The sequence below is a fragment of the Ohtaekwangia sp. genome (assembly GCF_036786105.1).
In the GTDB taxonomy this organism is placed as follows: Bacteria; Bacteroidota; Bacteroidia; order Cytophagales; family Cyclobacteriaceae; genus Ohtaekwangia.
The window spans coordinates 1-51,690 of the sequence record NZ_DAIQRQ010000035.1; the positions used below are offsets into that span (position 1 = coordinate 1).

Consider the following 51,690-nt stretch of genomic DNA (forward strand, 5'->3'; position numbering starts at 1 on the left):
AGAAGTAAGAAGTAAGAAGTAAGAAGTAAGAAGTAAGAAGTAAGAAGTAAGAAGTTTTTTTATCAATCATTATTTTATAATAACCGTTATGAGTGTATCAAAAAGTTTTCAGGATCTTATTGTTTGGCAACGGGCACATCAGCTTGTTTTGTCGGTTTATAAATATACAAGTACTTTTCCCAAAGAAGAGCGTTATTGTCTTACCTCGCAATTCCGTAGAGCAGCAACGTCCATTGCTGCCAATATTGCGGAAGGATTTCCAAAAAGAACCAAACCTGATAAAATCAGGATTCTGAATATAGCTCAGGGTTCTCTGGAAGAGTGCCGAAATTACATTCTGCTTTCAACTGACTTAGGCTATGGAGCAGATAAGAATATGGGAAATTACCTGAAGAGGTGAGTAAGCTTCTAAATGCCTATGTTAAAGCAATAGAATCGTCCAAGTAGTTTCATACTAAAATAATACGCTTCTTACTCCTTATTTCTGATTTCTTACTTCTAAAAAAAATGCGTTTCCTCTTCGAAATCTCCTACAACGGTACAAACTATAGTGGTTGGCAGAGTCAAAATAATGCAACGGGCGTGCAGGCTGTGGTGGAAGATGCACTTTCAAAATTGCTGCGCGAAGCGGTTGCTATTGTAGGAAGTGGTCGTACAGATACAGGTGTACATTGTGTACAGCAATTCTTTCATGCAGATATTGAAAAGGAATTTGAATTGGAAAAACTTACGCTCAAACTAAATTCTTTTTTGCCGAAAGATATTTCGATTCCCGCTATTCACAGAGTAAAGAATGAAGCGCATGCGCGCTACGATGCTACCGAGCGAACCTATATCTACAAGATTACCAAGAAGAAAAATCCGTTCCTCGATGGTTTGGCGCTGCATTACTTTCGCCCGCTGGATATAGAGCTCATGAATAAAGCAGCTGCGCTGATGATCGGCACGCACGACTTCGAGAGCTTTAGCAAAGTAAAAACAGACGTGAATAACTTTCGGTGCGACATAAAGAAAGCTGAGTGGAAAGAACATGGCGACATGCTTGAATTTACCATTGCTGCCAACCGGTTCTTAAGAGGTATGGTGCGCGCAACGGTAGGCACGTTGCTCGATGTAGGCACAGGGAAAACATCGTTAAAGGATTTTCACCATATATTGCAAAGTCGCGATCGTAAGAAGGCGGGGGCCAATGTTCCGCCTTACGGACTATATCTTGTGAAAGTAAAATATCCAGCGAGTATATTTCTAAAGTAACTGATTCTTTATGCAACTTTGTGTGCATTCACTTCATGGCTTTTGTGCCATGGATTTAAACAATGACCAATGAAGATACGAGTAGGAATGGGTTTCGATGTGCATGAGCTTGAGGAAGGAAGAGACTTCTGGCTCGGAGGTATAAAACTCCCGGCTACAAAAGGAGCTGTAGGACATTCTGATGCCGATGTATTGATCCACGCAATATGCGATGCACTGCTCGGTGCTGCCAACCTGCGCGATATAGGTTTTCATTTTGCGAATACCGATAATCGCTGGAAGGGCATGGACAGTAAATTCTTCCTGAAAGAAGTAACGCGTATGCTTCATGAAAAAGGATGGAAAGTTGGCAACGTAGATTGCACGGTTTGCCTGGAGCGGCCCAAAGTAAATCCGCACATCGATGCCATGAAAAAAGTGCTGGCACCACTTATGAACATCTCCGAAGAAGACGTATCGATCAAAGCAACGACAAACGAAAGATTAGGATATGTTGGCCGTGAAGAAGGCGTAAATGCATCAGCCGTTGTGTTAATACTGAGAGATGAGCAGGTTTGAGAAAATATTGTTAAAGCTTTTACAAGGAAATGCCGATCGGACTTTGATTTTGAAGATCTTGTATCTTTGTTAAAGAAGCTTGGTTTCGAGTTCAGGATAAAAGGAAGTCATCATATCTTTTTTAAAGAAGGGATTGATGAGATTATAACTTCAATCTGATTCCGGAAAAGCAAAACCGTATCAGGTGAAGCAAGTAAGGACGTTGATTTTGAAATATAAACTCAATGCTGATTATGGAAACTAATCATCGCTATGAAGTGATCATCTATTGGAGTAAAGATGACAATGTGTTTCTGGCTGAGGTGCCGGAGCTTCCCGGTTGCATGGCCGATGGCAGGTCGCACCAGGAAGCACTTGCGAATGTTAATGAAGTTATTGCGCATTGGATTGAGACTGCAAAAAGTTTGAATCGACCTATTCCGGAGCCCAAAGGAAAATTAATGTACGCCTGAGGATGAGTGTAGAGATAATTACAACATCAGACGGCTCACATTCTTTACTCAATACCGCGCTCGATGAAACATACCATTCCCGGCACGGAGCTATGCAGGAATCCATTCATGTTTTTATCAAGGAAGGACTCAATCATTTGCGTAGTATACATGCCTCGAACAGTATATCCATACTTGAGGTCGGCTTCGGCACCGGGTTAAATGCACTGCTTACAGTTCAACAGGCACCGGAAATTTCTGCAGATATACACTATACATCGCTCGAAACCTATCCTGTTCCGGAAGAGATCTGGTCGAAGCTAAACTATATGGATGCTGTTGGACTAAAAGAAAGATTTGATCAGCTGCATCAGGCTCCCTGGAATCAGGAAGTAAAAATCCTTCCCAACTTTACACTGCAAAAGCTAACTATACCTCTTCAGCAAATCGATTTCTCCAATCGATTTGATCTGGTATACTTTGATGCGTTCGCCCCCAACAAACAACCTGACATGTGGACGGTAGATGTACTTGCTAAAGTAGTAACTGCCATGAAAGCGAAGAGTATATTTGTTACCTACTGCGCAAAAGGTCAGTTAAAGCGCGATCTGAAATCGCTCCGTTTAACTGTTGAAACGTTAGCTGGCCCTCCAGGAAAAAAAGAGATGGTGCGTGGTCTTAAAGAAGATTAACGTAAAGATAATTTTCTGCTCACGTTTGTTAGCCGTCATTGCAAATTCCTCAACCGTTTTCTGTGATCACTGAAATTTTTAAAATCGGGTAGAGTGCAATCGTATTCGTTTTTACTTTTTTAAAATGTTTTGAATCAAATCTGAAAAGATTCCAAAAATTCTGTCTTATAATCTTTCGTCAAAAATTTCTTCTGTTTTCTCCATATTTTTATAGACTCCGTTTTGCCCTAAACGGAAAACTACGCAGCCCTTTTACAACCAGACAAATTAACCAGAAAGAAAGATGAAAGAAACAACCAGCCGTGGTTTGTACACCCCAGAACTGGAACACGATGCCTGCGGTATCGGCTTTGTTGCCAACATCAATGGCACCAAAACGAACCAAAACCTGCTCGATGCACTCACCATGCTTGAAAACATGGAGCACCGTGGCGGTAAAGGCAGCAGTCCGAAGACAGGAGATGGCGCGGGTGTATTGATTCAAATCCCCCATGACTTTTTTGTAGAAGAATCCAAACGCTTGGGCTTCGAGCTCCCCGCTCCCGGCAAGTATGGCGTTGGTATGGTATTCTTTCCGCGCGACAAAAAAGTAAGTAACGCTTGCCGTGAGGTATTGCGTAAGAACATTAAAGAACTTGGTCTTGATCTCATCGGCTTCCGCGTTGTGCCGGTAGATCACAGCGTACCTGGTCCGGGTGCAGCAGAAGTAGAACCTGTTATTGAGCAGGTTTTTGTGAAGCCGATAGATGAAGCCGTAACAGGCGATGCATTTGAAAGAAAACTTTTCGTGTTGCGTAATTACTCGCAGCACACGGTAGCCAATACAGTAAAAGGCAACAATAAAGAGTTTTATATAACAAGCTTTTCGGCTCGTACCATCGTCTACAAAGGACAGTTACGCACCGAGCAACTCAGAATATATTTCAACGATTTGCAAGACTCGCGCCTCAAAACAGCCATGGCGCTGGTTCACTCACGTTTCTCGACCAACACGTTTCCCAACTGGAAACTGGCGCAGCCGTTCCGCTATATCGCTCACAACGGAGAGATCAATACCATTCGCGGTAACGTGAATAAAATGAAGTCAAAGGAAGCACTCTTCAAATCGACTTTGTTCACAGAAGAAGAATTGCAAAAACTTTTGCCAATTACCAGTCCGGATGGATCAGATTCTGCTAACCTCGATGCACTGGTAGAAATGCTGGTGCTTTCAGGCCGTACGATACCACACGTAATGATGATGCTGGTGCCGGAAGCATGGCAGGATAACAAGCTGATGGATCCGCACCGCAAAGCCTTCTATAAATATCACGCTTCCATGATGGAGCCGTGGGATGGTCCTGCTGCATTGGTGTTTACCGATGGCGTTCGCATCGGTGCTACATTGGATCGTAACGGGCTTCGTCCGCTTCGTTATTGCGTTACACGTTCTGGTCGTGTAATCGCGGCATCGGAAGCTGGCGCATTAACCATTGATCCAAAAGATGTTCTGGAGAAGGGGCGCATCACTCCGGGTAAAATGCTCATGATCGATACGGAGAAAGGTAAAGTACTCGATGATGAAAAAGTAAAACGTTCTGTATACGAAGGAAAATCATACTATAACTGGATCATTCAAAATCGTCTCAAGCTTCGTCTCGAACCGGAAGTAGAATGGGTGGAGACAAGCTTCGATGAGAAGACATTGATTCAACGCCAGAATGCTTACGGATATAGCTCCGAAGATATCAAGACAATCATTCTGCCAATGGCAGAAAAAGGATATGAAGCCATCGGCTCGATGGGTGATGATACACCGCTGGCGGTGCTCTCCAAAGAAAGCCGTCATATCTCCAATTACTTCAAGCAACACTTTGCGCAGGTAAGTAACCCTCCGATCGATCCGATCCGCGAGCGTTTGGTGATGTCGCTCTTCACACGGGTAGGTGCAAGCCTTAATGTGCTGGATGAAACACCCGAGCACACTCGCCAGATACACATTTCACAACCGGTGTTGCTGAACGAGGATCTCGAAAAACTGAAACACCTGCAAGACCAGGGATTTGAATATGCCGTGATACAATGCGTGTTCAAAGCTGATGGTGCCCCGGGACGACTGGAAGAAAGTATAACCCGTATATGCTGCGAAGCAGAGAAAGCGGTACGTGCCGGTAAGAAAATATTGATCTTGTCCGACAGAAAGATCAGCAGCGAATATGCTCCAATACCTTCATTGTTGTCGGTAGGTTCTGTTCATCAGTATCTGGTAGAGAAACGCATCCGCACACAAGCCGGTCTTGTGGTGGAAGCTGGTGATGCATGGGAAGTTCAACACTTTGCTACTATCATCGGTTATGGTGCCAGCGCGGTGAATCCATATATAGCGTTGGAGACAATCCACTCCATGAACAAGCACGGCATGTTCTACAAGCCACTGGCAGATGAGGAAGCATTCGCGAATTTCCAGAAGGCCATTGGCAATGGCCTTCTGAAAGTAATGTCGAAGATGGGTATCAGCACATTGCAGTCATACCAGTCATCGCAGATCTTTGAAGCCGTTGGTTTAGGTAGCGATGTGATGGAGAAATGTTTCCGTGGCACCATCAGCCGTATTGAAGGATTGTCGTTCGATGACCTGGCCCGCGAAGTAATCGTTCGTCATCAACTGGCATTCGAAACCGAAAGCAAAGAGCTGCAGGTAGGCGGTATATATCAGTGGAAGCGCAGAGGCGAGAAACACATGTTCAGCCCGGATGTGATTCACCTGCTGCAACACTCTACCAAAACAAATAACTACGAGCAGTATAAAAAATATGCTCAGAAGATAAACGACCAGACACGCGACCAACTATCGATCCGTGGTTTGTTCGAATTCAAGAAACGCAATCCTATACCCCTTAGCGAAGTAGAGCCGGTAGAAGAAATCTTCAAGCGTTTTGCAACCGGCGCCATGTCGTTCGGATCAATATCATTCGAAGCGCATACAACACTTGCTATCGCGATGAACCGCATTGGCGGAAAAAGCAATAGCGGAGAAGGTGGTGAAGATGAGATTCGCTACGAGAAAAAAGAGAATGGCGATTGGGAACGCTCTGCCATCAAGCAGGTTGCTTCCGGTCGTTTCGGTGTTACCAGCTATTACTTGTCGAATGCAGACGAGCTGCAGATCAAGATGGCACAAGGTGCTAAACCAGGAGAGGGTGGTCAGCTTCCCGGCCATAAAGTAGATGAGTGGATCGGACGTGTTCGCCACTCTACACCGGGTGTTGGTTTGATATCACCTCCGCCTCACCACGATATATACTCGATTGAAGATTTGGCACAGCTGATCTTCGATTTGAAAAATGCCAACCGCCAGGCGCGCATCAATGTAAAGCTGGTGTCGCAGGCAGGTGTTGGTACCGTTGCTGCCGGTGTAGCAAAAGCAAAAGCGGATGCTATATTGATCTCCGGTGCCGATGGTGGAACCGGTGCATCTCCGATCAGCTCGATGCGTCACGCAGGTTTACCGTGGGAACTTGGCCTTGCAGAAGCACACCAGACGTTGGTAAAGAATAACCTGAGAAGTCGCGTTACACTTCAAACCGATGGACAGATTCGTACCGGTAAAGATATAGCCGTAGCTGCGATGCTCGGTGCAGAAGAATGGGGTGTTGCCACTGCAGCACTAGTAGTAGAAGGATGTATCATGATGCGCAAGTGTCACCTGAATACATGCCCGGTAGGTATAGCAACACAAGATCCTGATCTGCGCAAGTTGTTCACAGGAGATCCAGATCATGTAGTAAACTTCTTCCGCTTCCTCGCACAAGATCTTCGTGAGAACATGGCTGAGCTTGGCTTCCGCACAGTGAATGAAATGATCGGTCGCTCCGACTTGCTGCGTGTGCGCCAGGATATCGATCACTGGAAAGTGAAGAAACTCGATCTCTCACCAATCCTGCACCAGGAAACAGCACGCGAAGGCGTTGGGCTCTACAAGCAGATTGAACAAGACTTTGAACTGGAAAAAGTACTTGACTGGAAACTGGTAGAAGCTGCACGTCCTGCATTGGACGAAGCCGAACCTGTACAGGAGAAATTCATTATACACAATATCGATCGTTCTGTCGGTGCACTTCTCTCAAATGAAATATCGAAGAAGTACAAAGGCAAAGGTTTAGCGGAAGATACAATTCACTTCCAGTTCAAAGGTTCGGCAGGTCAAAGCTTTGCTGTGTTTGGAGCACCCGGTCTTACATTCGAGCTCGAAGGTGAAGCGAACGATTATTTTGGTAAGGGATTATCGGGTGCCAAGCTCATCATCTACCCTGATAAAGAAGCTACCTTTAAACCAGAAGATAACATCATCATCGGTAACGTAGCGTTCTATGGTGCTACATCCGGTGAAGCTTATATCCGCGGTCAGGCCGGTGAACGTTTCTGCGTTCGTAACTCTGGTGTAACCGCTGTTGTAGAAGGCGTAGGCGATCACGCCTGCGAATACATGACGGGCGGTCGTGTAGTGGTACTCGGTAAAACCGGTAAAAACTTCGCAGCCGGTATGAGTGGTGGTATAGCGTATGTTTTCGATCCTGAAAATGCTCTTGAACGTCTCTGCAACAAAGAGATGGTTGATCTCGAAACATTGGAAGAAGAAGACAAGGCAGAAGTAAAAGCCATGATCGAGAAGCATCACAAATATACCGGCAGTGATCCTGCTGAGTGGGTGCTTGAGAACTGGGAAAGTGCCAGCGATCTTTTTGTGAAAGTAATGCCACGCGACTACAAAGCCGTGCTGCAAAAACAAAAAGCACAGCAACGCCAGGCACTCAATGGCAAAACTGCAGCAGCACCAGCGCTGGTAAAGAAATAATCAACTACAACAGACGCAACAGACATGGGACAGATAGATGGATTTATGAAGTTCGATCGCGAGATGCCAAAGTCGCGCGATCCAAAAGAACGTATCAAAGATTACAAGGAAGTATATAATCCGCTCGATAAAGAAAAAGTAAAACAACAAGCCGCCCGTTGTATGGATTGTGGCGTGCCCTTCTGCCACAACGGTTGCCCGCTTGGCAATAATATACCTGACTTTAACGATGCGGTATATAATGGCAAATGGGAAGAGGCTATCAAGATACTGAGCAGCACCAATAACTTTCCGGAGTTTACCGGAAGAATTTGCCCGGCTCCGTGCGAAGCAAGTTGTGTGTTGAGCATCAACAACAAGCCGGTTACGATCGAGTACATTGAGAAGACAATTGCTGAGCAGGCATTTGAGAAAGGCTATCTGAAGCCTTCGCCTCCCAAGCAGCGCACCGGCAAACGTGTTGCCATAGTAGGCTCTGGTCCTGCAGGTCTTGCTGCTGCTGCACAGCTTAACAAAGCTGGTCACTGGGTAACGGTATTTGAACGCAGTGATCGGATCGGAGGTCTTCTTCGCTATGGTATACCTGATTTCAAACTGGAGAAACATGTTATCGACAGAAGGCTCCGTTTGATGGAGCAGGAAGGTATAGTATTCCGCACCAACGCACACGTAGGAGTAAACATCAGCGCGAAGCATCTGCAAGATGAGTTTGATGCTGTCGTAATGTGTGGAGGCGCTTCTGCACCACGCGATCTTCCTATACCCGGCAGACAATTAAAAGGTGTACACTTTGCTATGGAGTTTCTGTCGCAACAGAATAAGCGCGTTGCAGGCGATAACATTTTTGCAGAAGACATTCTTGCCACTGAAAAAAATGTACTTGTGATTGGTGGTGGTGATACCGGCTCAGATTGCGTAGGTACATCCAACCGTCATAAAGCAAAATCAGTAACACAGATTGAGCTGCTGGCAAAACCTCCGTTGACAAGAAACGAGGCATCAAACCCATGGCCTCTCTGGCCGATGATATTGAATACATCATCGTCACATGAAGAAGGCGTTAACCGCGAGTGGGCTATACTTACAAAAGAATTTGTAGGCGATAGTAACGGCCGTCTCAGCGGGATGAAGATCGCAGAGATCAAATGGGGTGTAAATGCTCAGGGTAAAATGGGTTTTGAGGAAATTCCCGGTACAGAGCGTGTTATACCTTGTGAGCTGGCGTTGCTGGCAATCGGATTTGTAGGCGCAGAGAAAGGCGGCCTCGTGGAAGAATTGAAACTCGAGCTTGACGAACGTGGTAACATCAGAACTACAAATTATATGTCGAGCCAGGAAGGAGTTTTCTCTGCCGGAGATGTTCGCCGCGGACAATCGCTGGTAGTGTGGGCAATCTCTGAAGGCCGTGAAGCAGCACGTGCCGTAGACACCTGGTTGATGGGTTCATCAAACCTCGAAGCAAAAGACGAATCATTCGTACACATCAGCGAAGAAGCCTGATTGTTTCCTTCGTGTAAACGCAATATGAAGCCCTCTGAACTTTTTCAGAGGGTTTTCTTTTTATGCATAGCGGAAGCCATTACAGATTTTTGTAACACGAATTACTTCCTAATTTTGCACCCATTAAAAAAATTAAAGACGTGAGTAAAAAAGTAAAAGTTGGTACCGTGCAAATGTCATGCACCAGTAACCCGGATGAAAATCTGGCGAAGGCCATTGCAAAGATCCGTGAGGCTGCCGCAAAGGGAGCACAGATCGTTTGTCTGCAGGAGCTTTTTCGTTCACTTTACTTCTGCGATGTTGAAGATTATGAAAACTTTAAACTGGCTGAGCCTATACCTGGTCCGTCAACAGAAGCTTTATCTGCTGTGGCGAAAGAACTGGGTGTGGTGATCATCGCATCGCTTTTTGAAAAACGTACAGAAGGTCTTTATCATAACACCACGGCAGTAATTGATGCAGATGGAAAATATCTGGGTAAATACCGCAAGATGCATATACCGGATGATCCGGCTTACTTCGAGAAATTTTACTTCACTCCGGGTGATTTAGGCTATAAAGTTTTTAAAACAAAATTTGCAACCATTGGTGTTCTCATCTGCTGGGATCAATGGTATCCCGAAGGTGCCCGCATCACTTCGCTGATGGGTGCTGAGATTTTATTTTATCCTACCGCTATCGGTTGGGCTACATCACAGGATGAAGCGACCAACTCCGAGCAATACAATGCATGGCAAACCATTCAGCGCAGCCACTCCGTGGCAAATGGTGTGCATGTAGTGAGTGTGAATCGTGTAGGCTTTGAACAGGATGGTGCCATGAAATTCTGGGGAGGTTCATTCATCTCCAATCCTTTCGGACGACTGCTATACCTTGCCTCACATGATCAGGAAGAAGTACACGTAGAAGAAATTGATTTGAAACACACCGATCGCTACAGAACACACTGGCCCTTCCTCCGCGACCGCAGGATAGATTCATATCAACCTATTACAAAGCGGTTTATTGATGAGGAGTAGAAAATAAATCCAGTTGCACAGAGTTACACAAAGAAGACACAAAGTTTCACAAAGCCGTTAGCCAAAAATGTTAGAGAATGAGTTGTCGAATAAAATTATAGGCTATGCTATTCATGTACACAAGACGTTAGGACCAGGTTACTTGAATCGGCATATCGCGAATGTCTTTACTTTGATCTTGTGCAAAATGGATACTATGTAGAAAAAGAAAAACCGATGCCCATTGTTTATAAAGATGTTAAACTGGAACATGGTTATCGACTTGATTTGCTGGTAGAAAATAAAGTAGTGATAGAAATTAAAACAGTTGAAAGTTTTACAGACGTGCACACTGCGCAAATATTAACCTATATGCGCCTCGGCAACTACAAGCTTGGCTTGCTGATCAACTTTCACGTAGCACTTTTAAAGACAGGCATAAAAAGAATCATTAACGGATAACCCTTTGTGAAACTTTGTGTCTTCTTTGTGCACCTCTGTGTAACAGCTGTATTAAGAAGTATATATTGTAATAATGAGCACTAAACCAAACTTCCCGTCTTCCGGACTTCCGGACTCTAAGACTCCCCAGGAACTCGGCTATTCCTTCCCCGCAGAATTTGCCAAACACGATGCTACCTGGCTCAGCTGGCCGCACAAGGAAGCCTCATGGCCGGGAAAGATCGAAACTATATATCCGGTATATGCACAGTTCATTAAACTTGTAGCCGAAGGCGAGAGGGTAAATGTAAATGTGGTGGATGAGGCGATGAAGCAAAAAGCATTGCATCATGTACAGGAAGCTGGCGCTGATCTCAGCAACGTTCAGTTCTTTATTCATCCCACCAACGATGCGTGGTGCCGCGATCACGGTCCTGCATTCCTGCTGAACCCCAAAGCAGAGCACAAGAAAATTATAGTAGACTGGGGATATAACGCCTGGGGCGGAAAGTATCCTCCATTCGACCTGGATGATAATATACCTACGCTTATAGCCAGGCATTATAATATACCGGTTGTATATCCCGGCATTGTAATGGAAGGTGGTTCTGTTGAATTTAATGGAAAGGGCACCTTGCTGACAACAACGTCATGCCTGTTGAATGAGAATCGTAATCCGCATTTGGATCAGCAACAGATCGAGGAATTTCTGTATGGCTACTACGGTGTTGAAAATATACTCTGGCTTGGCGATGGTATACTCGGCGATGACACCGATGGGCACATCGATGACCTGACTCGTTTTGTAAATGCAGACACCGTTGTTACCGTAGTAGAAACCGATAAGCGTGATGAAAACTATACTCCGCTACAGGAGAACCTGAAGCTGTTGAATAAACTGCGTCTTGAAAATGGCAAACAAATGAATATCGTAGAGCTGCCCATGCCTGCTGCTGTAGTATATGAAGACATGCGCCTGCCTGCTTCGTATGCCAACTTCTACATCAGTAATAAATATGTAGTGGTGCCAACCTTCCGCGATAAAAATGATGATCGCGCGCTGGAGATCATTCAGAAGACATTTACAGATCGCAAAGTGATTGGGCTTGATTCACTTGATATTATCTGGGGACTTGGTTCTTTCCATTGCCTGAGTCAGCAGGAGCCATCTGTTTAATAGCAGAAAGCCTAAGGCTGAAAGCTGAATGCTTGCGTAGGCGTAACACTATAGGACAGCGGTATATCGTGGGCTTCAATATCTTCAATCTTATCAACAGGTTCGAAGAGGGAGAGGCCAACGCTTTTTACAGAAGGTTTACATTCGGCAAGAAAGCGATCGTAGAAACCTTTGCCATAGCCTACGCGGTTCCCGTTTTCATCAAACACCAGTAATGGAACAATCACCATGTCGATCTTTCCTGTTTCGGTAGGTACTCCCTGTTTCGGTTCCAGTATACCCCATGAGTTTAACTGAAGCTGATGCAAGCCCTCGAAGAAGAAATTTTCGAGTCCGCCATTTTTATCGATCCGTGGTACGGATAACCGGATGTGGGGGAACTCTCTTCGTATTCGATCGATGATGAGCCATGTGTTGGGTTCGCGATTCTTTTCGATCGGTATAAAGCAATGCAATACTTTGATAAACGACAGCTCTATGTGTGCAAAGAAATTTTCACATAACTGGTGGTTGAGCTGCAAGTATTCAGCTTCTGAAAGCGATTGCCGTTTGTCAAGATATACTTTACGAAGCGCTGTTTTGGTCATGTGTAAATTTACTGATCGGCAGTATACGAAAGAACATTGAACTTGTAGTCAAACGGATCGAACTGCTCTAATAGTCTTTGGATAAAATTAGTATCCTGCTGATAGAAATTTAAAAAGTTATCGGTTCTTTCCTGAAGGCTTCCATTGGGGAAAAGCGCATCTTTTACAGCTTCAATCTGACCCAGTTTGTCTTTGTGGAGGCGCTTCTCTGCACGCAGCAATTTACGCTCTATTTTCTCCAGGCTATTCAGGGCGCGTTTACCTTCAGCACCAATATAGGCCGTTAGTGTTTTGTCAATAGCGTCAGAGCGTTTCTTCAATTCTTCAAAAAGCGTATATATCTGTGTGCGCTCGGCTCCCACGGTAAGGTTGCGTGGCGAGTGCTTCAGCACCCAATGATTGAATATATAGTTTTTGTCTTCAAAAAGATCTTTCAGCTCGAGCCCTGTTTTATCGAATTTCCGCTGGATAGTGTGATCGAGTATCAAGGCAAAGTTGCGCGGCATCAACATGGGAAATGGAACCTGGAAGTGTTCGAACACACTCTTTAGCTGGAGCCAGTATACTACTTCTGCAGGCCCACCCACATACGCCAGGTTGGGCAAAATAACTTCCTGGTATAGTGGTCTTAAAATAACATTCGGACTAAACCGCTCGGGATGTTCCTCTATCAGCTTCTTTAATTCATCAGCTGTGAACGTAATGTCTGTGTCGAGAACCTTCCAGATATCACCGGATTTTTCAATGCGGCTTCTCAGGTTTTTGTCCAGGTAAAAGAAATTGATATCCCGACAATATACTTGTGTGTGATAACCTCTCTGTTGGAGTTCTTCGTTGGTTTTATCTACCAGTTTCCTGCTAACGTTATCAAATATATCCTGATAAATTACAGGTTTGAATAGCGATTTCAGGGAAGCATGATCTGCATCAACCACCACGAGCCCTTCATCGCCAAACAAGGCATTCACATAATGGCGTACGGCATCACTAAGATTTTTATTTTTAGTATAAGCTTCCTGGAAGATACGTGTATCTCCGGGTACTTCCTGTAGCAGCGATTTTATATCCTGCGTGGAAAAGCGACCTACAGCGCCCGTCTGCTCGGTTTGCCAGGTATATTTCTTTCCATAGAGTCTGAAATATTTAATCTCGTCATAATCGTGATCTTCAGATGCCATCCAGTATACTGGTACAAAAGTATATTCCGGGTAAAGGTTCTTTAACTTCCTACAGGCATTGATAACAGTAACAATCTTGTAGATGAAATATAGCGGCCCGGTAAAGATGTTTAACTGATGGCCAGTTACTACTGTAAAAGTTTTTGAATCCTGGAGTGATGCTATATTCTGATGAACCGGTTGTTTTACCGGTACAGATGTATACTGTTGGCGAAGTACCTCAGCCAATATATTCCGATGTTCTGCAGGAAATGCTTTAAGCTTATCTGCGAGTTGCCCGGCAAAGTTTTCTGTATGGGGGAAGCGGTGGTAGAAAGGCTTCAGCGCTTCTTTCTGCTCTATGTAATCTAGGAAAAACGGACTGAATGCGCGCGTGTCAGCAAAGGAAAGCTTCTTAAGCTCCATAGACTGTGATACTGGTTGGTGGATGGTAAACACAACCCGAATAACGGCAATTTTGTCTATTAAGTTTAAGAAATTGTATACAAGTGGCCAATGCTTTCAGCACTTGTAAAAAGCATTGGCCTGGTTGTTAACAAGTTGTTAAGACTTGCTGCGTAGTTCTTAAATCACCTCTCCGGTCAGGTCGAACTCCGATGCGTTCATAATCTTCACCGTTGTAAAATCACCAACACGCAGGTAATTATCCGGGCTATGAATGATTACTTCATTATCAACTTCCGGTGAATCAAATTCAGTACGGCCAATGAATGCGCCACCTTCTTTGCGGTCTACCAGTACTTTGTAAATCTTACCGATCTTTTGCTGATTAAGTTCCAGTGAAATGCCTTGTTGCAGCTCCATGATCTCATCTACACGTTGTTGCTTCACGTCATCCGGCACATCATCTGCCATTGAATATGAATGCGTATTCTCCTCGTGTGAGTATGCAAAAACACCGAGCCTGTCGAAGCGCGATCGCTCGATAAAACTTAGCATCTCCTGGTATTCTTCTTCAGTTTCTCCCGGGTGGCCGGCAATCATGGTAGTACGTATAGCAATGTCCGGCACCTTCTCACGAATGGTTTGCAGCAGCTCTTCAGTCTTCTCCCGTGTAGTGCCTCTGCGCATCAATTGTAACATACGAGTGGAGCCGTGCTGCAACGGTATATCTATATACTTGCAGATGTTAGAACGCTCCGCCATAACATCCAACGCATCCATTGGGAAACCTGCAGGGAATGCATAGTGCAGGCGTATCCAGTCAATACCTTCTACATCGGAGAGGCGTTGAAGAAGCTCTGCCAGATTTCTTTTCTTGTAAAGGTCAAGGCCATAATAGGTAGAGTCCTGCGCAATGAGCAACAACTCCTTCGTGCCGTTCTTGGCAAGGTTCTTTGCTTCCAGCACAAGCTCTTCCATAGGACGGGAAATATGGCCGCCCCGCATAATCGGAATCGCACAGAACGAACAAGGGCGATCGCATCCCTCTGATATTTTTAAATAGGCATAGTGGCTGGGATTGGTAAGAATACGCTCACCCACCAATTCGTTCTTATAGTCGGCTTTGAAAACTTTTAATAGTCGCGACAGATCGCGCGTACCGAACCAGGCATCAACATCAGGGATTTCCTTTTCAAGATCATCTTTATAGCGTTGTGAGAGGCATCCGGTTACATATACCTTGTCAACGATGCCCTCTTCCTTTGCATCAACATATCGTAAAATGGTATCGATAGATTCCTGCTTGGCATTGTCGATAAAGCCACATGTATTGATCACCACAACACTGGCATCGTCTTCTTTCGACTCATGCACAGCATCTATGCCGTTGCCTCGCAGTTGGGTTAACAGCACTTCGGAGTCTACCAGGTTCTTGGAGCACCCCAGTGTAACAATGTTGACTTTGGTTTTCTTATTTCCCTTCGTTTTCATTCGTATAAGTCGGATCGCAGGTTTCAGTCCACAACAATAACCATCTTTCAATGATTCACTTGATTCCGACAACCGATAGGCCGGCGGGAGAAAGCTTATTTCTGATTGAATTTTGATGTTTTATGACCGGAAGCGCTCCATTTCAAATGCAAAAATACTAAAAATAAATGGGCACAGAATTTGGGCATTGGGGCGTTAAAGTATCTTTACGGCCGCAAATTCTATGAAAAAAACAAGCTGGTTTATCTTTTGTCTCGTGCTGGCCGTGTCGTGCCTCGATGAACCGGACTGCTACCAGCTAAACAACGATTTGTTGGGAATTTCTTTTCATGTAATGGGCTCCACGGTTGCCGACACACTCAAGGCAACGCTGATCTCTTTTTCGGGCACGAACGCTACCACAGCCGATACTACCACGGCTATTTTACTGCCTCTGAATTATACGACCACTTCTACCAATATATTTTTTGCCAGGAGTGATGGCAGCAAAGATACCCTTGATCTGAAATATACTACCAAGGTCCAGTTTGTATCTGAAGACTGTGGTTCGCGGTATATTTTGTCGGGCCTTGACGTAATGCATTATTCGTTTGATTCAATTCGCCTGGTAAGTAATGCGCCTACCAAAAGTGGTGCGATCAATATTGAAGTATACCGCTGCCCGAAGGTGAAGTATGTAGGACTCACTTTGCAGCAACTCTATATATCCGGTACCAGCACGCAATCGGCAACAACATTGCCCGCTACGTTTAGCAGTATAACTGCCGATTTTAGTGGAGAGCAGATCTACGGCAACAACACGCGATCAACGCTATATCTTCCGGTAGATCTTACGAAAGAAACATCGACCTATACGTTTAATTTTACAGACAATTTTACCAACGGAAATAAGATCAAGAAGCTTACGGTTAACTACGATACGATCTGGAAAACACGCTATAAGCAATGTGGATTACAAGAGTTTGTAACCAACCTCAGGGTTGTAAATCCGGAAACACCCACTGCTCAGGATTTTGACACGGTGGCTGTAGCATTGAAGAGCAATGGCGATACACTCAATGTGTTGGGCGATCCTCCGGTAACAAACGTGAAGATCATGCGATGCCCGATTACCAACCTAACACAGATCGTGTTCCGTAAAGTGAATACTACCACTGCTGTGCAGGTGCACATAAAAAGAATTACCAACAACTACTCAAGCGATGAGTATTATGCCGGCGATACGACCAGCGTTGTAAAACTTCCGCTTAACCCTAATGCTGCAGTAACCAGTACAGAATTTTATATAGAATATACCGATCGATCGCAAATTGATACAGTATCGGTTCAATATACACTCACTACCAATACACTGTTTAAAGGATGCGGCCCACAAACTATATATTCCGATCTTGCAGAATTGGTGGCACATGATAATGTAATCGTTCTGGAAACCAATGATGTTAAATTTCCACCCGTCACAAACATTGCAGTCGAGGTTAATTAACATACTATTTATTCTACTGTTCAGTAGCACCGTGGTTTTCGCACAAAGCGATACTACGAAGGTGGACTCACTGGCTAAAAAAAGTTATATACCTACAGGTATACGATTCGGTGTGGATGCACTCTCTATAGCGAGAACCTTTTATAGCAAAACGTTTGATGGCTGGGAGGTAAATGCCGATGTTGATTTCGACCGTTACTATCTCGCCGTAGATTATGGCTATTGGGCCAGAACATATACTGGCGACAAAGCATTGTATGATAATAACGGGAGATATTTTCGTGTGGGAGCAGATGTTAATTTTCTTACGAAAGACCCCGAAAAGAATATGTTCTTCTTCGGTTTGCGTTACGGCCGGGCAACATTTTCCGAACACTTGAAAATAGAAAATGTACAGGATCCTACGTGGGGTTCGCTTGATACGCAGCTATCCAATAACAATATCAATGGCAGCTGGTTCGAGCTCGTTACGGGTTTGAAAGTAAAAATGTGGAAGTTTATCTGGATGGGATATACAGCCCGATTCAAATTTGGATTAAGCACCAATGAAACCGGCATCATGATGCCAAGCGATGTGCCGGGCTACGGCAGCACCGATAAACAATCTACGTGGGGATTCAATTATCAGCTGTTCTTCCGAATACCTACTCCGGTTAAGAAGTAAATGCAAGTCCGGAAGTCTGAAAGCTTTGTTTGATGAATTTTCCAGTAGCCAGAGGCTTGCAGCCTGCAGCCTTATTGGTTTTTCTTAAAGAGCGAGTCTACAAACTCCATACGGTCGAATACCTGCAGGTCGTTTACCTTTTCGCCAACACCTATATATTTTACCGGTATCTTAAATTCATTGGAGATGCCAATTACCACACCACCTTTTGCCGTGCCATCAAGTTTGGTTATGGCGAGCGCAGTAACCTCGGTAGCCTTGGTAAATTCCCTGGCTTGTATTACAGCATTTTGACCTGTGCTGCCATCGAGTACTAACAGAACTTCATGCGGTGCATCGGGTATAACTTTTTGCATCACACGCTTGATCTTGGTGAGTTCTGCCATCAGGTTTATTTTAGTATGAAGGCGACCTGCTGTATCGATGATGATGACATCGGCGTTTTGCTCGGCACCGGCTTTTACAGCATCAAATGCCACGGCCGAAGGATCGGTATTCATGCCGCGCGCAATTACCGGTACACCTACACGTTCGCCCCACAGCTTGAGTTGATCCACCGCTGCTGCACGAAATGTATCGGCCGCGCCTAATACTACATTTTTGCCTTTCTTTTTATACTGAGATGAGAGCTTACCTATAGTTGTAGTCTTGCCAACTCCGTTAACGCCTACGACCATGATCACGTATGGCTTTTTGCCTGCAGGCACATCAAATTCTTCAACTTCCTGTGCATTGGTTTCCGACAGCAGGGAAGCCACTTCTTCTTTTAAAATCCGGTCGAGTTCCGAAGTGCCCAGGTATTTATCGCGGGCCACCCGTTGTTGTATGCGTTCAATGATTTTAAGCGTTGTTTCTACCCCCACATCAGATGACACCAGAATCTCTTCAAGGCTGTCGAGTACATCATCATCCACGGTCGATTTCCCGACCAGCGCTTTGCCTAGTTTGCCAAAGAAACTCTCTTTGGATTTTTCCAATCCTTTATCGAGTGATTCTTTTTTGTCTTTAGAGAAAAGTCCGAACAATGCCATAAAAGGAAAATTTTAGTGTCGCATTCCTGCGAAGGGATAGCGCTGTAACAAAAAAAGTCCCTTGTGGGGACTTTTCAAATTTTTATACCAACTGGCTTATTTCTTAGCGAGTGTTTCTTTCACCAAGTCAGCTGGAACGATCTCTTCTTTGAAGGTATAAGCACCTGTCTTTTCAGACTTCACGGCACGGATCACTTTTGCAAAGCTCTTTCCGTCACCTTTTTTCAGGGTCGCAACTACTTTCTTTGCCATGGTTATTTAATTTCTTTGTGAACAGTAACTTTTTTCAGGATAGGATTGTACTTCTTCAGCTCCAATCTCTCAGTTGTGTTTTTGCGATTCTTGGTGGTGATATAACGGCTCATTCCTGGCTGGCCGCTGGTTTTATGCTCTGTGCACTCTAAGATCACCTGAATCCTGTTGCCTTTCTTTGCCATTGTCTTTTACGTTAGTCGTTAAACGTTATTGTTGATCGTTTTCTGGTTCGGATAACCTATAACCATTAACGATTTACGTGAAGTATTACAGTACCAGATTTCCGTTAGCTCTGGCTTCTTTCAATACAGCAGTGATACCATTCTTATTGATGGTCTTGATAGCCTTAGTAGAAAGCTTCAAGGTGATCCACTTATCTTCCTCAGGAATGTAGAAGCGTTTCTTCTGAAGGTTCGGCAAAAATCTACGCTTTGTCTTGTTGTTAGCGTGCGATACGTTGTTACCGATCTGAGGTCTCTTTCCAGTTATTTGACAAACTCGTGCCATAATTCACTCAATTTTAGGCCCTTCCAAAAAGGGATTGCAAATATCGGTAAAACCGACTCAATAATCCAAAGGCTAATTCAAATAATCCCAAGTCTTTTCCTAAAAAAGCCTGGAAATCAGTGTTTCCGGGTCCAGATTCTGAAAATCCTCTATAATAAAGTCTGTTTGACTCAACTCTTCCGGAGTATGTGTAGTGGTGATGCCCACAACTTTACAACCAGCAGCTTTGCCGGCTGCTACTCCTGAAAGAGAATCTTCAAACACAATGCAGTTTTCCGGTTTGTATCCCACGGCTGCTGCCGACTTCAGGTAAATTTCCGGATCGGGTTTGCCCTTGCTCACAAACGAATCGTCAAGAATGGTGGGGAAGAAACGTTCGGTGTTCGTTTTGGAAAGCGAGAAATCTACATTGGCGCGTGGCGCAGACGTTGCAACCGCCCGCGGAATGCCTGCCTTCTCTGCCTTCTCGAGAAATTCCATTAACCCATTTACCAGTTTAATGTCCTTGTCGTACAGCTTGCGATACAGTGCCTCTTTCTCTTCTGTATAAAGACGAATCTTTTCATCGCCAATATTTCCGAAAATATTCATGATCCAATCGCGGTTGGTGCGACCGTATATTTTTTCACGCAGCTCCTGCTCACTCAGGTTATAGCCGTGTTCTTTACAGAATTGAATCAGGGCAATTTTATGATACGGATTACTGTCGACAATCACACCATCCATGTCGAAGAGAAAAGCATACTTCATGTGCTCACGAATTAAAATCGTGCAAAGATGGAGGAATAGCCGAATTAATAAACTACAATTTTTTTAGACACCGATTGATTGTTCCACACAAAGCGCAGAATGTACAGGCCGCGGGCCAGTTGTGTCACTTCATCTACGATGTTTACTTCATTGGGCCGGATCACAATATTATCGCGAATGATTTGCCCGGTGCTCGAAAATATCTGCAAATAAACAGATCGGTCAGAAGATACATTGATAGTATTGCCCACCACTACTGGATTAGGATATATACCAATGACAGGTGGGCCCGACAACTCATTTGTATTATCATGGCGCAGCACCACCAGCCCGCCCGTTACATTGCCTGCAATAATCGCAGGGCGCGTTGTTCCAAAAATATTTACGACCGCAGGCCAGATTCTGCCTCCCAGGTTTTTTGCTTCATAGGTTTCAGAGAGTGTGTTCCATACAAGATTACCCACAGCATTGTCGGCATTGCTGGCCTGGCGGAAATTACTCACTATGCGAATTTCTCCGGTCTGGTCGCCAATCACCAAATCGCTCGCACCATCGCTATCCAGATCACCAACCGCACAAGCCAGGTTTTGACGCAGCACGCTCGATCCTATCGTTAAGTATGCATCGGTCTGTAAGGAGAAGTTGGGTGAATTGCCGCTGCCGGAATTTTTCCAATAATAAAGTGCTCCATTGCTTTTGCCCTGCAACAGGTCCATTTTCCCGTCAAGGTCTACATCGAGCACAGTTATGTTTTCAGTATAGGCCAGTTCGGATATTGTAGTAGGGTCAACATTAACAACCTGCAGATCGAGTGCAGAGAATTTTAAACCGGAAGACGATTGATTGGGAATGTAGTATAGTCGGGTGTAGCCGTCTTGCAGACTGGTAGCCGTAAATACCAGATCCGGCTTGCCATCGCTGTTGAAATCAGCAAACTGTATTTTCATGTTATAGAGAAATTCTGATGCGAGCCCCAGGTAATTATCTTCTATCAGCTTGAAGTGAGGAGATGTGCTGCTTCCTATATTTTCATAAACCTGTACAGTGGCTGCAATGTTTGCTGATGTATTCTGGCTGATGAAGAGATCGAAATCTCCATCTACATCAAAATCTGCGAAAGCGGGCACAGCATCATCGCCAACATCAATCATCTGATCTTGCAGGAAATTACTTTGAACGAATGAAAACGTAGGCTCTGCATTCGTGCCGGTGTTCTTATAATACCAGTTGGAGTTGGACAGATTGGTACTTAATATCGTTTTGGTAAATATATTCGGCGTAGAGATCAGATCCTTTAATCCATCGAAGTCTACATCTTCATAGTATGCGGCAGGGTATAAAAAGTTGGCAGCATTGGAGGATGGGAAGTTCACTTCTGATTCGATCACCGGACTCAACAAAGTGCCCTGGTTCGGTAGCATAAATAATTGAGAGCAGGTTGCTTCGGATAGAAGTATATCGAGCTGGCCGTCATGTGTTACATCCAGCATCAGCAAACTTTTTCCGCCTGCATGCTCAACCTTGCCGTTGGTAGTTCTGCATGCTGTTCCATTGTAGGCATATACACCGCAGGAACATTCTGTAAAATTCCCCCACGTGTTGGTGATCCTTTCAAAGTCAAGTGAGTCGCAGCGACTATAACGTTCCATGCCATAGTTCTGATGAAACTCGATGGTGCCATTGTTGGCAAACCGCACGTTGAAAATATCAAGGTCACCATCACCATCTACATCTGCTATATTGGGCAGGTCATCGAATTGCAACTGCAGGTTGATTTTGGTTGTAGAGTATCCTTTGGTGAGCAGCACTTCACTTTTGCCACCGCTGTCGTAGAATATATATTGTTTCCACGTTAATGTCTGGCCCGGCTGAGTAACGTTGGTATATACTTTTATGCCCAGAACGTTTCCGGTAAATACATCTTTCTTCCCATCGCAGTTGAAGTCGCGCAGCAATAGCCAGTTGGTAACATCACTTGGAAAAAACGATTCGTATTCCGGAGCATATTGATATTGATTGTTCTTGTTAAGGAATGTGAACAGTTTGCCAGCCATGCGTTCGAACAACACAAGATCCTCTACACCATCGTTATCAAGGTCCATAGTATTGTACTGAGCCGCATTAATTCCGCCAACCCAGGGCATACTAAGTGTTGCCTGTTTCCCCTCTACCGGAATGCTTTGATCGAGCGTATAGGTGAACTGTGCCTGAAGGCTCAAGGACAGGAGGAGAAGAAGGCAGAAAAAAAATGCTCTCATCAAAATAATTTTTCTTGTCACTATAACGTAGAGGCCTGACAGGCTGTTATCTTGCCACCAAGATACTTTTTCCTTCACACAATCGCTATGCGTATTGTGATGAAGGGACGAATTAAGCGAAGTTGATTATGACGAATATTGCCGACCTATATTCCAAATATTTACAATCCGGTAAAGTGTCTACCGATACGCGGCAGATCACACCCGGGTCTGTTTTCTTCGCCTTGCGAGGCGATCGTTTCAACGCCAACGAGTTTGCCGTGCAAGCATTAGAGAAAGGTGCAAGCTATGCTGTAATAGACGATGCATCCTTCAAAACAGACGAGCGCTGCATACTTGTAGAGAACGTATTGGAGACGTTGCAGGCATTGGCGCGACATCATCGCGATCAACTGAAAATTCCGGTGGTGGGCCTGACAGGTTCGAACGGAAAGACGACCAGTAAAGAACTGGTGAATGCTGTGCTGAGCCGGAAATTCAAGACCTATGCAACCAAAGGTAATCTCAATAATCATATTGGCGTTCCCCTTACGTTGCTCGCGATTGACTCTACGTATGAGGCAGCCGTTGTAGAGATGGGAGCAAACCATGTGGGTGAGATTGCATTGCTGTGCTCCATCGCCAATCCTACGCACGGCTTTATTACCAACATCGGCAAAGCGCACATCGGCACCTTTGGTGGATACGATAATATTATTCGTGCCAAATCGGAGCTTTATCAGCATCTGATTACTACGAAAGGAACGGTGTTTATCAACTCGCAAAACCCCATTTTGGCAAACATGGCCAAGCGGTTTGAAAACCCTATACTATATCCTGCTATTCATGATTACTATCACTGTGAGTTGATTGGTGCAGATCCCTGTGTGAAATTGAAAGCAGAAAATAGCGAGGAAGTAACCACACACCTCATTGGTACGTACAACTTTGAAAATATAGCAGCTGCCCTATGCATTGGTAAATACTTTGGCGTGGAGGCTGCAAAGGCAAATGAAGCGGTTGCCAGCTATATACCGGCCAACATGCGTTCTCAGATGGTGAGCAAAGCAACGAACATCATTATACTGGACGCTTATAATGCAAATCCAAGTTCCATGCAGGCGGCTATTGAGAATATGGCTGCAATGAAGGCTGCCCGAAAGGTAGTGATATTGGGAGATATGTTTGAGCTGGAGGAAGAAGCGGAGAAAGAACATCGCGCGCTCGGCAAGCTGATCAAAGAGAAAGGTTTGAAAGAAGTATATCTTTGTGGTAATCTCATAAAAACAGCGTTGGAAGAAATTCCTTTTGCGAAGCATTTTACCACGAAAGAAGCGTTGATGGAACAACTGAGAAAAGATGAAATCACCCAAGCAGCTATACTGGTGAAAGCTTCGCGTGGTATAGGGCTTGAAACGGTGGTGGAAGTTTTTAATTAGCGATGGTATAAATCGATTCATTTTAAGTTTATCAAAATATGGATTTCGCACTCATTCTGAAATTTCTTAAAGACCTGGCGAAGAACAATAACCGTGAGTGGTTCGACAAGAACAAAGACCGCTATCTCGAAGCGAAAGATGCGTTTGATGTTGTAGTAGCTGAGCTGCTGCAGGAGATGATAAAGTTTGATGAATCGCTGGGAGGACTCGATCCAAAGAAGCTGGTGTTCAGAATATACCGCGATGTGCGGTTTAGCAAAGACAAGCGACCCTATAAGAATAATTTTGGTGCCGCTATATCTTCCGAAGGTAAAGGGCTTGGTATACCAGGTTACTATTTTCAGGTGCAGCCTGGTGGCAGCAGCTTTGTTGCTATAGGCTTGTTTCAACCAAAACCAGAGCTACTGGCCAGCGTGCGACAGGAGATTGACTATAATGGTGATCGTCTGCAAAAGATCTTTAATGAAAAGAAATTCAAAAGTAACTTTTCAAAATTTTGGGATGAAGATGCATTGAAGAAAGCGCCGAAAGGTTATTCGCCCGATCATCCGCATGCCGACTGGCTGAAGCTAAAGAGCTTTATTGTAGAGCACAGCTTTAGCGACAGCGAGGTAACGGACAAGAAATTTATGAAGCAGGTAGTAGATACATTTAAATCGGCAAAGCCTCTGAATGACTTTTTGAAAGAAGCGATCTCGTAAGATCGCTTCTTTTGTTTATGTCATTTGCTCTTACCCACCAAATAGCCCTTCATTGAATAGAAGAGTATATAAAAATAGCATGGTAACATGAGCAGAAAGAATACCCATTGAAAGTTGTAATGATCTTTCAGGCTTGCAAATATTTTGGGGATAATAGCGCCACCTGCTATACCCATTACCAAGAGCGCAGAGCCGCGCTCTGTGAATTTACCCAGGCCGTCAATCGCCAATGGCCAAATAGCAGGCCACATCAATGCATTAGCAAGACCTAGGGCTCCCACAAATCCAACCGATACATACCCACTGGTAAACACAGCACCCGCAGTAAAAATTACTCCAAGCCATGCTGAAATTTTTAGCGCAGTTTGCTGCGACATATATTTAGGAATTGTAATCAACCCAATGATATAGCCAATCAGCATAGTGATCAAGGTAAACGAAGTAAAGTACTTTGTTTCGTCAGAAGGAATGTTAAATCCTTTTCCATAAGTACCGATGGCGTCTCCTGCCATTACCTCAACGCCTACATATACAAAAATGCAAAAGGCACCAAGTAACAAATGGGGGAACTGAAGAATGCTGGTCTTGCTTTTTGATAGCTTGCTGTCGGAAGGAGTAACGTTAACCTCACTTGCTTTTATTTCGGGTAATGCTGATTTTAAAATCCACACACCGAGTAACACCAATACAACTGCCATAATCATGTAAGGCGTATATATTTTGGCAGCAAACTCATTTAGTAAGGTATTCTTGATCTCGGGTGTTGAAGCGCCCTTTATCTCTTCTTCCAGTTTACCGATGCCGGTCAGTACAAAGGTTCCAAGGATAATAGGACTCGATATACCAGCAATCTTATTACAGATACCCATTATACTGATACGCTGTGCTGCACTTTCGATGGGCCCCAGTATGCTGATATAAGGATTGGAAGCTGTTTGTAATAACGATAATCCAGAGCCTATAGTAAATAGTCCAATGAGCGATACTGTATAATTGCGTTGCGTAGCATACGTTCCAAATACGAACGTACCGATGGCCATTACTACCAGGCCGAAGGCCATACCTTTTTTCATCCCCGTCTTTTCAAGAATCCATGAAGAAGGTATGGCAAGGAAAAAATATGCGAGATAAAAAGCAGTTGTTACCAGGAAAGCTTCTGAATCGGTGTTGAGGGAGAATGCAAGCTTTACAAAAGTGATGAGGGGCCCGTTTAGCCACGTCACAAATCCGAAAATAAAAAACAGCACCCCGATGATAATCATCGGCACGAGGTATTCATTCTTTTGGTTCGTTGTCATGATACGATTCAGGTTAAGGTTTAGGTGGTTACTATGATTGTGTGTGCCTTATACACACCGCTTTCTTCTTAAAACTTTTATTTTTGCGCCTTATAATTTTTTAACAATCGTGGTGTTTTTTGAAAGCCCCTTTCAAGCCATTTCCGGAAGATCCTATGAACTTCCGATAAAACCTAATAAACCGCTTCAAATGCGAGTGTTTGCGGAAACACCAAGCTCTAATATTTCTGAAATAAACTAAAACACAATGGACACACCAAATCGCACACAAAAAAAAGTGGCTCTACTCGTTATGGCAGCTGGTATCGGGAGCCGCTATGGTGGCATTAAACAGATCGATGGATTCGGCCCGAATGGCGAAACTATTATGGATTATTCCCTTTTTGATGCTGTTCGCGCAGGTTTTACAAAAGTTGTCTTTATCGTGCGCGATGAGATACTCGAAACCGTAAAAGAAAAATTTTTACCCAAGCTTCAGGGGAAAGTAGAAGTAGAATTTGTAGTACAGTCGATAGATAAGTTGATCCCGCCTCAGTATAAAAATGCAGAACGCACAAAACCATGGGGCACAGGCCATGCCCTGTTATGCGCGAAAGATGTTATTAATGAACCTTTTATTGCCATTAATGCCGATGACTTTTATGGTAAGGATGCGTTTGCATCGGTAGCAAACTATTTTAAGAGCGATACTACCGGTGCTCATGCTATGGTGGGCTTCACGCTTAGCAAAGTGTTATCGGAGCATGGCAGCGTTTCGCGTGGTGTTGGCGAAGCGGATAAAGACGGTTATCTCCAATCGGTTGTCGAGCGCACTACCATTGTGCAGGAAAATGGCAAGATCATTTCGAGAGAGAAAGAAGGCGATCGAATACTCGACCCGAACGCACCTACTTCTATGAACTTCTGGGGCTTTCATCCTGAAGTGTTCAAACTGGCAGCATCGATGTTTGACGACTTCTTAAAAGAATATCATTCAAACCTGAAGTCTGAGTTTTATATACCGCTAATTGTAAACGAGCTCATTCACCGCGGCATCGGCAAAGTAAAAGTGCTCGGTGGCGGAAACATCTGGTTTGGCGTTACCTATAAAGAAGACAAAGAAGAAGTATCGTCTAAGATCAAGGCATTGATCAGGCAAGGCGATTACCCCGAGAAACTCTGGTAGCATTCTGTTTTAGACCATCAGCAGGCACATGTAGATTTACATGTGCCTGTTTTTTTATAGCATCATTTCATTTGTATTTTGCTACATGGAGTTGAGAAATATTTTACAGGCATTTGGTCTTGCCGCTGGCGACTTTAGCATTGATCGCATCAGCGCAGGCTATATTAATCATACCTATAAATTAACGAACGGCATCTCCTATGTACTGCAGCGGCTGAACAAGCAGGTATTCAAACAACCTGACGTAGTAGCAGGCAATATTCGCACGGCTGCAAGCTATCTGGCACAGCATCATCCAGATTATTTGTTTCTTTCTCCAGTACGAACACGCGCAGGCCAGGAGATGATGTATGATGATGAGGGATTCCCCTGGCGATTGTTCCCCTATATAAACAATACAATAACCGTTAATAAAGTGGAAACGGAACAGGAAGCATTTAATGCCGCCAGTGGATTTGCTCGTCTTACGAAAAAGTTAGCAGGCGCTGATACTTCGTTGTTCCATGCTACCATCGAACGCTTTCATGATCTTACCTGGCGACTTGAGCAATTTGAAGAAGCTTTGCTGAAAACTTCTGCAGAGCGCAAAGAGAAGGCGGCTGCAGCCATTGCTATCGCTCAACGCTATATATACCTGGTTGATCATTACCGCGCGCAAGTAGCAGGTGGCGCGCTTAAATTGAGGATTATGCATAACGATACCAAGATCAATAATATACTGTTTGATGCCACTACACGAAAAGATGTTTGCGTGATAGACCTTGATACGTTAATGCCCGGATATTTTATCTACGACCTCGGCGATATGATTCGCACGTTTGTTAGTCCGGTGGATGAAGAAGTAAAAGACCCGTCACAAATCCGCCTGCGGCAAAATATATACGATGCCGTGGTAAAAGGATATCTCTCCGAAATGAACAATATACTTACGGAAGAAGAGAAAATGTCAATAGAATTTTCCGGGCAGATGATGACCTATATTATGGGCCTTCGTATGTTGACCGATTTCCTGAACGGAGATATATACTATCAAACAACGTATCCCGGGCAGAACTTAGTAAGAGCTGCAAATCAATTACGATTGCTTGAACTGCTTACGTAAAAGCAAATCCCACAGAACTCACGGAAAAACACAGAAAATATATTCTTAAGTATTCTGTGTAGTTCTGTGTAATCTGTGGGAGAGCTATTAAATAAACTCATTTGCATTTGGACGTGTCTTCACATCGTTCACGAACTTGCGGAATTGCTCCTCTTTATCTTTCTCACAAACAATCAATACGTTGCCAAACTCACCTACCAGATAGCCGTTCAATCCCTGCACAACAATCAGTTTATCAGGAGAGCCTTTAATAATACTGTTGCGTGTTTCGTAAGTCAGTGCGTTAGCAGCCAATACATTGTTGTTGTCGTCCTTATCGGAAATCTCGTGGATTGATCCCCACGATCCCAAGTCACTCCATGTAAAATTACCAAGGCATACATATACATTACCCGCCTTCTCCATAATGCCGTAATCGATAGATATACTCTTGCTTTGCGAGTAAGCCGAGAGAATGGATTCCTTTTCTTCTGCTGAGCCGAGTTTCGGTTTAACGATATCATCAAACACTTCTGCTGTCTCTGGCAAATGTTCATGAAAAGCATTGATAATGGCTCTTACGCCCCAGATGAAAATTCCGGAGTTCCACACAAAATCACCGCTCTCTAAAAATTTCTTGGCCAGCGATAACTCCGGTTTTTCAGTAAACGTCTTCACCTTTTTGGCAAAAACTTTTTCAGTATGATACTGTATATAGCCATAACCTGTTTCAGGCCGTGTAGGAGTAATGCCCAGTGTTATGAGTTTATCCTGGCTCTTAGCCTGGTCAGCAGCTTTCTTGATCACATCGAGGAATTCCGCCTCTTTTAGTATCAGATGATCGGAGGGGGTAACTACAATTACTGCATTGGAATCGCGTTGCTCAATTTTATAACTCGCGTACGCTATACAACACGCCGTATTTTTGCGCATAGGTTCTGTCAGCACCTGATCTTCCATGATCTGAGGAAGTTGCTGCCTAACGAGTGAAGCATGCTCCTCATGGGTAACTACATATATATTTTCCGCCGGGCATATAGGCAGGAAGCGTTCAAACGTAGACTGAAGAAGGGTTTTACCAGTGCCCAGCACATCAAGAAATTGCTTGGGTTTAGAATTGCGGCTATAGGGCCAAAAGCGCACGCCTACGCCACCGGCCATAAGCACAACATATAAGTTTTTGTTCATTTAGTTTTAGTAGTAAGACGTTTTACAAAAGACGGTAGTAGCAGAATTTTATGAAAGTTTTTTTTAATTTTTTAGACAATTCCCTCTTTGAGCAAGTCGTGGAGGTGTATGAACCCTACAATATGATCACCACTCATTACGGGAAGTTGCGTAATATTATTCTCCTGCATTTGATGTAAGGCTTTCACGGCAAATTCATCTTTTTCAATTCTTTTCGGAGAACGGGTCATAATCTCAGATGCCTGGATGTCGGCCAGATTCGTGTTCTTTTCAAGCATACGTCTCAAGTCACCATCGGTAATTATTCCCAATAGCTTTTTGTCAGCATCTACCACAGCAGTACAACCAAGTCGTTTTGATGAAATTTCCAAAATAACCTCCTTTAACGGAGCCTCTGGTTTTACGAGCGGTAAAGCGTTGTTGGTAAATACATCTGATACTTTCAGATATAGCTGCTTGCCTAATGCTCCGCCAGGATGATATTCTGCAAAATCGCGACTGGTAAAGTCGCGTATTTCAAGCAGGCTTACAGCGAGTGCATCACCCATGGCCAGATGTGCAGTAGTACTTGTAGTGGGTGCAAGGTTATGCGGGCATGCTTCTTCTGCAATCGTTGCATTTAACACGAAATCGGCTTGCTGTGCTAAATATGAATTTGTATTGCTAACTAAAGCAACAAGCTTTGAGCCTCTTCGTTTGAGTAGGGGAACTAAAACTTTGATCTCTGGTGTATTACCACTTTTAGAGATACAGATCACTATATCTTCTTTCTGAATCATGCCGAGATCGCCGTGAATTGCATCGGCAGCATGCATGAAAATTGAAGGTGTACCAGTGGAGTTTAACGTAGCAACAATTTTATTGGCGATGATGGCACTTTTGCCAACGCCTGTTATGACAACGCGGCCTTTCGCGGAATAAATTTCTTTAACACAGGCTTCGAAATCGTCATCAATAAAATTGGTGAGATTCTGAATTGCTAAGGATTCATTTATTAATACATCCTGTGCAATTTTTTTAATATTTTTTCCTAAATTCAATGCCTTTTCAAAATTAGCTTTGTTTACGGACAAAGATATAACTTATCAAGACGAAATGATGTTGGTCGAAGAGAAAGATGCGCTAAAAGAAAGACTCAAGCAGATATTTGGGTATAGCCAGTTTCGCGGAAATCAGGAGACGATTATCCGCAACTTGCTGGATGGAAGGAATACATTTGTCATAATGCCTACAGGGGCGGGTAAATCTTTGTGCTATCAATTGCCTGCCATGATCAATGATGGATTAGCGATTGTTATATCGCCACTCATTGCTCTTATGAAGAACCAGGTTGATCAGATGAACGCGTACGGAGTAAACGCACGCTTCCTCAATTCAACACTTAGTAAAAGTGAAATTACCAGGCTGAAGAAGGATTGTATGAATGGTAACGTAAAACTTCTTTACGTTGCACCGGAATCATTGAACAAGGAAGAGACTATAGAATTTCTTAAGAAAGTAAATGTCTCTTTTGTTGCTATTGATGAAGCTCACTGTATATCAGAATGGGGACACGATTTTCGTCCGGAGTATAGAAGAATTAAAGCCATGATTCAGAACCTCGGTGATATGCCGGTAATTGCACTTACAGCAACCGCTACCCCGAAGGTACAGATAGATATACAGAAGAACCTGCAAATGGAAGAAGCAGATGTTTTCATCTCTTCCTTCAATCGCAAAAATTTATACTATGAGGTTCGTCCAAAGAAAGAGACGAAGAAGCAGCTCATCAAATTTCTGAAAGATCACAAAGGTAAATCGGGTGTGATCTATTGCCTTAGCCGCAAGAAGGTTGAGGAAATAGCACAGTTACTTAACGTAAATGGGTTTAAGGCAGCGCCATATCATGCCGGTCTCGACCCGGATGTGCGTATGAAAAACCAGGACGACTTCCTCAATGAAGAAGTTGATATCATCGTAGCAACCATCGCATTCGGTATGGGTATAGATAAACCGGATGTTCGTTTCGTGATTCACTACGATGTACCCAAATCACTCGAAGGATATTATCAGGAAACCGGTCGCGCGGGTCGCGATGGTCTCGAAGGACTTTGCTTAATGTTCTATAGTCATAACGACTTGAACAAACTTGAAAAGTTCAACAAAGACAAGCCGGTACAAGAGCGTGAGAATGCGCGTATACTTTTGCAGGAGATGGAGTACTATGCCGAATCTCCGGTATGTCGCAGAAGACAACTGCTGCATTACTTTGGTGAAGAGTATAAACAGGAAAACTGTGGTATGTGCGACAACTGCGTGCATCCACGCGAACGTTTTGATGGTAGCGAAGCTGTGAAGTTTGTACTGCAGGCAACCAAGCAAACCAACGAACGCTTTGGCTTGAATCACCTGGTAAATGTTATTCGTGGTGTAGAAGATGAATATGTAAAAAGCTACGGTCACTTCGACCTGTCAGTATATGGCAAAGGTGCAGACGAAGATGCCGACTATTGGAAATCTGTAATCCGTCAAACACTCATTTACCAGTATCTCGAAAAAGATATCGATAATATAGGGGCGTTGAAGATCACGCATAAGGGTGAAGATTTCCTGAAGAAGCCTCATGCTATTGAGCTGGCGCGAGATCACGACTTCACCACCGAGGTTGATGAAGAGGAGGAATCAGCAGAGCGTACACCGGTTAATACAAAGTCGTATGACGTGAAGCTCTTCGAAATACTGAAGACCCTTCGTAAGAAGATTGCGAAAGAGAAGAACCTGCCTCCGTATGTGATCTTCCAGGATCCGTCACTCGAAGAGATGGCAACAACCTATCCTACTACCAAAGACGACCTCGCGCAGGTAAACGGTGTAGGCATGGGTAAAGTGAATAAGTTCGGAAAAGAATTTCTGGAAGTTATTCAAAACTATGTTGACGAGAATGATATTGAGACTGCCAGCGAAGTAGTTGTAAAGGCATCGGTTAATAAATCGAAGACCAAGATCTTCATCATCCAGCAGATCGATCGCAAAGTGGATCTCGAAGAGATCGCAGAAACCATCAACATGTCGTTTGAAGATATGCTGACGGAAATCGAGAACATCTGTTATTCGGGAACGAAGCTGAATCTGAACTACTACATCGACCAGGTGCTCGATCAACACAAACAAGACGATATACATGACTACTTTATGAACGCAGAGACGGATGACCTCGAAGCAGCGCTCAATGATGATTCGATCGCAGATTACTCTGAAGAAGAAATCCGGATGATGCGCATCAAGTTCATGTCAGAATATGCAAACTAATTAGAGATAGCCGTTATCGGTTAATCGTTATCAGAGAAACGTGAATGGGCCTCCGTTCACGTTTTTTTATTGCTGTCAACTTCCCTTTCCCTCATCAGCATTATTTCGAATATCGAATAAGGATCACTGCATAACCAAAGTATACCTCCGATGGCTGGTAGCCAGAAGCTTCCAGCTATTTTTTATTTAAACGATTTCGGGACTATCTTTGGGATTCAACAAGATTTTGAATTTCATGAATATACTTATAATTGGTAATGGCGGTCGGGAGCATGCCCTGGCCTGGAAAATAAAACAAAGTCCACAGTGCGATAAACTTTATGTAGCCCCCGGTAACCCAGGCACAGCACAGGTGGCCGAGAATGTAGCGATCCATGCAGATGATTTTGCAAAGCTCGGGCAGTTTTGCCTGGATAAAGCGATTGATCTGGTTGTAGTAGGTCCAGAAGCTCCTCTCGTAAAAGGTATCCGCGATTTCTTTGAGGCTGATCCCAAACTGAGCGGTATATTGATGGTAGGCCCCGGCAAAATCGGGGCGCAGCTCGAAGGCAGCAAAGACTTCTCCAAGCAGTTTATGGTGCGCAACAACATTCCTACGGCCAAGGCACGCACGTTTCAGGCACAAGATCTCGAACAGGCTTTCGACTATATCGCTACCTGCAAGCCTCCTATTGTGCTTAAAGCAGACGGTTTGGCAGCAGGTAAAGGTGTTATCATCAGCCTGAGTCAGGCAGAAGCAAAGGCAGTCATCAAGGAAATGCTGGTGAACAAGAAATTTGGTGAAGCCAGTGCCAAGGTGTTAATCGAAGAATTTCTCAATGGCATTGAGCTTTCTGTTTTTGTGCTTACCGATGGAAAGGATTATGTTATTCTTCCTGAAGCAAAAGATTACAAACGCATTGGCGATGGTGATACCGGCCCCAATACAGGTGGAATGGGAGCTGTTTCGCCCGTTGTATTTGCTACCCGTGCCTTTATGAAGCGCGTGGAAGATGAAGTGGTAAAACCGACTATAGAAGGTTTGCGGAAGGATGGTATCGATTATAAGGGATTCATCTTTGTAGGTTTGATGAATGTTGGTGGAACTCCGTATGTGATTGAATACAATGCCCGTATGGGCGACCCGGAAACGCAAGCCGTAATGCCACGCATCAAGAGTGATTTTCTTGATCTGCTGGTGGCTGCTGCAAAAGGTACGCTGAAAGGTAAAACCATTGAGATCGATGAGCAGCATGCTGTTACTATTGCACTGGTATCGGGTGGCTATCCGGGAGAATATGAGAAGGGAAAAGTAATACGTGGTTTACATCCTGATCATTCGCGTGCGCTGGTGTTTCATGCAGGAACCAAACAACACCAGGAACATGTAGTAACAGAAGGTGGACGTGTGCTCGCTATTTCCGGCAAAGGAAACTCACTGAACGAAGCCAGAGAGAAAGCATACGAGACAGCCGGAAAGATTGAATGGGACGGCCTGTATTTCCGTAAGGATATAGGACAGGATTTATTAAACTATAAAGTTTAAGACCATGGGATGCGCATGTGGATCCGTAAAGGACAAGAACGGCAAAACAGCCGGCTGCAATAACAACGGCGCCTGCGGAACAGGTGGTTGTAATAAAATGAATGTATTCGATTGGCTGTCGAATATGGATATGCCAACGGAAGACAGATTCAATGTGGTAGAAGTTCGCTTCAAGAACGGTCGCAAGGAATTTTTCAGAAATACAGACAAGCTCAATCTCACCACGGGCGATCCGGTGGTGGTGGAAGTACCCAATGGCCATCATATAGGGTATGTATCGTTGCAGGGTGAACTTGTTCGCCTGCAGATGCAAAAGAAGAAGATTGCCAATGATGGTGAGATCAAAAAGATATACCGTATTGCACATCAGAAAGACCTCGAGAAATTTGAAGAGGTGAAGAAGCGTGAGATGCCAACGCTATACCGCACGCGTGAGATCATTCGTGATCTTAAACTCGAAATGAAGCTCTCGGATATTGAATACCAGGCCGACAATATCAAAGCTACTTTTTTTTATTCTGCCGATGATCGTGTAGATTTTCGTGAGCTTATAAAATTACTCGCGGGTGAATTTAAGATTCGTGTAGAGATGCGGCAGATAAGCCTGCGCCAGGAAGCAGGTCGCCTGGGAGGTATAGGTGTATGCGGACGCGAGTTGTGCTGCTCGACCTGGCTGAGCGATTTTAAGAACGTTGCTACAAGCGCTGCACGCTACCAGAACCTTTCATTAAATCCAAGTAAACTCTCCGGACAATGCGGCCGATTGAAGTGCTGCCTCAACTATGAACTGGAGACATATATGGAAGCATTGGAAAATATACCGAAGGTAGAAGCTCCATTGCTTACCGAAAAAGGTGAAGCTATTCTGCAAAAGACGGATATATTCCGCAAGATCATGTGGTTTGGATTCAAGGAAGAAAACACCTGGTATCCGTTGAACATCGAGCGCGTGAATCACATTCTGCGCATGAACCAGGAAGGTAAAAGACCTGCTACGCTGGAGATTGATGTGGTAGAAGAGAAAATTACGGTAGGCCCGCTTAACAGCGACCTTGATCAGATGGATAAGCGATTCAAAAACAAGTCGCGTAACAAGAAGAAAAAGGGCAAAGGCGGTAATCCCAATAGTCAATCACAGCAAGGCAATACTCAGGCTAACCAGAGCAATCGTGGCAATCAGGGCAATCGCGAGAATCGGCAGAACCAGCAGAACCAGCACCGCGGTGGTCAGGGAGATATACAAGGACCACGCGAAGGTAAACAGCCTCGGCAGGGAGAGCAGCAGCAAGGCCAGCGCGAGCATCGTCAGCAGCGCCCTAATCAGGGGCAAGGCGATGTGCAGGGACCGCGCGAGAATCGTCAGAACCAAAATCGCTCTAACCAGGGTAATCAGGGACCGCGTGAGAACAGGCCGAATCGTGACAACCGCGGAGGCGGCAATCAAAATAAACCCAAGCCGGGAAATCAATCATGAGGTTTAGCTGGATCGTTTTGATCATGGCTATCCTTGTAACAGGATGCGATGATAACCGGGTATATGAACAATATACCGACTTTGAAAAAGGCTATTGGCTGGTGAATGATAAACCGGAATTTGAATTTACCATTCAGAATCCCGGTATCCGCTATAATGTATATGGCAATGTGCGCAATGCCGTTTCCTATCCATGGTCGCGCTTGTTTATGACTTACTATCTGCAGGATTCCATCGGCAATCAAATTCAGAAAAACCTCATTAATGAATTTCTGTTTGATGCCAAATCCGGAAAACCTCTTGGTAACAGTGGGCTGGGAGATATATATGATCACCGGATATTACTGCTCAAGAATTATCAATTCGCCAAACCGGGTAAATATAAAGTGAAGTTCGAGCAGTATATGCGCACAGACACCCTACAGGGCATATTAGCTGTGGGCTTGAGAGTAGAACATGCAGAGCAGGCTAACTGATATAGTATAGATAATGAAAAAATGAAAACAAAAAGGAGAGCCTCGGCTCTCCTTTTTGTTTTCAGCATATAGAGTTATACTTATTTCGCAAAGCGAATGGCATACGACACAGACAACAGCCAGTCTGCAAAGGCAGCATCGCCATGTACATCTTTACCGTCATTGTTCTGATCCTGCAGACGCTGGTCTGCCACGCTCTTGGTACGGTTACGCACCAGCGCTATCGGGAAGTTTATACCGATAATGTGCTTGCCGAATGTTACCATGGCAGAAGGTTCTGCCGAAATAATATAGCCGGGTCTTCGGAAGCCATCATTCTTGCCGATCAGGTCATGAACGGGTATACCTTCTACACGACCTCCCACACCTATCTGGAATTTTTTAATTACGTAGCGTGCACCTGCGCGGAGGAACAATTGATCAGGCACTGACATTACCGCTTCGTAGGGATTGCTTCGATTTGTCAACGTGCCGTTGGTATTACGAGGGTTGAACAAGTATGATCCGTTGGTATAAACGAACACATTGCGTTGAACCTGGCGGAGGAGATCTACTTCAAGGATTACACCCAGGCCACCATCACCCGGTTGAATGGATTGATCCACCGCTCTTCTTACAAACGTTCCATTTACATACGCATCATCCTGAAAGTTATAGTTACCGGTAGGCAGCTTCACACCTAAGCCCACCATAAGATTTCCTTTGTGGCTGGCAGGAATAACAGAATAATAACCCATCAGGCGAATATCACCGAGACCTTTTGATGTTACATAGTGGCGTTCTGGTACACGTTGTCCATTCGCATCACGCGGGCGTGAAGAACGATCGATATATACCATCGGTACGCCAATGGATACTGACCACCGGCTGTTGATGGTATAGTTGGCACCCAGAATAATGGAGTTATCGTGGTTGATAACGTTCGTGTTCTCTTCAATTCGTTCCTTGTCTTCTTCCTTGCCTGTGAAGTGCCGGAATGACTTAAAGTAGCGATAGTTCATAGAGAATTGCCAGCCACCACGGCTTGTACTATCGAATACCAGCGAACAGGAAGACATGTTTCGTACGGCAACGCATCCCTGCGCAAAGACGGTAGTATTCATAGATATAAAAGCGCATATAACTATAAACAGTAAGTAAAGATTCTTTTTCATAAAGTATATTTAGAGTATACGAATAATCAACTCCAGTCCGCAAAGCAAATCGGGTTGTATTCAGATTTAATAATGATAATAAGATAAAGTATAGCGTAGTAACAACATATAGTTGTTAAACTATATCATGGTAACAAAAGAGCGTGGGGATTAGCTGTAAAGTTCAGGAGGCGGTGAGTCGATGGAGCGATCGCTTTCCTGAACAGGAGCTGTTGTTACCGCAAAGTATTGTTGCGAGGTGAAGGCATGAAGCGGTGATACAGAAAGCTTCTCGTTCGATTGATAATCTTTAAAGATCTTGGCCAGAAAACTGAAAGCCTGCTTTGAACCTACCGGTAAATTATTAGCTAGCTTGGAGTAATCAGAAAGCGATTCTTCAATAAGCCTGGCTTCTTTATCTTTTATGCAAACCACAAACAACGTATCGTTTTCCAGTTTTTGTTTTACGAGCTTATAGTAATCACCCCCATATTCAAAATCTCCATGCACAGGTTGGTAACTGCCATCGCTCACTGGATAAGGAAGAGAGAATGGAATGGCAAGTATAATTGACTCGTGCTGACTATAATCGGAGGCATGTAAACGGGCGAGAAAATCTTCTTTTGCTTGTTGTTTAATGCACCAGAATACAAGATAGTAGCCCCCTGTGTTAAACAGGAAAACAAGCAGAAAGAATATAGCAGCTACTCTTTTCAGGTTTAGGGGCTTTTGATTGGTATTAACATAGTTAACAAAAAGCCCTGTTAAAGCAAAATAGACCGTTGATATACGGTCTATTTTTGCAATGTTTTTTTTCGGGTTCCTCCATTAGAAACCCCGTAATATATATGTTATGCCAACAATGCTTCCTGCCGCGTAGATGTTTTAACAGGAATGAATTGACTGTTGGGCGCCAGAATAATACCAATACCGGGTGTCTGCGACCATTGTTTGAGTTTTGATAATTTTACCTGGCCCACCATGTACTGCTTGCCATTGGCAGCATAGCCAGATTGAAATTGTTCGAAGTCGTTGATGGAGACCTTTGTACTTTCATCAAAGCTGATATAGGCTTCAACAATTAGCTCGTTGGAGAATTCGAAGCGATCGGCCTGATGCAGTTTTTTATATTCATACGTATAGTCGTACGATAGAGCAGAAAGATCGGAGAGTACAGCTGATCCGGTTGGGTAACTTCCTGCACCTTTACCAATAAAGAGTTGCTTTTCAGCAAACGCTCCCTGCACTTGTACGGCATTGTATTCGTTGCGTACGGATGCCAGTGGATTGTGTGCTTCAATGAATTGAGGTGCTACAAAACCGTATACCTTATTATCAAGGCGGAAAGAACGTGCAATCAGTTTTATAGTATAATTATTGTCGCGGGCAAATTTCAGATCAAGGTCAGAGATTTTATCGATGCCTATATTAATTACATCTTCCGGTTTTGTGAATAAACCGAATGTATGCGCTATCGCGATTACCAGTTTATACTTTGGGTCATATCCTTTTACATCGAGGCTGGGGTCGCTTTCGGCAAAGCCAAGCTCCTGCGCTTTCTTCAGGGCATCGGCATAGGTCTTCTTCTCATCGAAAACCTTTGTTAATATATAGTTGGTCGAGCCGTTAAATATACCTTCAATGCTGTTTAATAAATCATTGTCGTAATATTCTTCCAGGTTACGGAGAATGGGTATACTTCCGCAAACAGCACCTTCATACAAAACAGGCTTGCCGTATTTCTGTTGGAGATTATATATTTCCTCAAGATGTTCGGCCAGCATTTTTTTATTGGCCGTTACTACAGCCTTTCCGCGTTCCAGTGCGGTTTTTACAATTTCGTAAGCAGCGTTTGCATCATCGATCAGCTCAACTACTACATCGATCTCTGCGTCATTCAGAATTTCTTCTTTATCGAACGTAAAGAAATCATCCTTTACCGGACGTGTTTTGTTTTTACTCTTTACACAAACTTTTTTGATCTCTGCCTGAACACCACCATGTGTTTCATGCAAAACGTGATACAGACCCTGACCCACACATCCGAATCCAAAGAGACCTAACTTCAATTTTCTTCTCATGATAATACCGTGCTAAATTTTCTCTGTTGATAAAACTGTTTTATGATCGTGTCCAATTGCTCGAACTCTACTAAAAATCCATCGTGCCCATACAGTGACGTAAGTTCAGCGTATTGCGCCTGTGGTATATTTTCCGCAAGAAATTTCTGCTCGCCTACCGGGAAAAGAAAATCTGTATCGATGGCTACGACCAGTGTCTTGGCTTTTATAGTATGCAAAGCTTCTTTTATACCGGCACGGCTTCTCCCTACATTATGGCTGTCCATAATTTTAGAAAGCGTCCAATAAGAAAATGCATTGAAACGGTTTACCAGTTTTTGTCCCTGGTAACGCTGATAGGTAGCCGCACGATATTCATCCAGTTTGTCGTTGGTCTTTTCAGCTTGTGTCTGGTTGAATGTTTCATAGTAACGGTACGAGATCATCCCGATGGCGCGTGCTGCCTTGAGTCCTTCTGATCCGGCACGTATATCATTCTCTTTCCACGTAGGATCAGCCTCTATAGCCAATCGCTGTGCTTCATTGAATGCTATACCCCATGGAGAATGGAATGCGTTGCACGCCATGGGAATTATATACTCAAAAACTTCAGGTTGTTGTATTGCCCACTCCACTACCTGCTGTCCGCCGAGCGATCCACCCAATAAGGTATATACCTTCTCGATCTGCAATTCCTGACGAAGAAGATCGAACGCGCGAACTACATCGCGGTTGGTGATCAGCGGAAAGCTGTGGTAGAATGGTTTGCCGGTTTCGGGGTTGATTGAAAGAGGCCCGGTAGATCCATAACATCCACCCAATATATTCGCACAGATAATGAAATGATCTTTAGGATCGAAAGCACTTCCGGCACGGAACAGATCACCCCACCAATCCGTAAAATCAGAACTGCCGGTTAAAGCATGGCATACCCATACAATGTTAGAGCGGTCGTGGTTGAGTTTACCGAGTGTGGTATATTTCAGCTGAAAGCCGGGAAGTATGTTGCCCGACTCCAATTCAAATGGATGATGATAATGAAAGGTGTGATCGTGTTTTTCCATGGTGGTGGCAGTGCTTCATCCGCTCCCTCTCTCCGGTAAAGGAGAGAGGACGGATGCTTATTTAAAACTTAAACTAGGATACTAATTCGCCCTGGTATACTTTCTCAAACGCCTGCTGCAGATCGGCTTTGATATCGTCTATATGTTCTATCCCTGCAGAGATTCTTAATAATGTTGGCAATACACCTGCTGTGATTTGCTCTTCTTCGGTTAATTGCTGATGCGTAGTGGCCGAAGGCTGTATAATCAGTGTTTTTGCATCGCCTACGTTTGCCAGATGGCTTACGAGCTTCAGGCTGTCTACAAATTTAGCGGTGTGTTCTTTGGTGCCTTTTAATGTGAAAGAGAGCACAGCGCCGAAGCCATTGCGTAAATATTTTTTAGCGAGCTTGTGATAGGTGCTGCTGGTAAGGCCCGGATAATTTACACTCTCCACCAGATCGTGTTGTTCAAGCCATTGTGCCAAGGCAAGCGCATTGTCAACAGAGCGTTGCACGCGCAGGGAAAGTGTTTCCAAACCTTGCAGTAACAGGAATGAGTTGAAAGGACTCAGTGAGGGGCCGAAGTCGCGAAGACCTTCTACGCGTGTGCGGATGATGAAGGCTATATTCGGTAAACCAAGAGGATTTCCTTCACCGAATACTTCCCAGAATTTCAAGCCATGATAACCTTCCGATGGTTCTGTGAACTGCGGGAATTTTCCATTGCCCCAATTATAGTTCCCTCCATCTACAATAACTCCGCCTATAGAGGTGCCGTGGCCACCAATCCACTTCGTAGCAGATTCAACCACTACATTGGCTCCATGCTCAATCGGGCGGAATAAATATCCGGCAGCACCAAATGTATTGTCTACTATCAATGGCAGATCATGCTTGCGGGCAACCGCAGCAATCGCTTCGAAGTCGGGTATATTAAAACCGGGGTTACCAATCGTTTCAAGAAACAATGCCTTTGTTTTTTTGTCGATCAGTTTTTCAAATGCTTCTGCTTTATCGCCTTCTGCAAAACGCACTTCTATACCCAGTCGCTTGAAAGCAACTTTAAATTGGTTGTACGTGCCGCCATAAAGAAATGAAGTAGAAACAAAATTGTCGCCTGCCTGCAGAATGTTATTCAAGGCAAGAAATTGTGCAGCTTGCCCGGAGCCGGTAGCCAGTGCAGCTACTCCGCCTTCCAACGCTGCAATACGTTTTTCAAAAACATCTGTGGTGGGGTTCATGATGCGCGTGTAGATGTTGCCGAATTCTTTCAAGGCAAAAAGATTAGCGCCATGTTCAGAGTCTTTGAATGTATAGGACGTAGTCTGATAAATGGGCACAGCACGGGAGCGGGTGGTGGGATCAATCTCCTGGCCTGCATGTAATTGAAGGGTTTCGAAATGTAAATTTGACATAACTATATATTTGTTGGGTTGTCGTAATTGTTTTAAGAAAAAGAATTTTTGATGTAGCCGTAACCGTGCCTGTCACCTGGCAGATCGTGAGGCTAGTGTGTTGCTGAAAGCGGTGCGCTTAAAGATTAACAGCAACAGCACGTGCAACAACACGCGTTGTTGGCGCACATGCAAATGAAATTACGAATGATGATGTTGAATGTCTCGGATAAATAAGCACGAAGGCTATGCAAGCCTTTTCCTGAAATGATGTTGTTGATGATGCTTTTCATTTTCATCGGTTTATATTTCCCGGCGTGGACCATCCACACCGGAGTCAGGATTTAGCACCTTTTCCCTGTTGGGAGTGGTTGCTAGCGCTTCTCAGAGCCTGTCTCTCCGCGCTTCTTTATAAATCGATCAAGCAAGAGTGCTTATTCGACTTTGATGTCACAAACGTAGAGCCTGAAAAAGTTGTTTCCAAGCCCGACCGGAAAATTTTTTTTGTTATAACTGCATACAACCGTTAGTAAATGCCTTACAGTATAGACTGGCGGCCAAAAAATGGCAGTTTTACCGTAAAAGATGTTCCCTGAAAAACTTCACTTTTAAACGATACATCGCCGTGAAGCCGCTCTACCGCACGCTTTAGTATATATAGCCCAAGGCCGGTTCCCTCCACACGGTCGTTGGCGCGGAAGAACATATTGAACACTTTCGTCTGCAATAGTGGATCTATACCAATGCCATTATCCGTGACAATAATGATCAGTGATTGCTCATCACGCGCAATGGAAATGTGAACAATTGGCTCCTTATCAGGCATGGAATACTTGATCGCATTTTCAATGAGATTCTGTAAAATAGTATTTACTATGGCCCATTCTGAGTAAAATTCCAGGTTGGGCTCGATCTCTATTTTAAATGATATGCGTTTGAAGTTGTCGAGAAATTGATAGGTGTTAATACAGTCGTGCAGCAGTGTTTCAAAATCGATCTTTGTTTTGTTTACTTCCGCATGATTCATCCGTGTGAGGTTGATGAGATCAAGCACAATGTTATCGATACGCAGAATCTGTGATTGATACATATCTATATACTTCTGCAGCTTTTCATCTTTTACCTCATACTTCATCAGGTTGTTCAAGCCAAGCAAAGAAGATATAGGTCCTTTCAAATCGTGCGATACCCGGTAAAAAAATGAATCGAGTTCTGCATTTTTCTTTTCGATGATCTCGGTTTTGCTACGTTGTATCTCTGCTTCAAGCTCCAATACCTTTACTTTCGATATTGCTTCATAACTCTTTACTGTTTTGTGTGTATCCGTGGCAATAATCGCTTCCTTGATGTGTATATACTGCTCCAGAAAATGCAACGCCTCATCTAATTTACCTTCGCTTTTGGCAACATGGTGCAGATTATATACCGATTTGTAGCGTATAACCCGGATGTTATACTGATCGGCCACCTGTTGTGCGAGCAAAAGTAATTTTCGTGCCTCTTCAAATTGACGCAGCTCATGCATTAACACACCTAATTTATTATAGGCCATGGCTATGCCTAACTTGTCGCCAACCTCAAGCTGTATTTTCAAACAATGGTTGAGATCCTGCAGGGCTTCGTCAAAGCGTTTAAGCTTGATAAATACTTTTCCCCGGCCGTAGAGCGCAAAGGCGAGTCCGCGCACATCGTTCGTTTGCTCTTTTAGTGAAATGCTTTTTTCTATAGTAGCGAGCGCCAGGTCGTGCAGACCGCGTTTGAGATATATACCGGATAACGGGTTGTAAGCATTAGACTCCAGCGTAGGGTCGCCCGCTAATTTACTGGCGGCAACAGAGCTCAGGTACGAGTCAATGGCATTTTCCTGATCATCGAGGTATTCGTAGATCGTACCCAGCGATTTCAGTACCCTCGCTTCGTTATAGTGGTCGCTGATCTTGCGATATAAAAAAAGGCAATCGAGCAGGAAGATTAACCCCAAATGAAAATTGTCAGTTTTGTAGTGCACACCGGCAATGGCATATTTGGCGTCACCGATGCCTTTAAGATCGTGATGTGAGTCAAAGAACGTTAGTGCTTCTTCTGCATTCGACAATGATTTTTGATGCTCACCGAGTATCATGTGATACAGTGCCAGTTGATTTTTGGCCAACGCACAAAGCTCGCTGCTGTCGGCCTGTTCGCCCAGTTTTACAACCTGTTCTGCCAGGGCTATACTTTTTTGAAGATTGTTGATGCGGCATGCAAATGCCTCGCGTAACAAAGCCTTTCCTTCTTCCAGTTTAACGTCAGTCGTACCCATTCGCTCCATCCTGTTAACCTTTCATATCGTTTTCTTCAGGAGAACGATCTGCCCCAGGTGGTATAGATCGTGGTGTATAATTCCAGATAACAACGTGTAAAATGTATAGTTATATTCTCCAGGAGAAATTTTTTCATCCAGCCGCTGTTGCGGAAATTGTAACAGTGCCTGCAAAAGAGCGGCCTGGCTTTCTTCCAGATTGCGTACCACTATATTCCAATCTGATAGTGTAGGAAAATTCTGTTCATCACTTACTTTATAATCTGTATCGCCCCGCAGCCTATGCGTTACAAACGTACGCCAGGCAGTCATATGTGCAACCAACTCGATAATGCTATGAGTTGCGGGAAGGCGATGGTGCGCTTGCTGTGGAGTAATATCCGCTAATACTTCTTTCACAGCAGGGCCATGCCACGCATTTTTTTCGAATGTGTTTTGCAGCGCGTGTGCTAAATGAAGGATTTCACTTTCCATACATGACCATTGACAGATAAAAATACATTAATCTGTTTTAAAAGACTCTGTCCATGTAAAAAGCATGCTAAATATTTTCACTGGTGAATTAAGTCGTTAACTTGATTTCTCAAATTAAACCAGACCATGAACCTTAATATTGACGCGCAAAAACAAAATACTTACGATGCGATTGTTGTAGGTACGGGCATCAGCGGAGGCTGGGCAGCCAAGGAGCTCACAGAGAAAGGATTGAAAACCCTGGTGTTGGAAAGAGGCAGAGATGTAAAGCATCAGGTTGATTACCCCACCATGACAAAAGACCCCTGGCAATTGCCGCATGCGAACCGGTTAACAGAAGAAGAATTAAAATTTTATCCGGTACAATCCAGAACGCATTGGCTAAACCAGGCGAATAAACATTGGTGGGTGAATGATCTGGAAAATCCCTATACGGAAGTAAAACCGTTTGATTGGATTCGTGGCTACCATGCCGGCGGTCGTTCCATTATGTGGGGCAAACAAACCTATCGTTTATCTGATCTTGACTTTGAAGCCAATGCAAAAGAAGGCGTAGGTGTTGATTGGCCTATTCGCTATAAAGATCTCGCACCCTGGTATGATTATGTTGAATCATTCATTGGCGTAAGCGGACGCACAGAAGGTATACCTCACCTTCCCGATGGTAAATTTCTTCCGCCAATGGATTTGAATTGTGTAGAAGAAGTTTTTCGCGACAAGCTTGCCGAGAAATTCAATGGAAGAAAGCTGACAATCGGACGCGTAGCGCACTTAACAGCGCCATTGCCACACGATAAAAGCCGCGGTGTATGTCAGTCGCGAAATATGTGCGATCGTGGGTGCCCGTATGGTGCATACTTCAGCAGCAATGCTTCAACATTACCGGCCGCTATGAAGACAGGTAACATGACGTTGCGTCCTCATTCTATTGTACACTCGGTTATCTATGACGATAAGAAGGGTAAAGCTGCAGGTGTTCGTGTACTGGATGCCAATACAAAAGAAGAAATAGAATTTTATGCGAAGATCATTTTCCTGAATGCTTCTACGCTGGGTAGTACATTTATACTGTTGAACTCTGTTTCCACAACCCATGCCAACGGGCTGGGTGCAGGCAGCGGACAACTCGGTCACAACCTGATGGATCATCAATACCGCACCGGAGCAGAAGCCGATGTAGAAGGGTTTGAGGATAAATACTATATCGGCAGGAGACCCAATGGCATATATATACCACGCTTCCGAAATATAGGTAACGACAAACGTACGGACTATCTGCGTGGCTTTGGCTACCAGGGTAGTGCAAGTCGAGAAAGCTGGTCGCGGGGAGTAGCTGAAATGGCTTTTGGCGAAGAACTCAAGAATGCATTAACAACACCCGGCCCATGGAAGATCGGTATCACCGGCTTTGGCGAATGTTTACCGTATCATGAAAATAAAGTGTCGCTCAATACCGATAAGAAAGATATATATGGACTGCCTACGCTCAACATCGATGCTGAGTGGAAAGAGAATGAAAAGGCGATGCGGAAAGATATGAAAGACTCTGCCGCAGAAATGCTGGAAGCTACCGGTTTTAAAAATGTGCGCACCTACGATGTAGCCGACAACATGGGCCTCGGTATACATGAGATGGGAACCGCACGCATGGGTAAAGATCCCAAGACTTCAGTGCTCAACAAATGGAACCAGGTACACGAAGCACCGAATGTATTTGTTACTGATGGCGCTGCCATGACTTCTTCGGCATGTCAGAATCCCTCACTTACGTATATGGCATTAACGGCACGAGCAGCCGATTATGCTGTGAATGAATTGAAAAAAGGAAATCTTTAATAGTCCGGTATAAGAGAGATATATAGTTTAATATAAATAAGTACGATCATGAACAGACGCGAAATATTACAGCGCACAGCCATGGTACTGGGCTATGCTATTACAGGGCCGGCACTAACAGGCTTATTGCAAGGTTGTAAGGCAGCTCCAGACCTTAACTATACGCCAGCATTCTTTACCAAAGAACAGGCTCTGCTGGTTGCCGAACTTGCTGAAGTATTGATTCCCAAAACATCAACACCCGGTGCTAAAGATGCAGGCGTTCCTGCATTTATAGATGGCATGCTGCACGAGGTATATCCGCAGGCAGATAAAGACAGGGTTATAAAAGGCCTCACTGCGTTTGACGAAGAAGCCAAAAAGACATACGGTGATGCATTTGCTTTATGCAAACCGGAAGAACAGAAAGCACTGGTAAAGAAACATCATGAAGAAGCACTGTCAAAAGGAGCAGGTGATGCTTCTTTTGGATGGTGGCGTGCCGGTAGTGGTGGTGAAAAGCCATTTATACTTGAAATGAAAGAACTCACACTTATTGGCTTCTTTACCAGTCAGCCCGGAGCAACTGAAGTATTACAGTATAATCAGGCACCGGGGCCATTTAAAGGCTGCGTACCGCTCACGGAAGTCGGAAAAGCGTGGGCAACGTAGGAAATAGCTGCGAGTTGCTAGTTTCGAGTTGCCAGAGGTGTGATCGTTGAGACGTGGGAGTGCGCTCGATAAAATGATTTGATAAATAAATAGCGCACGCTTTCAAGCATGCGCTATTTTATTTAGGCGATTGTCATCACTCTTCCACACCGCTCATGGCCAGAGGCTGGCAGCCAGCGACTCCTAAGTAAGCATGCCGCCATCTACCTGCAGCACCTGCCCGGAAATATAGGTCGACATATCAGAGCCTAAAAACACGCAGGCATCTGCTACGTCTTCAGGTCTGCCACCGCGTTTCAACGGTATAGCATCGCGCCATGACTGTACAGTTTTAGGATCGAGTACGGCTGTCATTTCGGTTTCAATGAAGCCCGGTGCTATAGCGTTGGAGCGTATGCCGCGTGATCCAAGTTCGAGCGCTACCGACTTTGTAAAACCAATGATACCCGCTTTGGAAGCAGCATAGTTTGCCTGACCTGCGTTCCCTTTGAGACCTACTACCGAAGTCATGTTGATGATCGAACCACTTTTCTGTTTCATCATCTGTTTGGTAACAGCTTTTACAGTGTTAAAACATGACTTCAGGTTTACATTGACAACTTTGTCCCACATTTCCTCTGTCATGCGCAGAAGCAAAGTATCCTGCGTAATACCTGCATTGTTTACCAGTATATCCAGCGAACCGAAATCTGTAATTACATCGTTCACCAGCTTTTCAGCTTGTGCGTAGTCTGAAGCATCTGATCGATAACCTTTTGCCTTTACACCTTTCGCCGCCAGTTCCGCTTCCAGCGCCTGTCCCTGCTCTACGCTCGACAGGTATGTGAAGGCAACATTAGCACCTTGTTCAGCATACTTGATGGCAATTGATCTTCCGATACCTTTGGAAGCCCCGGTAACAAGGGCGGTCTTTCCCTGTAAAAGTTTCATGTTTAAAAATTCAAGGTTTAAGGTTCCCGGCACATCCAGCCGGGTCCGATAAGCGGGTCAAAAATAGACAATTCCCGCAAAATCAGCCTAAATACTCAATGTATACAATCCTTTTTTAAACGTTTATGTAAATGTAGCGTCAGCGATTATCTTTGGCAGCGAATTTTAAATACTATGCTATGTCAAAATATGATCTGATCGTAATCGGGAGTGGTCCTGGTGGATACGTTGCTGCCATTCGGGCATCTCAACTCGGAATGAAAGTGGGTGTGGTAGAAAAGGCTGAGATTGGTGGTATCTGTTTGAATTGGGGTTGCATTCCTACCAAAGCGTTATTAAAGAGTGCCAATGTATTTGAATATATCAAGCACGCGAAAGACTATGGCGTGGAAGTAAAAGACTTCAAAGCTGACTTTGATGGTATCGTGAAACGAAGCCGCGATGTTGCCGCCAGCAACAGCAAAGGCGTTCAGTTCTTATTCAAGAAGAATAAAATTGATCTGATTGAAGGCTTCGGTAAACTTAAAAAAGGCAGCAAAGTAGAAGTTACCGATGCGGCCGGTAAGAAAACAGACTACGAAGCGAAGCACATTATCCTTGCTACCGGTGGTCGTTCACGTGAGCTGCCAAGCATGAAAATCGATGGTAAAAAGATTATCGGCTACCGCGAGGCTATGGTGCTGAAAGAACAACCTAAGAAATTACTCGTAGTAGGTTCTGGTGCTATAGGCGTGGAGTTCGCTTACTTCTATAATGCACTTGGCACAGAAGTAACGATCGTTGAATTTCTGCCGCGCATTGTACCGGTAGAAGATGAAGAAGTTTCTAAAACACTGGATAAGATCTTCAAAAAAGATGGTATGAAGATCTATGTTAACTCTGAAGTTACGAAAGTAGATACATCGGGTAACGGATGTATTGCTACTGTAAAAACTCCGGATGGTGAGATCAAGCTCGAAGCTGATGTCGTTCTTTCGGCTGTTGGTGTTGCAACCAACCTGGAAGGTATAGGTCTTGAAGAAGTAGGTGTAAAAACCGATAAAGGCAAGGTGGTAGTAGATGATTTCTACAAAACTAACGTGCCCGGTATATATGCTATTGGTGATATTGTGAAAGGCCAGGCATTGGCACACGTTGCTTCCGCAGAAGGCATTATCTGCGTGGAGAAGATTGCCGGTCAGAATCCGGAGCCTCTCAACTATAACAACATTCCGGGATGTACTTACTGCTCGCCAGAGATCGCTTCTGTAGGCTATACTGAAGAAGCTGCGAAGAAAGCCGGTTACGAGATCAAAGTGGGTAAGTTCCCTTTCAGCGCATCGGGTAAAGCAAAAGCAGCCGGTGCTACCGATGGTTTTGTAAAAGTGATCTTCGATGCTAAATATGGCGAATGGTTAGGTGCTCACTTTATCGGAGCTAACGTAACAGAAATGATTGCCGAAGTTGTAGCAGCACGCAAGCTTGAAACAACCGGTCATGAAATTATCAAGTCCGTTCACCCGCACCCCACCATGAGCGAAGCTATTATGGAAGCAGCTGCTGCTGCCTATGGGGAAGTAATTCACATCTGATGATAAGATAAAGATATCATGATCTATATCATAGAAAGCCCACGGTACCGTGGGCTTTTTTATTGGGTGGCTATAGATTTAGAAAAATACGCTCACACCTGTCTTGAAAAAGAAAGGCGTTCCGGGAGTAAAGTGTATTTCGGTAACCGGATCAGTCTCGTTATACAGACGCGATTCTGTATTGAACTGTGCTTCTTTCCAGGCTACGTTGCATAAATTCTCCGCTGTAAAGCTCAGCTCAAAATGGCGCCTGGTATATTTCACCACGGCATCAGCAAGAAAATATCCTTTTGCTATCACGGAGTTATCTTCATTGGCGGGGCGGTTGCCCAGGTATCTATACCGCAGACTTCCATTCAATCCGTTCTTCAGGCGAACCGTCAATCCACCTATACTTGAAAAAGTGGGAGCAAGCGGTATAAAGTTCTGGCCTTCCGGTGCTTCTTTCGATCTGGGTTTGGTCAGATTCACGTCTGTATCAAAATATAGCCACGGCATAAGCTGCCAGCGCAGCGATACGTCAATGCCTTTGCGTCTGGTTTTACCGCTGGGCTCAACAACACCTTCATCGCCAACGTATACAAACTCCTGGTCGAGGTCCAGCATCCAGAGTGCGGTACTGAGCAACAGATCATCGCCTAACTTGAATGTACTACCCACATCTATACCATACGCTTTAGGCAGTATATCTTTGCCACTTTGAGCTACTACTACGCGCGTGTCGTTGGAATGGAATCCTATACCGGTTTTGACATATAGATTAATATTCTGCGAGGCATTGTAGCTGATGTTGAATTTAGGCGACACAATAGGTTTGCTTGCGCTTTGATGTTGGTAGTCGGTAGTGAGCGCATTAGCATAGTTAAAAGTGAAGTGATCCAATCGCACCGCGGCATTGAACGAGAGCTTGTTATTGATCTGCCACATTTCATTCACGTATGCATACAGGTTTGTTTGATCAATATCACCCCGCGTAATGTCGCTGATAAATTTTCGAGAACGCGTATGGTATAAGTGAATATCATGGATGTCATCATAACGAAATCCAATGCCCACTTTACTTTGAAGCGAAGTATTGGCAATCAATGTCTCACGGGTATAGTGCCCATGATAGCCATACATATTGCGCAATTCGCTTTGCGTGATCTGGTCGCCATTTACCGGATCATGAAGGAAAAATGTAAAGTTGGAGATGAGATTGAAATTATACTTTGTATAGTATAACTGATTCTCAAAAATTCCGCCATCGTGTTGCGTCTTTACGTGTTTGATCCATACATTGGTGCGCGATGTTTGTCCGCCTTCGGTAGGATCGATAGAGCCAAAGCGTGAGATCAATCCGCTTTCTACAGCGCGTTCTGGTATTTGCCCGGAAGCATCCCAGCCGCTGGTAAACGTTGAAAATCCAATCGTCAACATCTCGTTATCACGCAGGTATGCGTTATACTTGCTCATTATATTGACCCGGTTGAAATGTTGGTTGTTCTCAAAGAACCCATCCGTTCGAAAGTACTCAGACGCTATATAGAGATTGTTGCGTCTTTCGCCACCGGCCTTGTTAAGAACGTTAATCGCATTTACGTTTCGAAATGTACCGAAGCGACCGCCTTCTACTTTCACAAGGTTATGGTCGAGGAAGTTTTTTGTGTTAAATGACGCATATCCGGCCGTAGTAAAATCGCCTTTGTCAGCATAATATGGACCTTTGTTGAAATCTACATTTGATACTAACTCCGGGATAAGAAAGTGAAGATCAGAGTACCCCTGGCCATGGGCATGTGATACCATATTTACCGGCAACCCATCTACCTCCAGGTTGATGTCTGTGCCGTGGTCTATATCAAAGCCGCGCAAAAATATCTGTTCAGCTTTCCCTCCACCGGCATGTTGTGCTATAAACAGCCCCGGAATCATCCGCAGTATATCCTGTGATGTATTGACCGGCCGAAGTTTGATATCGATCTGCGAAATGTTATTGATGCCGTGATCGAGTTGATCCGTTACCACTACATCAGACAACAACAGATCACCAGGCTCTAATGGTATATTGAGCGTGGTTGTCTCGCCTTGCCGGACTGTTATATGTTGCGTAGAAGATGTATATCCGATGGAGGATATAGTAACATCATACTCCCCCTCGGGAATCTGCTGCATTTTAAAACGTCCTAGTTTATCGGTAGCGGTACCTCGACTCAGCGGCTGAA

At 44.3% G+C, this 51,690-nt stretch carries 44 protein-coding genes, 1 pseudogene and 1 riboswitch; of the genes and pseudogenes, 24 read left to right on the forward strand and 21 right to left on the reverse strand.

Annotated features, from left to right (window positions below; all coding sequences use genetic code 11):
- Positions 1-88: 88 nt before the first annotated feature.
- From V7Q33_RS14645 to V7Q33_RS14690, 11 genes and pseudogenes are all read left to right on the forward strand, one after another.
- Positions 89-400, forward strand: coding sequence for a four helix bundle protein (locus V7Q33_RS14645; protein WP_333820306.1), 312 nt, complete (start codon positions 89-91; stop codon positions 398-400).
- A gap of 107 nt (positions 401-507) precedes the next feature.
- Positions 508-1,254 carry a tRNA pseudouridine(38-40) synthase TruA gene (gene truA / locus V7Q33_RS14650; RefSeq protein ID WP_331977764.1) on the forward strand — a complete coding sequence of 249 codons (747 nt, stop codon included), beginning with the start codon at positions 508-510 and terminating at the stop codon, positions 1,252-1,254.
- Positions 1,255-1,323: 69 nt separating this feature from the next.
- A complete protein-coding gene (ispF, locus tag V7Q33_RS14655; RefSeq protein WP_331977762.1) occupies positions 1,324-1,812 on the forward strand; it encodes a 2-C-methyl-D-erythritol 2,4-cyclodiphosphate synthase in 489 nt (162 codons plus the stop codon).
- Between the two features lie 6 nt (positions 1,813-1,818).
- The gene (locus V7Q33_RS23420; RefSeq protein ID WP_442945958.1) at positions 1,819-1,971 is read left to right on the forward strand and encodes a type II toxin-antitoxin system HicA family toxin; all 153 of its coding nucleotides are present in this window, start codon (positions 1,819-1,821) and stop codon (positions 1,969-1,971) included.
- 74 nt (positions 1,972-2,045) lie between these two features.
- Positions 2,046-2,264: a type II toxin-antitoxin system HicB family antitoxin gene (locus V7Q33_RS14660; RefSeq protein WP_331977760.1), complete on the forward strand. Its 219-nt coding sequence runs from the start codon at positions 2,046-2,048 to the stop codon at positions 2,262-2,264.
- Positions 2,265-2,266: 2 nt separating this feature from the next.
- Complete coding sequence (mnmD, locus tag V7Q33_RS14665) at positions 2,267-2,935, forward strand: tRNA (5-methylaminomethyl-2-thiouridine)(34)-methyltransferase MnmD (RefSeq protein ID WP_333820307.1); 669 nt, start codon at positions 2,267-2,269, stop codon at positions 2,933-2,935.
- A 283-nt stretch (positions 2,936-3,218) separates the two neighbouring features.
- Positions 3,219-7,769, forward strand: a complete 4,551-nt coding sequence (gltB, locus tag V7Q33_RS14670) for a glutamate synthase large subunit (RefSeq protein ID WP_333820308.1) — start codon at positions 3,219-3,221, stop codon at positions 7,767-7,769.
- Between the two features lie 24 nt (positions 7,770-7,793).
- Positions 7,794-9,269: a glutamate synthase subunit beta gene (locus V7Q33_RS14675; protein ID WP_333820309.1), complete on the forward strand. Its 1,476-nt coding sequence runs from the start codon at positions 7,794-7,796 to the stop codon at positions 9,267-9,269.
- Positions 9,270-9,409: 140 nt separating this feature from the next.
- On the forward strand, positions 9,410-10,288 hold the full coding sequence (locus V7Q33_RS14680) for a carbon-nitrogen hydrolase (RefSeq protein ID WP_333820310.1): 879 nt from the start codon (positions 9,410-9,412) through the stop codon (positions 10,286-10,288).
- A 165-nt stretch (positions 10,289-10,453) separates the two neighbouring features.
- A pseudogene (locus V7Q33_RS14685) lies at positions 10,454-10,729 on the forward strand (GxxExxY protein); the annotation flags it as partial.
- A gap of 73 nt (positions 10,730-10,802) precedes the next feature.
- Positions 10,803-11,885 carry an agmatine deiminase family protein gene (locus tag V7Q33_RS14690; protein WP_331977748.1) on the forward strand — a complete coding sequence of 361 codons (1,083 nt, stop codon included), beginning with the start codon at positions 10,803-10,805 and terminating at the stop codon, positions 11,883-11,885.
- A gap of 11 nt (positions 11,886-11,896) precedes the next feature.
- Here the strand turns inward: V7Q33_RS14690 and V7Q33_RS14695 are convergent, their stop codons facing one another.
- The 3 genes from V7Q33_RS14695 to rimO form a co-directional block, all read right to left on the reverse strand.
- Positions 11,897-12,472: a 5-formyltetrahydrofolate cyclo-ligase gene (locus V7Q33_RS14695; protein ID WP_331977746.1), complete on the reverse strand. Its 576-nt coding sequence runs from the start codon at positions 12,470-12,472 to the stop codon at positions 11,897-11,899.
- 8 nt (positions 12,473-12,480) lie between these two features.
- On the reverse strand, positions 12,481-14,055 hold the full coding sequence (gene bshC / locus V7Q33_RS14700; protein ID WP_333820311.1) for a bacillithiol biosynthesis cysteine-adding enzyme BshC: 1,575 nt from the start codon (positions 14,053-14,055) through the stop codon (positions 12,481-12,483).
- 159 nt (positions 14,056-14,214) lie between these two features.
- Entirely contained in the window at positions 14,215-15,525 is a 1,311-nt protein-coding gene (rimO, locus tag V7Q33_RS14705) for a 30S ribosomal protein S12 methylthiotransferase RimO (protein WP_333820312.1), read from the reverse strand.
- Between the two features lie 223 nt (positions 15,526-15,748).
- Here rimO and V7Q33_RS14710 point away from each other — a divergent pair, with 223 nt between their 5' ends.
- Positions 15,749-17,011, forward strand: coding sequence for a DUF6452 family protein (locus V7Q33_RS14710; RefSeq protein WP_333820313.1), 1,263 nt, complete (start codon positions 15,749-15,751; stop codon positions 17,009-17,011).
- A gap of 31 nt (positions 17,012-17,042) precedes the next feature.
- On the forward strand, positions 17,043-17,675 hold the full coding sequence (locus tag V7Q33_RS14715; RefSeq protein ID WP_331977738.1) for a DUF6048 family protein: 633 nt from the start codon (positions 17,043-17,045) through the stop codon (positions 17,673-17,675).
- Positions 17,676-17,746: 71 nt separating this feature from the next.
- On the opposite strand, the gene ftsY is transcribed toward V7Q33_RS14715, so the two are convergent.
- From ftsY to V7Q33_RS14745, 6 genes are all read right to left on the reverse strand, one after another.
- Complete coding sequence (gene ftsY, locus V7Q33_RS14720; RefSeq protein ID WP_333820314.1) at positions 17,747-18,706, reverse strand: signal recognition particle-docking protein FtsY; 960 nt, start codon at positions 18,704-18,706, stop codon at positions 17,747-17,749.
- A gap of 96 nt (positions 18,707-18,802) precedes the next feature.
- Positions 18,803-18,958 (reverse strand): DUF4295 domain-containing protein, encoded by a 156-nt coding sequence (locus V7Q33_RS14725; RefSeq protein ID WP_254092060.1) that lies wholly within the window; start codon positions 18,956-18,958, stop codon positions 18,803-18,805.
- 2 nt (positions 18,959-18,960) lie between these two features.
- Positions 18,961-19,143, reverse strand: a complete 183-nt coding sequence (gene rpmG, locus V7Q33_RS14730; protein ID WP_254092059.1) for a 50S ribosomal protein L33 — start codon at positions 19,141-19,143, stop codon at positions 18,961-18,963.
- 85 nt (positions 19,144-19,228) lie between these two features.
- Entirely contained in the window at positions 19,229-19,468 is a 240-nt protein-coding gene (gene rpmB, locus V7Q33_RS14735) for a 50S ribosomal protein L28 (protein ID WP_331975507.1), read from the reverse strand.
- 99 nt (positions 19,469-19,567) lie between these two features.
- On the reverse strand, positions 19,568-20,218 hold the full coding sequence (locus V7Q33_RS14740) for an HAD family hydrolase (RefSeq protein ID WP_331975505.1): 651 nt from the start codon (positions 20,216-20,218) through the stop codon (positions 19,568-19,570).
- Between the two features lie 44 nt (positions 20,219-20,262).
- A complete protein-coding gene (locus V7Q33_RS14745; RefSeq protein WP_333820315.1) occupies positions 20,263-22,476 on the reverse strand; it encodes a T9SS type A sorting domain-containing protein in 2,214 nt (737 codons plus the stop codon).
- A 128-nt stretch (positions 22,477-22,604) separates the two neighbouring features.
- Between V7Q33_RS14745 and V7Q33_RS14750 the strand changes: the two genes are divergently transcribed.
- Positions 22,605-23,894, forward strand: a complete 1,290-nt coding sequence (locus V7Q33_RS14750) for a UDP-N-acetylmuramoyl-tripeptide--D-alanyl-D-alanine ligase (protein WP_333820316.1) — start codon at positions 22,605-22,607, stop codon at positions 23,892-23,894.
- Positions 23,895-23,932: 38 nt separating this feature from the next.
- Positions 23,933-24,595 carry a DUF2461 domain-containing protein gene (locus V7Q33_RS14755; RefSeq protein WP_331975499.1) on the forward strand — a complete coding sequence of 221 codons (663 nt, stop codon included), beginning with the start codon at positions 23,933-23,935 and terminating at the stop codon, positions 24,593-24,595.
- Between the two features lie 20 nt (positions 24,596-24,615).
- Here the strand turns inward: V7Q33_RS14755 and V7Q33_RS14760 are convergent, their stop codons facing one another.
- Positions 24,616-25,893, reverse strand: coding sequence for a sugar MFS transporter (locus tag V7Q33_RS14760; RefSeq protein ID WP_331975497.1), 1,278 nt, complete (start codon positions 25,891-25,893; stop codon positions 24,616-24,618).
- 247 nt (positions 25,894-26,140) lie between these two features.
- Between V7Q33_RS14760 and V7Q33_RS14765 the strand changes: the two genes are divergently transcribed.
- Positions 26,141-27,058, forward strand: coding sequence for a nucleotidyltransferase family protein (locus V7Q33_RS14765; protein WP_333820317.1), 918 nt, complete (start codon positions 26,141-26,143; stop codon positions 27,056-27,058).
- A gap of 85 nt (positions 27,059-27,143) precedes the next feature.
- Positions 27,144-28,160 (forward strand): phosphotransferase enzyme family protein, encoded by a 1,017-nt coding sequence (locus V7Q33_RS14770; protein WP_333820318.1) that lies wholly within the window; start codon positions 27,144-27,146, stop codon positions 28,158-28,160.
- 87 nt (positions 28,161-28,247) lie between these two features.
- Here the strand turns inward: V7Q33_RS14770 and V7Q33_RS14775 are convergent, their stop codons facing one another.
- Together V7Q33_RS14775 and V7Q33_RS14780 are read right to left on the reverse strand one after the other, a co-directional pair.
- Entirely contained in the window at positions 28,248-29,327 is a 1,080-nt protein-coding gene (locus V7Q33_RS14775) for a mannose-1-phosphate guanylyltransferase (protein ID WP_331975491.1), read from the reverse strand.
- Between the two features lie 71 nt (positions 29,328-29,398).
- The gene (locus V7Q33_RS14780) at positions 29,399-30,367 is read right to left on the reverse strand and encodes a KpsF/GutQ family sugar-phosphate isomerase (protein WP_331975515.1); all 969 of its coding nucleotides are present in this window, start codon (positions 30,365-30,367) and stop codon (positions 29,399-29,401) included.
- A gap of 58 nt (positions 30,368-30,425) precedes the next feature.
- On the opposite strand from V7Q33_RS14780, the gene recQ reads away from it, so the two are divergent.
- The 4 genes from recQ to V7Q33_RS14800 all read left to right on the forward strand — a co-directional run bounded on the left by recQ (position 30,426) and on the right by V7Q33_RS14800 (position 36,090).
- On the forward strand, positions 30,426-32,615 hold the full coding sequence (gene recQ / locus V7Q33_RS14785) for a DNA helicase RecQ (RefSeq protein ID WP_331975513.1): 2,190 nt from the start codon (positions 30,426-30,428) through the stop codon (positions 32,613-32,615).
- A gap of 235 nt (positions 32,616-32,850) precedes the next feature.
- On the forward strand, positions 32,851-34,140 hold the full coding sequence (gene purD / locus V7Q33_RS14790) for a phosphoribosylamine--glycine ligase (protein ID WP_333820319.1): 1,290 nt from the start codon (positions 32,851-32,853) through the stop codon (positions 34,138-34,140).
- Between the two features lie 4 nt (positions 34,141-34,144).
- Positions 34,145-35,614: a regulatory iron-sulfur-containing complex subunit RicT gene (gene ricT / locus V7Q33_RS14795; RefSeq protein ID WP_442945957.1), complete on the forward strand. Its 1,470-nt coding sequence runs from the start codon at positions 34,145-34,147 to the stop codon at positions 35,612-35,614.
- Between the two features lie 23 nt (positions 35,615-35,637).
- Entirely contained in the window at positions 35,638-36,090 is a 453-nt protein-coding gene (locus tag V7Q33_RS14800) for a gliding motility lipoprotein GldH (RefSeq protein ID WP_331975487.1), read from the forward strand.
- 80 nt (positions 36,091-36,170) lie between these two features.
- Here V7Q33_RS14800 and V7Q33_RS14805 read toward each other — a convergent pair whose 3' ends face one another.
- From V7Q33_RS14805 to V7Q33_RS14835, 7 genes are all read right to left on the reverse strand, one after another.
- Entirely contained in the window at positions 36,171-37,193 is a 1,023-nt protein-coding gene (locus tag V7Q33_RS14805) for a hypothetical protein (protein WP_333820320.1), read from the reverse strand.
- Positions 37,194-37,394: 201 nt separating this feature from the next.
- Positions 37,395-37,757 carry a hypothetical protein gene (locus tag V7Q33_RS14810; protein WP_333820321.1) on the reverse strand — a complete coding sequence of 121 codons (363 nt, stop codon included), beginning with the start codon at positions 37,755-37,757 and terminating at the stop codon, positions 37,395-37,397.
- A 317-nt stretch (positions 37,758-38,074) separates the two neighbouring features.
- The gene (locus tag V7Q33_RS14815) at positions 38,075-39,304 is read right to left on the reverse strand and encodes a homoserine dehydrogenase (protein WP_333820322.1); all 1,230 of its coding nucleotides are present in this window, start codon (positions 39,302-39,304) and stop codon (positions 38,075-38,077) included.
- Positions 39,301-40,347: a homoserine O-acetyltransferase family protein gene (locus V7Q33_RS14820; protein ID WP_331975480.1), complete on the reverse strand. Its 1,047-nt coding sequence runs from the start codon at positions 40,345-40,347 to the stop codon at positions 39,301-39,303. Before V7Q33_RS14820 ends, V7Q33_RS14815 begins: the two co-directional genes overlap by 4 nt.
- A 73-nt stretch (positions 40,348-40,420) precedes the next feature.
- Positions 40,421-41,743: an O-acetylhomoserine aminocarboxypropyltransferase/cysteine synthase family protein gene (locus V7Q33_RS14825; RefSeq protein ID WP_331975478.1), complete on the reverse strand. Its 1,323-nt coding sequence runs from the start codon at positions 41,741-41,743 to the stop codon at positions 40,421-40,423.
- 279 nt (positions 41,744-42,022) lie between these two features.
- A riboswitch (SAM riboswitch) is annotated at positions 42,023-42,140 on the reverse strand.
- 120 nt (positions 42,141-42,260) lie between these two features.
- Positions 42,261-44,024: a tetratricopeptide repeat-containing sensor histidine kinase gene (locus V7Q33_RS14830; protein WP_331975476.1), complete on the reverse strand. Its 1,764-nt coding sequence runs from the start codon at positions 44,022-44,024 to the stop codon at positions 42,261-42,263.
- A gap of 21 nt (positions 44,025-44,045) precedes the next feature.
- Positions 44,046-44,498, reverse strand: a complete 453-nt coding sequence (locus tag V7Q33_RS14835; RefSeq protein ID WP_333820323.1) for a DinB family protein — start codon at positions 44,496-44,498, stop codon at positions 44,046-44,048.
- 126 nt (positions 44,499-44,624) lie between these two features.
- Here V7Q33_RS14835 and V7Q33_RS14840 point away from each other — a divergent pair, with 126 nt between their 5' ends.
- Positions 44,625-46,334, forward strand: coding sequence for a GMC family oxidoreductase (locus V7Q33_RS14840; protein ID WP_333820324.1), 1,710 nt, complete (start codon positions 44,625-44,627; stop codon positions 46,332-46,334).
- Between the two features lie 48 nt (positions 46,335-46,382).
- Positions 46,383-46,985, forward strand: a complete 603-nt coding sequence (locus tag V7Q33_RS14845; protein ID WP_333820325.1) for a gluconate 2-dehydrogenase subunit 3 family protein — start codon at positions 46,383-46,385, stop codon at positions 46,983-46,985.
- A gap of 183 nt (positions 46,986-47,168) precedes the next feature.
- Here V7Q33_RS14845 and fabG read toward each other — a convergent pair whose 3' ends face one another.
- Positions 47,169-47,915, reverse strand: coding sequence for a 3-oxoacyl-[acyl-carrier-protein] reductase (fabG, locus tag V7Q33_RS14850; RefSeq protein WP_333820326.1), 747 nt, complete (start codon positions 47,913-47,915; stop codon positions 47,169-47,171).
- A gap of 179 nt (positions 47,916-48,094) precedes the next feature.
- Here fabG and lpdA point away from each other — a divergent pair, with 179 nt between their 5' ends.
- Entirely contained in the window at positions 48,095-49,486 is a 1,392-nt protein-coding gene (lpdA, locus tag V7Q33_RS14855; RefSeq protein ID WP_333820327.1) for a dihydrolipoyl dehydrogenase, read from the forward strand.
- Between the two features lie 78 nt (positions 49,487-49,564).
- Here lpdA and V7Q33_RS14860 read toward each other — a convergent pair.
- A partial coding sequence (locus V7Q33_RS14860; protein ID WP_333820328.1) for a TonB-dependent receptor occupies positions 49,565-51,690 on the reverse strand: 2,126 nt, incomplete at its 5' end.

What these genes read in the sequence shown, in the direction of transcription:
- V7Q33_RS14645 (WP_333820306.1), top strand. Translation starts at nt 89, where the DNA reads ATGAGTGTATCAAAAAGTTTTCAGGATCTTATTGTTTGGCAACGGGCA.
- truA (WP_331977764.1), top strand. Translation starts at nt 508, where the DNA reads ATGCGTTTCCTCTTCGAAATCTCCTACAACGGTACAAACTATAGTGGT.
- ispF (WP_331977762.1), top strand. Translation starts at nt 1,324, where the DNA reads ATGAAGATACGAGTAGGAATGGGTTTCGATGTGCATGAGCTTGAGGAA.
- V7Q33_RS14660 (WP_331977760.1), top strand. Translation starts at nt 2,046, where the DNA reads ATGGAAACTAATCATCGCTATGAAGTGATCATCTATTGGAGTAAAGAT.
- mnmD (WP_333820307.1), top strand. Translation starts at nt 2,267, where the DNA reads ATGAGTGTAGAGATAATTACAACATCAGACGGCTCACATTCTTTACTC.
- gltB (WP_333820308.1), top strand. Translation starts at nt 3,219, where the DNA reads ATGAAAGAAACAACCAGCCGTGGTTTGTACACCCCAGAACTGGAACAC.
- V7Q33_RS14675 (WP_333820309.1), top strand. Translation starts at nt 7,794, where the DNA reads ATGGGACAGATAGATGGATTTATGAAGTTCGATCGCGAGATGCCAAAG.
- V7Q33_RS14690 (WP_331977748.1), top strand. Translation starts at nt 10,803, where the DNA reads ATGAGCACTAAACCAAACTTCCCGTCTTCCGGACTTCCGGACTCTAAG.
- V7Q33_RS14695 (WP_331977746.1), bottom strand. Translation starts at nt 12,472, where the DNA reads ATGACCAAAACAGCGCTTCGTAAAGTATATCTTGACAAACGGCAATCG.
- bshC (WP_333820311.1), bottom strand. Translation starts at nt 14,055, where the DNA reads ATGGAGCTTAAGAAGCTTTCCTTTGCTGACACGCGCGCATTCAGTCCG.
- rimO (WP_333820312.1), bottom strand. Translation starts at nt 15,525, where the DNA reads ATGAAAACGAAGGGAAATAAGAAAACCAAAGTCAACATTGTTACACTG.
- V7Q33_RS14710 (WP_333820313.1), top strand. Translation starts at nt 15,749, where the DNA reads ATGAAAAAAACAAGCTGGTTTATCTTTTGTCTCGTGCTGGCCGTGTCG.
- ftsY (WP_333820314.1), bottom strand. Translation starts at nt 18,706, where the DNA reads ATGGCATTGTTCGGACTTTTCTCTAAAGACAAAAAAGAATCACTCGAT.
- V7Q33_RS14725 (WP_254092060.1), bottom strand. Translation starts at nt 18,958, where the DNA reads ATGGCAAAGAAAGTAGTTGCGACCCTGAAAAAAGGTGACGGAAAGAGC.
- rpmG (WP_254092059.1), bottom strand. Translation starts at nt 19,143, where the DNA reads ATGGCAAAGAAAGGCAACAGGATTCAGGTGATCTTAGAGTGCACAGAG.
- rpmB (WP_331975507.1), bottom strand. Translation starts at nt 19,468, where the DNA reads ATGGCACGAGTTTGTCAAATAACTGGAAAGAGACCTCAGATCGGTAAC.
- V7Q33_RS14740 (WP_331975505.1), bottom strand. Translation starts at nt 20,218, where the DNA reads ATGAAGTATGCTTTTCTCTTCGACATGGATGGTGTGATTGTCGACAGT.
- V7Q33_RS14745 (WP_333820315.1), bottom strand. Translation starts at nt 22,476, where the DNA reads ATGAGAGCATTTTTTTTCTGCCTTCTTCTCCTCCTGTCCTTGAGCCTT.
- V7Q33_RS14750 (WP_333820316.1), top strand. Translation starts at nt 22,605, where the DNA reads ATGACGAATATTGCCGACCTATATTCCAAATATTTACAATCCGGTAAA.
- V7Q33_RS14755 (WP_331975499.1), top strand. Translation starts at nt 23,933, where the DNA reads ATGGATTTCGCACTCATTCTGAAATTTCTTAAAGACCTGGCGAAGAAC.
- V7Q33_RS14760 (WP_331975497.1), bottom strand. Translation starts at nt 25,893, where the DNA reads ATGACAACGAACCAAAAGAATGAATACCTCGTGCCGATGATTATCATC.
- V7Q33_RS14765 (WP_333820317.1), top strand. Translation starts at nt 26,141, where the DNA reads ATGGACACACCAAATCGCACACAAAAAAAAGTGGCTCTACTCGTTATG.
- V7Q33_RS14770 (WP_333820318.1), top strand. Translation starts at nt 27,144, where the DNA reads ATGGAGTTGAGAAATATTTTACAGGCATTTGGTCTTGCCGCTGGCGAC.
- V7Q33_RS14775 (WP_331975491.1), bottom strand. Translation starts at nt 29,327, where the DNA reads ATGAACAAAAACTTATATGTTGTGCTTATGGCCGGTGGCGTAGGCGTG.
- recQ (WP_331975513.1), top strand. Translation starts at nt 30,426, where the DNA reads ATGTTGGTCGAAGAGAAAGATGCGCTAAAAGAAAGACTCAAGCAGATA.
- purD (WP_333820319.1), top strand. Translation starts at nt 32,851, where the DNA reads ATGAATATACTTATAATTGGTAATGGCGGTCGGGAGCATGCCCTGGCC.
- ricT (WP_442945957.1), top strand. Translation starts at nt 34,145, where the DNA reads ATGGGATGCGCATGTGGATCCGTAAAGGACAAGAACGGCAAAACAGCC.
- V7Q33_RS14800 (WP_331975487.1), top strand. Translation starts at nt 35,638, where the DNA reads ATGGCTATCCTTGTAACAGGATGCGATGATAACCGGGTATATGAACAA.
- V7Q33_RS14805 (WP_333820320.1), bottom strand. Translation starts at nt 37,193, where the DNA reads ATGAATACTACCGTCTTTGCGCAGGGATGCGTTGCCGTACGAAACATG.
- V7Q33_RS14815 (WP_333820322.1), bottom strand. Translation starts at nt 39,304, where the DNA reads ATGAGAAGAAAATTGAAGTTAGGTCTCTTTGGATTCGGATGTGTGGGT.
- V7Q33_RS14820 (WP_331975480.1), bottom strand. Translation starts at nt 40,347, where the DNA reads ATGGAAAAACACGATCACACCTTTCATTATCATCATCCATTTGAATTG.
- V7Q33_RS14825 (WP_331975478.1), bottom strand. Translation starts at nt 41,743, where the DNA reads ATGTCAAATTTACATTTCGAAACCCTTCAATTACATGCAGGCCAGGAG.
- V7Q33_RS14830 (WP_331975476.1), bottom strand. Translation starts at nt 44,024, where the DNA reads ATGGGTACGACTGACGTTAAACTGGAAGAAGGAAAGGCTTTGTTACGC.
- V7Q33_RS14835 (WP_333820323.1), bottom strand. Translation starts at nt 44,498, where the DNA reads ATGGAAAGTGAAATCCTTCATTTAGCACACGCGCTGCAAAACACATTC.
- V7Q33_RS14840 (WP_333820324.1), top strand. Translation starts at nt 44,625, where the DNA reads ATGAACCTTAATATTGACGCGCAAAAACAAAATACTTACGATGCGATT.
- V7Q33_RS14845 (WP_333820325.1), top strand. Translation starts at nt 46,383, where the DNA reads ATGAACAGACGCGAAATATTACAGCGCACAGCCATGGTACTGGGCTAT.
- fabG (WP_333820326.1), bottom strand. Translation starts at nt 47,915, where the DNA reads ATGAAACTTTTACAGGGAAAGACCGCCCTTGTTACCGGGGCTTCCAAA.
- lpdA (WP_333820327.1), top strand. Translation starts at nt 48,095, where the DNA reads ATGTCAAAATATGATCTGATCGTAATCGGGAGTGGTCCTGGTGGATAC.